This is a genomic window from Sorangium sp. So ce145 (assembly GCF_051525985.1).
GTDB classification, from domain to species: Bacteria; Myxococcota_A; Polyangia; order Polyangiales; family Polyangiaceae; genus Sorangium; species Sorangium cellulosum_B.
On record NZ_CP150315.1, the window covers coordinates 5,166,270 to 5,222,971 of the forward strand.

Here is a 56,702-nt window from a genome sequence, read left to right on the forward strand (position 1 = left end):
ACGCTCTTCCCGACCCCCGACTGCCCGATGATGAAGAACACCTCGCCGTCCTCGACGTCGAACGAGACATCCTTGAGGACATCTTTGGGGCCAAAGGATTTTCGGACATTTCGGAACGAAATCATCGGGACCTGGCAATTCCGGGAAGACACGAGAGAAGAAGCGAGAGAAGAAGCGAGAAGCGCGGTTGCGTCAAAGCAATGGCTGCGCGAAGCGTCACGCCGCCCGCTGGAATATCGCGCTGCGGCAGGTAGATCCTGGCCTATTTCCCTCCCCCGGCCGCCGCCAGATCGGAGAAGATAACGAACTCATGGCAAGCCCGCGATCGATCGAGGTCAAGGTCGGGATCCTCATCCTGACGGCGCTCGGGCTCCTCGCCACGTTCATCCTCGTGATGGGCGGGGTCAACTTCCAGCCGAAGTACTCGATCTACGTCGACTTCGACAACCCGGGCGGCCTCCAGACCGGGGCGCCGGTGAAGATCGCCGGCGTGGAGATCGGCAAGCTGAGCGAGATCCACTTCAGCGGCGGCAAGCTCGGCAAGGACGGCAAGCGCGAGCCGCTCGTGCGGATCCAGCTGCGCCTCGAGGAACGCTACCAGCAGAGCATCCACGACAACGCCACGTTCTACGTCACCACGCAGGGCGTGCTCGGCGAGCAGTTCCTCGCGATCGAGCCCGGCTCGACCGATCGGCCGGTGATCCCGCCGAACGCCGTCGTCCGGGGGCTCGATCCGCCGCGCCTCGACATGCTGCTCGCCGAGGGCTACGAGCTCCTGCACGCGACGGTCTCGGCGATGCGCGAGCACCGCGAAGAGGTCGGGGAGGCGTTCGACGGGCTCCGGAAGACGCTGAAGGGCACCGGCGAGTTCATGCACCGAAACCAGGATCGGCTCGATCGCATCGCCGAGAACGTCGAGCAGATGAGCGTCGACGGCACCGATCTCGTGAAGGACGCCCGGCAGCGGTACGTGAACAACCCGCAGATCGACCGCATCCTCGCGAACACCGATCAGCTGACAGGGACGGCCGCGCGCGATCTACCGCCGCTCATGGCGGACGCGCGCGAGACGCTGGCGAACGCGCGCCGCCTCTCGACGACCGTGGGCGGCGAGACCGAGCAGGTCAAGATCAGGAAGACGCTCGACGACATCGCCGAGATCGCGGGCAGGGCGAGGGCTGCAACCGCCGACGCCCAGGAGGTCCTCGCCCACGTGAAGCGCGGCAAGGGGACGGTCGGCGCGCTCGTGATGGATGAGCAGCTGTTCGACGACCTGCAGGAGCTCGCGCGAGACCTCAAGCACAACCCCTGGAAGTTCTTCTGGCGCGAGTGAGCGGCGCCGCGCGCGTCCCGCGAGGGCGCGCGACCGCGCCCCGCGCGCCGGGCCGATGACCCGGGCGTGAGCGCGATGTACGTCCGTGGGCCGTCGGGTCCCCGCCGGCCCTGACGGCCGCTCAGGCCAGCTTGACCAGCGGGGCGCCTTCCGTGACGGCGGCCCCCTCGGTGACGAGGATCTCCTCGACCGTCCCCGCTTCCTCGGCCTCGACGGGCATCTCCATCTTCATGGACTCGAGGATGACGACGACGGTCCCCTCTTCGACCTCGTCGCCCGGCTTGACCTCGATCTTCCAGACCGTACCGGTGATGTGCGCCTTGATGACGTTCGCCATGGGCGCGCGACGCTACCGGAGAGCCACCGAGAATCCAACGGGGCCGTGGTGAGCGACGGGTGCCAGCCCTCGGGCGGCCCCTTCTCCGTCATGCCCTGGGCGCCCGCCGCGACGGACCAGCTCGTCCGGCGACGGCGCAGGCGCGCGCTGACAACCGGGGAGAACGGAGGTGAATCAAGGAGGGCCAAGGAGGACCAAGGCGGACCAAGGCGGACCAAGGCGGACCAAGGCGGACCAAGGAGAACCGAGGGCACGCGAGCCGACCGAGGTGACCGAGAGGGCGAGAGGGCCGAGGTGACCGAGGTGACCGAGGTGAACACGTGGAGGCGAGGTGGAAGGGACGGAGCGCAACGATTTCCGCTGGTACCTGCGGTGCACCACGGCGATACTCTGGCTGGCGGCTCCGCGGCGCCTCGACATCACGAGGGCCGTGGCGTTCGCGAATAATTGCGTCAAAGCCGCTCTGCGGGTCAGAATCGTCCTGCTCGGTGGCCCTCCGAGGGCGACCTGCAGGTCCCCGCACCGCCCCTTGGTAGCCCAACCGCACGCGCTCGATCGAAGGAGCCACGAGGTCATGTCGGAACAGAAGGAAAGCTCGGTCCTGTTCTCGCTCAAGGAGCTGATGAACCTCGAGGAGGATCGCATCAAGAGCGAAGAGGCCCAGAAGGCCGCCGCCGCCGCCGCCGCCGAGAAGGCGCGCGTCGAGGCCGAGCGCGCCGCGCGCGATGCCGAGGAGCAGCGCATCCGCACCGAGGAGGAGCGCCGTCGCAACGAGGAGCGCCGGTCCCGCGAGGAGGCGGCGCGGCTCGAGGCGATCCGGCAGGCTGAGATCGAGAAGGCGCGCGTCGAGGCCGAGCAGAAGGCGCGGCTCGAGGCGATGGCCGCGCAGCAGCACCACGAGCGTTCGCTCGCGGCGCTGCAGCAGGACGAGTCGAAGAAGAAGCTGCGCAAGCTCCTCATCGGCGGCGCCATCGCCAGCGTGCTGGTGATCGGCATCGTCACCGTCGTCGCCGTCGACTCGGCGCAGAAGAACGAGGCGCGCATCCAGGCCGAGGCCGCGAGAGCCCGCGAGCTCGAAGAGGCGAACAAGCGCCTCGAGGCGCAGTTCAAGGAGTCCGAGGGCAAGATGGCCGGGCTGCGCGATCAGCTCGCGACCGCCAAGGACGAGGCGACGCGCCTCGCCCTGCAGAAGCAGCTCGAGGCCGAGCAGCAGAAGCAGGAGCAGCTGCGCCGCGGCGGCGGCGGACGCCCGGCCGCGGGCGGCGCGCCGGCGAGCGGCGGCGGCGCCAAGGCGCCCTGCAACTGCGCCCCTGGCGATCCGCTCTGCAGCTGCCTCTGACGCGGAACGGGGTCCCTGCATGGCGAACCACAGCTCCGTGAGGCAGAGAACGAGCCTCGGCGGCGGCTCGCTCGACGAGGCGCGCCGCAGGCTCGTCTTCCCGCTCGACTACGCGAACCTCGACGAGGCCAGGGCGGCGGCGACCCGCATCGCCCCCTCGATCGGCGTCCTCAAGGTCGGCCTGGAGCTGTTCGTCCGCGAGGGGCCGCGGGCGGTCGAGATCGGCAAGTCGCTCGGGCTCGATGTCTTCCTCGATCTGAAGCTGCACGACATCCCCGAGACGGTGGCGCGGGCCGTGGCGGGCGCCGCCGCGCTCGGGGTCCGGTACCTGACGGTGCATGCGGCCGGCGGCACCGAGATGCTGAGGCGCGCGGCCAACGAGGCGGCGCGCTCCCAGGACATGATCCTGCTCGCCGTCACCGTGCTCACGTCGCTCGACGACGGCGATCTCGCCGCGCAGGGCGTGCAGGGGAGCGCGTCCGAGCACGTGGTTCGGCTGGCGCAGCTCGCGCGCAGCGCCGGCGTCCACGGGTTCGTCGCCTCGCCGCACGAGGTCCCCGCGCTGCGGGAAGCGCTCGGGCGGGGCGAGCTCATCGTGACGCCGGGTATCCGCCTCGGTCCAGGCGCAGGCGGCGCACAAGGCGAGGATCAGAAGCGCATCGCCACGCCCTCGGCCGCGATCTCGGCCGGCGCAGATCTCCTCGTGGTCGGCCGGCCGATCCGCGACGCGGCCGATCCGCTCGCCACGGCGCGCTCGATCGTCCAGGAGATCGCGCACACGCTCCACCCTCCGCGCCCGTGAGCCGCCTCGTCTACGGTCTCCAGCCGGTTCGAGAGGCGATCCGCGCGCACGGCGCGCGCGTCGGATGGGTCCTCGTCCAGCGCGACGGCGGCCCGAAGCTCGACGCGCTCGCGCGCCTCGCGGAGGGCCAGGGCATCCCGACCGAGCGCGCGCCCCGCAACGAGCTCGATCGCCGCAGCGCCGGCGGGCGCCACCAGGGGGCCGTGGCCTCGGCGCCCGAGCTCCGGATCGTCGGGGTCGACGAGATCCCGGTCGTCGAGGAGGGCCAGCCCGGCGCCGGCACGATCACGGTTGCGCTCGACGGTGTGATGGACCCGCAGAACTTCGGCGCGGTGATCCGCAGCGCCGTCGCCCTGGGCGCCCGGGCCATCCTGTGGCCCGAGCACAGCTCGGCGCCGCTCACCCCGGCGACCTTCCGGGCGTCCGCGGGCGCGATCGAGCACGCGAGGCTGTGCCGCGTCCCCTCCTTGCCCGACGCCCTCGAGGCGCTCGCCGCCCGAGGCGTCGCCGCGATAGCGCTCGACGCCCAGGGTCCGGTGGAGCTCGGCGAGCTGCCCCTGACCGGCCCTGTCGCGATCGTCATCGGCGCCGAGGACAAGGGCACGCGCCGCTCGGTCCGCCGCGTCTGCCAGCACGTCGCCCGGCTCCCCATGACCGGCCCCATCTCCTCGCTGAACGCCTCGGTCGCAGGGGCGATCGCGCTCTACGAAGTCGTCCGGCAGCGGCGCGCATCGCGCGCGTAGCCGGACAGCGCGCTCGGCCGCTCGCGGCGCGCCTCCATGTCCCGGTAACGAGCACGCTCGCGCGCCGCGACGTGGCCTGGCAGCACCGCCGCACGTCGAGCGCGAGCTCATCCGAGAGCTGGCCTGGACGGCCCTCGATCGATGCGTCCGGAGCCGGCGTGATCGCGCGCCGCGAGGTCGCCGGGCAGCGCCGCAGGTCGACTCCCTACATCAAGAAAATTGACAATAAATTCGAATGGATACAAGCAAAACCTGAAGCGAAGTCGAGCACCTCGTCGAACGCTGAACAGGCTCACAGCGAGACGACCGAATCGATCCATTCAATGGATCGACCGAAAGAATCCACAGCCCCCTCAAAAAGCTCAATCGCTACGAAGAGATACCCCTGTGGACTCATCCTTCTCTGCGCGCTTATCCGGAATGGCTCGAGGGATGGTTCAAGAATCGACGGGTTCCCGGTAAGCGACGGGATCGGCTCAGCTTCCGGCTCGAAGCGATCGCAGGCGGGAGAGCACGCGGGCCACGCGGCGCGCGGCCTCGACGAGGTCGGCCTCGGCCGTGTCCTCGCCGATCGAGAAGCGCACGGCCGACGCCGCGCGCTCTGGCCCGAGCATCGCCGTGAGGACCGGGGAAGGCTCGGCGGTCCCGGCGCTGCAGGCCGATCCGCTCGACACGGCGACCCCCTCCAGGTCGAGCGCGGCGCAGAGCTCGTCGCCGCGCCAGCCGGGCCAGGAGAGGTTCGTGATGTGGGGGGCGCGATCGCCGTCCCCGTTGCGGATCGGCGCGGCGCCGGCCGCGCGCCCGATCTCGACGAGCTCGGCCTCGAGGCGATCGCGGAGCGGGGCGAGCGCTGCGTAGCGGGCAGGACCGCCGATCGCGCGCCGGGCGGCCACGGCGAAGCCGGCCGCGGCGAGCGGGTCCTGCGTCCCGGGCCGCAGCCCGCGCTCCTGGGCGCCTCCGAGCAGGACGGGCCGGAGCCGGATGCCAGGCCGGACCGCGAGGGCGCCGATCCCCTTCGGCCCGCGGATCTTGTGGGCCGCGATCGACGCGAGATCCGCCCCGGCCCACGCCTCCGGCGGGAGGCGTCCCACCGCCTGGACGGCGTCCACATGGAGGCGCGCCCCGCGGGCGTGGACGATCGCAGCCGCCTCGGCGATCGGCTGGACGACCCCCGTCTCGTGGTTCACCGCCTGGAGGCTCACGAGCCGCACGGGCGCGACGGCCGCCGCTCGATCCACGGCGGCCGCGATCGCCTCCGGCGCGACGCGGCCGGACGGCTCGGGCTCGATCCACGCGACGTGCACGCCGCGGCCGGCGAGCGCCTCGGCGGCGCGGGTCACCGACGGGTGCTCGATCCGCGAGACGACGAGCGCCCCGGATCGCTCGTCGAACGCGTGGCAGAGCGCGAGGTTGTTGGCCTCGGTGCCGCCCGAGGTGAGGATCACGTCGCGCGCGTCGAAGCCCGTCAGCCGGGCGACCGCCTCCCGCGCCTGCTCGATGAACGCGCGCGCCCGACGCCCGGGTCCGTGGACGCTCGCGGGGTTGGCCCAGGCCACCTCGGCCGCTGACTGCATCGCCGCCAGGACCTCGGGGTGCGGCGGCGTCGTGGCGTTCCAGTCGAGGTAGATGGCGCGAGCGGCCGGGTGCATCAGATGGACGACGAGGGATCGGTGGGAGGCGACGAGGGCGGGCCGAGCCGCCCGGGGGAGCTGCCATCGTCCTGGAAGGGCGCACGCCGGGCGACCGTCAGGTAGAACGCGGCCCCGGTCAGCGTCTCCCCCTCGATGATCTCGTTGCTGGGAGACGCGACGCGCACGTCGCCGCCGAGCCCCCGGGCGGTGCGCCGCGCGATCGCGAGCCCGACGCCGACGCCGCCGTAGGCGCGCGTGGCCGAGCCGTCGACCTGGTAGAACGGCTCGAAGATGCGCGACTGGCGGTCCGCCTTGACCCCGGGCCCGCTGTCGGCGACGCAGAGCTCGTAGTGCCCGGACTGGAGCACGGTGACCCGCACGCCCGCGGTGCCGCCGGCCGGCGTGAACTTCGCCGCGTTCTCGAACAGCTGGATCATCGCCCGCTGCAGGCGGCCTGCGTCGCCCCACGCGGGGAGCGGGCCGCGCGGCAGATCCTCGACGAGCTGGACCTTCCCCTCGGCGAAGCGGTCGGCGACCTGGGCGAGGGCGCGCCGCGTGGTGTCGAGGAAATCGTACTCGGAGTGCATGAAGCGCATCCGGCCCGTCTCGATGCCGGTGACGTCGAGGAGGTTGTCGATGAGCGAGCGGAGCCTGCGGACGCAGTCCTCCATCGCGAGCAGCGCCTTCTTCTGCGCCTTGTTGAGCGGGCCGAGCTCCTCGTCGGCGAGCAGCTTCACGTACCCGACGATCGGGGTCATCGGGGTCGCCAGCTCGTGGGAGATGTTGCGGTAGAACTCGGTGCGCGCGGCGTCGAGCTCGCGGAGCCGGGCGTTGGCGCGCGAGAGCTCGGCCACCTTCTGCTCCAGGTGGGCGACGATGCGCTGGCTCTGCTCGCGCAGCCGGAGCGGCCCCTGGGACGCGGGGAGCTCCTCGCGCGCGCCGCTGAGGTAGCGGGCGATGATCGACGGGAAGGAGCGCGCGTCGATCGGCTTCTGGAGGAAGCCGTCGCAGCCGACGGCGAGGCTCGTATCCCGGTCGCCCTCCGCGGTGATCGCCACGATGGGGACGCCGGCGAGCGACGCCTCGCCGCGCAGGCGCAGGGTGACCTCGAACCCATCGAGGCCCGGGATGTTCAGGTCGACGAGGACGAGGTCGGGGTGCTGCGTACAGGCGAGACGTACCCCTTCGAGCCCGTCGGCGGCCTCTAGGACCTCGTAGCCCGCGTTCTGGAGCAGCTTGCGGACGAGCAGGCGGTTCGCGGGATCGTCCTCGATGTGAAGGATCTTCGACATGGGCTCTGCGTGCGCATAGTAGTCGCGATCGTGGGGGATCAGGCACGTTCTGCGCGAACTTCCACTGCCTGGCCAGGCTGCGCGGGCGTGCCCAGCGCCGGGGTCGTCCGCTCGGAGCGCTCGTTTGCGGTGCGGGTTGCCTGGCTCGCGCCGAGCGGGTTGCCTGGCTCGCGCCGAGCGGGTTGCCTGGCTCGCGCCGAGCGGGTTGCCTGGCTCGCGCCGAGCGGGTTGCCTGGCTCGCGCCGAGCGGGTTGCCTGGCTCGCGCCGAGCGGGTTGCCTGGCTCGCGCCGAGCGGGTTGCCTGGCTCGCGCCGAGCGGGTTGCCTGGCTCGCGCCGAGCGGGTTGACGGAGCGACAGCGTCCCTTCAATACGGGGGCCGCCATGCTCGGCCCTTCCAGGTTCCACCGCGCCGCCGTCACGACGGCGCGCTGCCTTCCCTTCCTCGGGCGCTCCCGATGACGACCGCGCACCAGCAAGAGAGCGAGGCTGCCGTCGCAGGCGCCGGGGGTGGAGAGACCGCCAGCCTCCCGCTGCCGGACGCGCCGCGCAGCGCGGGCGACCCCACGGCGAGCGCGGGAAGAGCAGCGGGCGCGCTGCCCGCGCGCCTCGCCTGTGCGCTCGCGGCCCTCAGCGGGCTCTTCTACTTTCTCGGGTTTCCTGGGATGGATCTCTGGCCGATCTCGTTCTTCGGCCTCGTCCCGCTGATCGTCGCGCTGCGCGGACAGACGCCCAGGCGCGCGGCGCTGCTCGGCTGGATCGCCGGCTTCGTCATGACGATGACCGGCTTCTACTGGCTGCTCGAGATGCTGCGCGTGTTCAGCGGATTCCCCACGATCCTCTGCGCGCTCTTCATGGCCATCCTCTGCGGCTACCAGGCCGGGAGGATCGCCCTGTGCGGGTGGCTCCACGGGCGGGCCGAGGCGCGCGGATGGCCAGGCTCGGTGGCCTTCGCGCTCGCGTTCGTGACGAGCGAGCTCGTCTTTCCGCTCCTCTTCCCCTGGTACTACGGCGCATCGGTCCACAACGCGCCGGTGATGGGCCAGGTCGCGGATCTCGGCGGCCCCTACCTCGTCGGCCTGGTGCTGGTCACCGCGAACCTCGCGATCGCCGAGCTCGTGACGCACCGGCTGGATCGCGCGAGCCCCGCGCCGGGCGAAGCCGGCCGCGACGCCGGCCCGCCGCGACGCGGTCGCCCGCTGAACCGCGCGGTCGTCGCGGTGGGGATCGCCGCCCCCGCCCTCGCCGCCGTGTATGGCGTCCTCCGGATCCGCGCCGTGGACGCGGCCGCCGCCGCGGCCGAGCCGATCAAGATCGGGATCGTCCAGCCGAACCTCGCGCTCTTCGACCGGCGGAACGCCCACAAGATCCACGTGAGCCGGACCCGGGAGCTCGCGCAGCAGGGCGCGGAGCTCGTCGTGTGGAGCGAGGCGGGCGTGCCGCAAGCGTTCCGCGAATCGGCCTACCAGCGCGAGGTCCAGCGGTCGCTCACGGGCCGCCTCGGCGTCCCCACGGTGGTCGGCACGGTCATCCACCGGCTGCCGGCCGACCGGAACGAGCGCGGCGTGAGCTTCAACACCGCGCTCATGGCCGGCAAGGACGGCGAGATCCTCGGTCGATACGACAAGCAGTACCTGCTCGCGTTCGGCGAGTACCTCCCGTTCGGCGAGATGGTCCCGTACCTCTACAAGCTGTCGCCGAACTCGGGCCGCTTCAGCCCCGGCACGTCGCTCGCTCCGCTCGAGTGGGACGGCCACAGGCTCGCGACGATGATCTGCTACGAGGACATCCTGCCGCACTTCGTGAACAAGCTGGTCGCCCAGGGCGACCCCGACCTCCTCGTCAACCTCACGAACGACGCCTGGTTCGGCGACTCGACGGAGCCGTGGATCCACCTCGCGCTCGCGAAGATGCGCTCGATCGAGCACCGCCGCTACCTCGTGCGCGCGACGAACAGCGGCGTCTCCGCGATCGTCGACCCGGTCGGGCGGGTCGTCACGCAGAGCGACACGTTCAAGGAGCAATCGCTCCTCGGCGAGGCCCGGTTCATGCGCGCGCAGACCGTCTACGGGACCGTGAAGGACATCCCGTGGTACGTCGCCGCGGCCGCGAGCGCCGCCATGGCGCTGGTCACGCGACCGAAGCGCTGGCGGCTCGGGCGGGGCAAGGGCTGATCGGCGCGGCGCCGGGACGTCCTGCATCGCGGCCCTCGCACGAGCTCACGCGCCACGACCTCGCCAGTTCCCGGGGCGGCGACGGAGGTGCATGACTGCGAGCACGATGAGGCGATCGGGCTCGACGGCGTACAGCAGCCCGTAAGGAAATCGGTGGAGCAACATGCGCCGGATGCCGGGCTCGATCTCGAGGCCTTGCTCAGGTGCTTCGGCGATGCGGCTGAAGACCGTGAGCACCTGCGCCTCGAAGCGATCGGCGACCCTCGGGTCGCGCGCCGCGTACCAGAGGAACGCCTCACGGGCCTCGCGCTCTGCTTCGGTCGCGAGCACGACCGGACGGCGGGGCACCTCAACCTCGCGTGAAGATGCGACCGTGGGCCTCTTCCCAGGGCACGGGCTTGGAGCGCCCCGCCCGGATGTCGTCGAGGCGCTCCCGGGCCTCCTCGGCCCATGCGCGCTCGACCTCTTCCGGTGCCTCGTCGCCCACGCTCTCCAGCAGCCGCAGCGCCAGGACGCGCCGCTCGCTCTCGGGGAGCTTCATCGCCTCGTCGAGGATCTCTTCGGCCGGCAGACTCATGCTCCGCAGCGTAGCAGACCCGCCGGACGCGCGGCTCGGGCCAGCACCCGAGCGGGCGGGCGCCCCTGAGCAGGATCGTCAGGGAATTTGCCGGCACGGCGACCGGAGCAGTGCAAGGGCCGCTCAAGAAACAAGACCGGCGGTGCATGCGGTACGCCCACACGCGAGTGCACACCCTCCAGCCATCCAACGGCTCGGGGGCATGGCAGAGATGCTGGTTCGCGCGTGGACCTGCTGACGAGCGTCCCTTGCTCGCGGACGCGCAACCCTACAGCTTCATCGCCTTTTTGAAGCGCTTCGCGTCGGCGAACATGTCGACGTTCGTGAACACGTACGTCGCGTCGTCGTGCTTCGCGCCGCGCGCGATCTCCGCGAGCCGCTCGATCGCCGGATCCTCGTAGCGCGACTTGTGCCCCGCGGGACCGTGCAGGCGGTAGTAAGCCACCTTCAGCCGCGAGAGCCCCGCGTTCAGCGGATCGCGCGCGGCGAGCGCGCCGACCTCCTGGGTGAGCTCGTCGCACTCGTCCGGATCCCACCCCGGCGGAGGCTCGAAGACGACGCGCTCGAAGCGCTTCTTCACGTTGACGAGGAAGTCGCGCAGGATGGCCTTGTTCGCGCGCGTCGGCGTGAACTCCGGGGGGCCGACGAAGACGGCGAGCTTCGCCTCGAGCTCATCCGCGACCGCCTCGATGCTCTTGAGCGCCGTCTCGATGACCTTGCCGTCCCGAAACCCCTCCTGCCCGATCTCGCGCGGACCGAGCAGGGCGAAGCGAAAGCCGCCTGGAGCTTCGCGCCGCCAGCGCCGGATCGTTCCAGGTCCCGGGAGGGACACATGGGTCTCCTGCACCTCCACGAACATGAACTCGCGGAAATAGCGCGTCGCTGGGACGGGAAAACCGGCGCAGCCGACGGTGATCATCGCCCCCACCCTAGCCCACGCACGCGCTGGCGAGAAGCCAGACCGATGGATTTCTCGATCGGCTCGCCTGGGCGCCCGAACGATGACGCGGGGGCGCGAGGACGTGGTGGACGCAGTGCATGCCCGCTCACTCCTCCCTCCCCCTCGCGTCCCCCTCGCGCCGCGGCGCCGCTGGCTCGGATGGCTCGGCGCACGGGCGCGCAGGAGCGCCGTCGACCGCGCCCGCGCCAGCGGCTTGCCCGAACGGCAGCGCGAGCGCCGCGGCGCTGCGATCGACCTTGCGCTGCAGGCGGGCCCGGCGGCGGGCCTGCGCGGGCTCGGGCTCCGCGGTGCCCTGGTCGGCCAGCTCGAGGGCGCGGGCGAAGGAGCGCACGTGGTGCTCGTAGAGCTTCGCGAGCTCGAGGCGCACCGAGGGATCGTCGATCTCGGCCGCGAGGGCCTCGTAGTCCGCGAGCGCCCGCGCCTTGTCCCCGCGCGCCTTCGCGATGTCGCCGCGCGCCCGCCGCGCGACCGCGCCGCCGCCGCGCTCGACGGCCGCGTCCGCGAGCTCGGCCGCGCGCTCGAGCGCGCCCGCCCGCCGCAGCGTCGCGGCCGCCCCGGCGAGATCGCCGGCGGCGAGGCTGCCGAGCGGCTCGCCGTAGAGGCCGACCAGCGCGACCATCGCCAGGACGTCGGCGGCGTTGTGCTCGACGACGCCGAGCAGCGCCTCCTCGTCGCCCGTGCGCAGGAAGTGGGCGTAGCACGCGACGATCTCGCCGCCGGGCACGTCCCCGACGCGCACCCGGCCGAGCACGTCGTGCTCGAGGGCGATGAGGGTGCGGCTCTTCAGGCGGGCCTTGTGGATGCGGCGCGCGACGTGGACGAGATCGAGGTGCGGCAGCTCGGGCGGCGGCGGCAGGCGGTTCATCACGTAGCGCGCGCGCAGGAGCGGCATGTCGAACGCCTTGCCGTTGTACGTGACGATCATCGAGGCGGCGGCGAGGCGCTCGGCGAGGCGGCGCAGGATGGGCTCCTCCTCGCCGAGGCGGCGCAGGAGGAGCTGCTCCATGACGAAGCCGTCGGACGAAGGCTCGCCGAGCGGCCCCGCGCTGTCCGCCCCGGGGTCGAACCAGGCGAGGCCGATCAGGAACGGCACGGTGCCCGTGCCGCCCGCGAGGCCCGTGGTCTCCGTATCGAGGAACAGCGCCCGCCGCACGTCGCAGCCGGCGAGCGCCGGATCGAGCGAGAGGAGCGCGAGCATGGCCGGGTCGGCGTCGCGCGCGGCGACGAGCGGCGCGCGGCCGACGCGGGCCGCCGCGAGCGAGCGGGTGCGGCTCGCATAGAGCGGCCCCCCGGGCGTCTGCTCGACATGGAAGGGGAGCTCGCCGCGCGCGGGATCGGCCCTGGGGGTCGGCGGCGCGCCCCGGGCGACGATGCGGGAGATGCGCTCGCGCAGATCGTCGAGCGACGGTCGAGCGACGCCCGTCGAGGGCGACGCGGACGCCGCGGCCGGCGCCACCGCGGCCGGCGCCGCGGCGGTCGGAGCCGGCGCCGCGGCCGCCGGTGCGGGAGGAGCTTCGGAGGGGCCGGCGCCGTCCACGGCGGGACCGCGATCGAGCGACGACTGCGCGAGCGCGAGCGGCGCTGGGCCGCGCCGCTCCGCCGGGAGCGGTCCGAGCCGCGCGAGCTTCGACTTGAACGACGTCATCGGCCGGTCGCGAGGTTTCCACGCCGGGCACTGCGCATCAAGTCAGTGGTCCAGCGGAGGCCGCGTCAGGGATCCTGGCCCGCTCCCTTCCGCGCGGCGCTGGGACCGACGCCGAGCTTCGCCCGGATCGCGGCGAGCACCTCGTCGGCTTGCCGCTCGGTCGCGGCGCGATCGCCGGAGTTCTCGATGACGTAGTCGGCCACCGCGACCTTGCTGGCGAGCGGGAGCTGCGCGGCGAGCCGGGCGCGCACGTGGTGTTCGGTCGCCCCGTCCCGCGCCATCGCGCGGGCGATCTGGACCGCCTCGGGCACAGCGACCACGACGAGCGGGCGGAACGCATCGGCGACCCCGTTCTCGACGAGGAGCGCCGCCTCGTAGCAGGCCAGCGGCTCGCCCTGCGCCTCCAGCTCGGCGGCGCGCTCCAGCGTGAGCGCCGTGATGCGCGGGTGCACGATCGCGTTCAGCTGGCGGCGCTTGTCCGGATCCGCGAACACCACCGCGGCGACGCGCGCGCGATCGAGCGAGCCGTCCGGCGAGACCACCTCCGGGCCCAGGGCGCGCACCACCTCGTCGAGCCCCTCGGTTCCCTTCGCCACCACCTCGCGGGCGAGCGCGTCGGCGTCGATGACCGGAAGCCCCCGCGCGCGAAAATGAGCCGCCACCGTGCTCTTGCCGGATCCCAGGCCGCCGGTGAGCCCGAACAGGACGATCCCCATGGCCGCCTCAGCCCCCTCCCTGGAGCGACCGACACGCCTCTCCGCTGCCTGATCTCGACCCAGCACCACAACGCATCGCGTCAAATCTACCCCTGTCGTCCCTGCGGTCGAGCGGGGCCGGCGCCGGAAGAAGGTGCGACCTGCGCCGGCGCCCACGTCTGCCCGGAGCGCCTGCTCGCCTCGTGACCATCACGACCCGAGCCTACCTCGAAGGGGGGTCTGCGACCGTCGAGTTTCCTCGCCGTCGGCGCTTAAGAAGTCCGCTTCTCCGGGAATGCAACTACCATAACGGGGTGGTGGCAAAGATCGATGACCGGCCGGAGTCGAGCCTGCACGCCGCGTTCGATCGCTCGGACGCGCACCGCGGCTTGCCGGACAAGCAGCTCGCGTCGTGGCTGTCCGAGCTCGACGTCGGCGTGATCGAAGTCGACGCCGAGCAGCGCGTGGTGCGCGTCAACGGGGCAGCGGAGCGGCTGACCGGCTGGTCGATCGTCGAGGCGCGCGGCGCGCTGCTCGATCGCGTGCTCCGGCTGATCCCGGCGGCGGGGACGACGAGCGGAGATCCGGACATCGACGTCGGAGAGATGACCGAGCTGTTCGACGAGGGCGCGCCGGCGAAGGCCGCCGCGCCGCCCGCGCTCACGCCGCGGCGCGAGCCGGTGGCGCCGCTCGCGCCGGTGATCATCGACGAGGGCGCGCTGCGCACGCCGGGCGCGCCGCTCGCGCCCGAGGCAGCCGCGGTGAGCAGACCGACGTCCGCGCGGTACACCGCGCTGCTCGAGCGCCGCGACGGCTCGGTCATCCCCGTCGTCCACACGATCGGCACGCTCACGGGGCGGCCCACGCGCGAGAGCCAGCGCGACTCGAGGCCGCCGCCCGCCCCCGGGCAGCTCATCCTCTTCCGCGAGCTCGGCGCGCCGGGGCCCTTGCCGATCCACCCGGCCAAGCCCCGCTACGACGCGCTGACGCGGCTCCTCGATCGGTACGCGATCATCGATCGCATCGAGGAGGCGCTGAACGACTGCAGGGCGAACAACACGCCGTACGCGCTCTGCTACATCGACCTGGATCGCTTCCGGCTCGTGAACGCCACGTGCGGGCACGAGGCGGGCGACGATCTGCTCCAGTGGGTCGCGACGCGCGTGCACGAGATCGTCGGCCCGAAGGACGCGGCCGGGCGGATCGGCGGCGACGAGTTCGTCCTCTTGCTCGCGGACAAGAACGAGCGAGAAGCGGAGCGGATCGCGCGCGACCTGCAGATCTGCCTGCTCGAGTTCCGGTTCGGGTGGGCGGAGAAGACGTTCTCGATCGGCGCGAGCATCGGGCTCGTCGTGCTGACCCCGCACTTCGAGCGGGCCGTCGACGTGCTCGGCGCCGCCGATCACGCGTGCCGCATCGCGAAGGAGAACGGGCGCGGGAGGCTGCAGGTCTACCTCGACGACCAGCAGATGACGACGAGCCGGCGCTCGATGCAGTGGGTCGCGAGCCTGCAGCGCCACCTCGCCGAGGGGCGGCTCCGGCTCTACTCGCAGGGCATCCACCCGCTCATCAAGCCGGGCGCGGCGCACACGCCCCGCGGCGCGCACTTCGAGGTCCTCGTGCGGCAGCTCGGCGAGGACGGCCGGTTCTACTCGCCGGTCGGCATCATCCAGGCGGCGGAGCAGAGCGGGCTGATCCACGTGATCGATCGCTACGTCGCGCGCCAGGCGTTCCGGCTCATCGGCGCGCTGCCGCAGCACGCGCTGAGGCGCCTCGACACGTGCTCGATCAACCTGTCGGGCGTCTCGCTGCTGCGCGAGGGCCTGCTCGACTTCCTCGTCGAGCAGCTGCACCGGGCGCAGGTGCCGCCGAGCAAGATCTGCTTCGAGATCACGGAGACGGCGGCGCTCGCCAACCTCGGCGAGGTGCTGTGGTTCATGCAGGAGCTCGGCGCCATGGGGTGCCGGTTCGCGATCGACGACTTCGGCAGCGGGCACGCGTCGTACGGCTACCTGGAGAGCCTGCCGGTCGACTACGTCAAGATCGACGGCATGTTCGTGCGCGATCTGAAGGACAACTCGCTCCACCGCGCGATCGTGGAGTCGGTGCACCGCATCGGCGACACGCTCGGCATCAAGACCGTCGCCGAGCAGGTGGAGAACCAGGAGATCGCCGATCTGCTCACGTCGATGGGCATCCACTACGCGCAGGGGTGGCACTTCGACAAGCCGCAGCCGCTCGTGGACCTCTGCGGGTCGCTGCGCGCCCAGGGCGAGCCGAGCATCCCGGACACGACCGGCTCGCCGGAAGGCCGCTGACGCGATCGCGGCGGGAGCCCGCCCGGGCTCGCCGCGCGATCCGCTGGATGCTCCCTAGAAAAGAAGCGCTGACGACGTCGTGAGCGTGACGCCGGCGGCCTGCATCTCGGCGAGCGCGGCGGCGACCCCGGCCTCGGTGATGCCGGCGACGGCGTCGGTCAGGAGCGCCGTGCTGTAGCCGCGCTGGGCGAGGCCGAGGGCGGCGGCGCGGACGCAGTAGTCGGTCGCCACGCCGTAGACCACGAGCTCCGGCGCGCCGCCGAGCGCCGCGGCGAGCTCGCGCAGGAACGCCTCGGCGAGCGGGTTCGCGAAGAGGCTGTAGACCTCCTTCTCGAAGTAGACGGCGTGGCTCTTGCCCGTCGCGAGCTCGCGCACCGCCGCGTCGATGGGCGCGCGCTCCACGTTGGGGAGGAAGCGGAAGCGCGGCGGCAGCGTCCCCTCGACCTTCAGCCAGCCCGGCGTCCCCTTCACGCAGTGGTCGGGGAAGCCCGGCTTGCCGCCCTCGGGGGCCGGCGTGTCGTTCGACGCGAACTCCCACGCGTCCCACGCGTGCGAGTCGACCGAGCCGACGATGGGGATCCCGTGCGTGACGGCGTGCTCGGTGAGCCGCCGAAACAGCGCGTTCGGCGAGCCCTTCACGTACAGCGCGCCGGTCTCCTCACAGAAGTCCCGCTGGACGTCGACGTCGACGAACACCCTCGGGGGCGATGGTTGTCGGGGCCATTTGCTGCTCGCCATGTCGTCGTCTCCTGTCGTGGGGGGCGCGCGGCCTCTCGCGGCCGCGCACGCCAGGGGTCTCGCTCGCTACCGCTGTCCTGCGCCGGAGACGACGCGGGCGCGCACCGTCTCCACGAGCGCGCCGAGCCGCGGCGACACGTCGGCCGCGAAGGGCGCGCCCTGCTCGGGCTCGTCGTCGATGGAGAGGAGCGCGTCCGGGAGCCCGGCGAGCTGCGCGCGCGCGCGCAGCCGGACGGCGTCGAGCCCCTCGGGCGGCGCGACCCGGGCGCCGCGCGCCATCACGGGCGCGAGCAGCGGCTCGGCGTCGGGGCTCATCGGCTCGCCCTCGAGCGCGATCACGTCGCGGGCGAGCTTCCCCGATCGATCGCGGAAGCGGTGCACCTGGTGCGCGCCGGGCAGGGTCGCCTTCCCTTCCGAGAACTTCGCGATGGGCGTGCGCTCCCCGCCCGCGCCCCGCTCGACGTCGCCGATCTCCACGAGCTTGTAGACGCCGCCCAGCGCCGGGGCGTCGATCGACGTCACGAGGTCCGTCCCGACGCCGTAGAGGTCGATGGGCGCCCCGGCGCGCCGGAGCTCGGCGATGCGGTGCTCGTTCAGATCGCCCGAGGCGACGATCTTCGCCGACGCGCAGCCTGCGTCGTCGAGGATCCTGCGCACGGCCACGCTGAGCGCGGCGAGGTCGCCGGAGTCGAGCCGGACCCCCTTCAGCTTGTCGCGCGCGATCGCCGCGGCGCGCGCCGCGCCGACGAGCGTGTCGTAGGTGTCGACGAGCAGGATCGCCGCGCTCGGGAAGACGGCGACGTAGGCCTCGAACGCGGCCTGCTCCGTCGGGTGGGCCATGGTCCACATGTGCGCGGCCGTCCCGAGCACCGGGATGCCGAAGCGCATCCCGGCCTCGAGGTTGGAGGTACCGACGCAGCCGACCGCGTACGCGGCCCGCGCAGCGTCGATCGCCGCCTCCGGGTGCGCCCTGCGGGTGCCGAACTCGATGACCCCCGCGTCGCCGGCGGCCAGGACGACGCGCGCGGCCTTCGACGCGATCGCGGTGGCGTGGTTGATGGCGGACAGGGCGAACGTCTCGATGAGCTGCGCCTCGATGAGCGGCGCGGTGACGCGCAGGACCGGCTCGTTCGCGAAGAACGCGGTCCCCTCGGGGATGGCCCAGACGTCGCCGTGGAAGCGGAAGTCCCGCAGGTAGCCGCAGAACGCCGGCGTCATCGCGTCCGCGAGGGCGGGCAGCGCGCTCAGGTAGGCGATCTGCTCCTCGGTGAAGCGGAGCTCCTCAAGGTAGCGCACGACCCGCTCGAGGCCCATCGCGACGAGGAAGCGCCGGCGCCGGGGCAGCCGCCGCACGAAGAGCTCGCACGTCGCGACGCGCGAGGCCATGCCGCGGTGGAAATAGCCCGCCGCCATGGTCAGCTGGTAGAGATCGGTGTGCAGCGCGTCCACAGATCATGGCTAGAGACGCTGGACGTACGGGTCAACCGGAAGATCGCGTGGCGTGAGGCGGTGTGCCGGCCATCCTCCGATCGCTCCGCGGGCCGCTTGCGGGCAGCCCCCCGCGACGGCCGCGGCTGGACTAAGCTCCGCGGCCATGGCGGCGAAGATCCTGGACGGCAAGGCGATCGCGCAGAAGGTCCGCGACGAGGTGCGGGAGGGGGTGGCGCGCTTCGTGGCCGCCCACGGTCGGCCCCCCGGCCTCGAGGTGGTGCTCGTCGGTGAGGACCCGGCCAGCGTGACGCACACGCGGAGCAAGGAGCGGATGTCGAACGAGGTCGGCATTCGAGGACGGCTCCGCGCGCTCCCGGCCGCGACGACCGAGGCCGAGCTGCTCGCGTGCGTCGCGGAGCTCGACGCGGACGACACCGTCGACGGGATCCTCGTCCAGCTGCCGCTGCCGGCGCGCATCCGCGCGCACGCCGTGCTCGACGCCATCGATCCCGCGAAGGACGTCGACGGCCTCCACCCGGTGAACGCAGGGCTGCTCGCGATGGGCCGCCCGGGCGGCATCGCGCCGTGCACGCCGGTCGGCTGCATGCGCCTGCTCGCCGAGGCGGGCGTCGAGCTCGCCGGCGCCCGCGCGGTGGTGGTGGGGCGGAGCAACCTCGTCGGCAGGCCGATGGCGCAGCTGCTGCTCGCGCGGCACGCGACGGTCGCGATCGCCCACACGCGCACGCGCGATCTGAAGGCGCTCTGCCGCGAGGCCGACGTCCTCGTGGTGGCAGCGGGCAAGGCGAAGCTCATCGGCGGCGACTGGATCAAGGAAGGGGCCACGGTGATCGACGTCGGCATGAACCGCGACGACGCGGGCAAGCTGGTGGGCGACGTCGATTTCGACGCCGTCAGGGAGCGGGCCGCCTGGATCACGCCGGTGCCCGGCGGCGTCGGCCCCATGACGATCGCCTCGCTGCTCGAGACGACGCTGCGCGCCGCGGAAGCGCGCGTCGCGAAGCGGTAGCGATGGCCGTGACGAGGGGGCTCGCGCCCGCGCCGCAGCCCGACGCCGGCGGGGAGGCCGCCTCCGCCGCCGAGCGCGCCGCGGCGTTCGTCGCGCACGAGACGGCCGTCGCCTGCCCGCCGTTCGTCCCCGAGGTCAAGCTCCACCTGGCGACCGAGGTCACGCCGCTCTGGCACGCGACCGAGGCGGCGCTCGCGCGCGCGGGCGTGCCGCCGCCGTACTGGGCGTTCGCGTGGGCAGGCGGGCAGGCGCTCGCGCGGTACCTCCTCGATCGTCCCGCGGCGGTCTCGGGCAAGCGCGTCCTCGACCTCGCCTCCGGCGGCGGCGTCGTCGCGATCGCCGCGGCGCTCGCCGGCGCGGCGCGCGTGAGCGCCGCCGACATCGATCCGTTCGCCGCGGCGGCGCTCCGGCTGAACGCGGCGCTGAACGGCGTCACCGTCGACGTGATCACCGAGGATCTCACGGCGAGCGCCGCGACGCCCGCGTGGGACGTCATCGTGGCGGGCGACGTCTGCTACGAGCGCGCGATGGTCGACCGCGTGCTCCCGTGGCTGCGCCGAGAGGCCGCGCGCGCCACCGCGGTGATCGTCGGCGATCCCGGGCGCGCCTATTGCCCCTCGGAGGCGGTCGAGGAGCTCGCGCGGTACCTCGTCCCCACGTCGCTCGACCTCGAAGGCCGCGAGCAGCGCGAGACGCGGGTGCTGCGGCTGCTGCCGCACCCTGCGGGCCGCGAGGAGGGGCAGCCCGGCCGGTAGGCGGCGTCCGGAGGCGCGGCGCCTCACGGGCCGAGGCGCCGCCTACTCCGCGCCGAGCCGCCCTCCGTTCAGCCGGCGCACGTGCCCCCCGATCGCCGCCGCGAAGGCCGCGTCGTTCGTCGTGAGGAGCGTCGCCTTCCCCTCCGCGCGGCGCTGCTCGATGAGCTCCAGCACCGTGCGCGCCCCCTCGGCGTCCAGCCCGTTCGTCGGCTCGTCGATCACGAGCAGCCAAGGATCGCCCACCAGCGCCGCGAGAAGGAGCGCGCGCTTGCGCTGACCGAACGACAGCCCGGAGAGCCGCTGTCGGTAGAAGGCGGCCGCGCCGAGCCGCTCGATCCACGCGCGCCACGCGCCGTCGAGCGGCGGCGCCTGCTTGAGCGCGCGCACGAGGGCGCAGAGCTCCGCGACTTGGAGATCGGGCAGCGGCTCGGTCGCGTCGGGCGCGTAGCCGAGCCGGCGCCGCGCCGAGGCCGCGGCGCCGTGGACGGCCTCCCCCGAGAGCGTCACGGCGCCGCGATCGGGCTCCAGCAACCCGACGACGACCCGCAGCAAGGTCGATTTGCCGGCGCCGTTTTCGCCCATCACGACCGCCACCTCCGAAGGTCCGCAGCGGAGGTCGACGCCCGAGAGCACGTCCCTGCCCGAGAGCCGCTTGTGGATCCCCGTCGCCTCCAGCGTCACGGCGCCCTCCCCTCGCCTGCCGCCGCGCCGCGCCCGCGACCCGGCGAGAGCCAGCGCGCCCCGGCGGGCCCCGCGAGCAGCGCGGCCACCGGAGCGAAGGCCGCGAGCGCGAGATCGCCCAGCGTCCACGCGGCCGCGATCGACGCCGCGATCGCCGCGAGCACCGAGAGCAGCACCCGGCTGCTGTCGCGGCCGTCCTGCCGCACCGACCACCGGACGCAGCCGAGCGCGATCGCGGCGAGGAGCAGCCCCGCGAGCCCGGCGCCACCGACAAGGCGCAACGTCACCGAGGTGGCCGCGCCGGTGAGCGCGCCGACCACCGCGCCGTGCCCGAGCGCGAGCGCGACGGGCGGCGCGGCCACCGCCGCGATGACGGCGCCCGCGCGGAGCCCGGCCGCCGCGCCGCACGCGTCGAGGAGCCACGCGAGCCGCCGCTCCTCGCGCAGGACGGGACCGGAGAGGCCAGCGCCCGCGCAGAGCGCGACCGGCGCGAGCGCGACGAGCGACGCCGCGGTGAGCGGCCCGCCGCCGAACCGCCCGCTGTTCCGGGCCCAGGCCGCCGCGGCGAGCGCGCCGATCGCCGCGAGCGCGAGGCCTCGCACGAGCACCGCGCGGTGGCCACGGACGAGCGCCGCCAGGTAGGCGAGCGCGAGCGCGACGAGCGCGGGCGCCGCCGACGGGATCATCGAGCGCTCGCGGCCGGCGGGGATCTCTGGCGCGCGGGCGACGGCCGCGCGCAGCCCGACGGCCAGCGCGGGCGCGGCGCACGCGAGCAGCACCGACGCCGGGGCCCCGAGCGCGATGGCGCCCGCGAGCAGCGCGAGGGCCGAGAGCTCGCGCGCGCCGCGCGGACGGGCGAGGAGCATGCAGCGCGCCGCGAGCGCCGCGGCGCCGGCGGCGCAGCCGGCGAGCGCGCCGGCGCCGACCGCCCAGAGCGCCACCCACGGGAGCTCCGCGACGGCGAGGAGCAGCGCGTGAGCCGAGAGCAGCTCGCGGCGCGGGACCGGAAGCGCGCGGAGAAAGAACGTCGCCGGAGCGCGGAGCAGCGCGCGCGCCGCCGGCGTCCCGACGAGCAACCACGCCCCCCACAGCGCGACCCGGAACAGGGGCGACTCACCCGCGATGCCCGTGAGCTGCGAGGGGTGCATCCCGTTGCCGCCGAACACGACCGCCGCGACGAGGCCCATGCCCATGTACAGCGGCATGGCGCGCGCGAAGGCGTCCTTCCCGGCCGTCGAGACCAGGACGCGCACGACGAGGGCGAAGCGGCGCAGCACGTCACGTGCTTGTACCCCACGGCGGGCCGGATGCTCCCCTCGGAAGCGCATGGCCTGCGGGGCGGTCGTCCTCGCCCGCGTGGCCGGTGTCGCCGAGCGCGCCGGAAGCAGTAGACTCGACCGGGTGAGCCGCTCCCCCGGGCGCCGTGGCCCCAACCCATCGCAGCTCTCGCTGTTCGGTCCAGCGCCGGAGCCCGCCGCTGCCGAGGCAGCGCGCGAGCGCGACGCGATGGCGGCGGTCTACGACGACGCCGCTCGCCTGGCGGCGCGGCTGCCGCCGGGGCTCCACCTCGGCACGAGCTCGTGGAGCTTCCCCGGCTGGCAGGGCCTCGTCTACGCCGCGCGGCAGAGCACGGAGGAGCTCGCGCGCGATGGCCTCGCCGAGTACGCCCGGCACCCGCTGCTCACGACGGTCGGAATCGACCGCAGCTTCTACGCCCCCGTCCCCGACAGCGACTTCCGCCGTTACGGAGCGCAGCTGCCGGACGGCTTCCGCTGCGTATCGAAGGCGCTGCACGCCGTCGTGTCCCAGACGCTGGAGCGATCGCAGACCCCGCCGAACGAGGACGAGGGGCGCAGCGCTGGCCCCGCTCGCCTCGAGCCGAACCCGGATTTCCTCTCGGTGCCGCTCTTCCTCTCGCGCGTCGCCGCGCCGCTGCTCACGGTGTTCCGGGCGCACGCGGGGCCGGTGCTGCTCGAGCTGCCCCCAATCGGCCCGCCCCACCGGCTCCCGCCGCGCGCGTTCTTCGAGCGGCTCGACGCGTTTCTCGGCGCGCTGCCGCGCGAGCTCTCCTGCGCGGTCGAGCTCAGGGAGCGCGCCTATTTCACCGGCGAGTACCGGGAGATCCTCGGCGCGCGCGGCGTCGCGCACGCCTACAGCTACTGGCGCAACATGCCGTCTCCCGGGGCCCAGGCCGAGGTGGTGCCCGTCTCGAACGCTCCGTTCGCGGTCGTCCGGCTCTCGCTCAAGCCCGGCCGCCGCTACGAGGCGGAGAAGCGCCGGTTCCACCCGTTCAACCGGGTGGTCGAGCCGGATCCCGAGATGCGCGCGGAGGTCGCGCGGATCCTCTGCGAGGCCGCGGCGCTGCGCATCGAGAGCTTCACGCTCGTGAACAACAAGGCCGAGGGCTCGGCGCCCCTGACCGTGCGCGCCATCGCCGAGGAGGTCGCTGCGGCGTGGCGCGCGCCCGCGTCGCCCACGACGACCGCCGGCGGGTGAGCCCGACCAGGGCAGGACCGAGCGGGCCGGCGCGACGCGCGCGCCAGCGCCGCGGAGAGGACAGGCTGGAAAGGGTCGCCGTGCGGGCGGCCTCGGGGCCGGCGCGGCGCGCCCCTCCCGGCCACCGCGCGCGAAAAGGGCTCTCCTCGCCGTACCATCCGTGCAACACCTCGTGCGCCATGGCCCGAGCGCCGGCGCGCCGGCCGCGGCAGAGGACGCGCACAGCGCTTGGAGGTGCCCAGTGAAACGCAGTGAAGCTCCGGCCCGCGCCGATGTGGTCATCGTCGGCGCCGGCCACAACGGTCTCGTCGCCGCCGTCCTCCTCGCCCGCCGCGGGCTCGACGTGGTGGTGCTCGAGGAGAAGGACGCGGTCGGCGGCGCGGTGAAGACCGAGCACCCCTTCCGGCAGGCGCCGGGCCTCGGCGTCTCGAGCGGCGCCTACCTGCTCGGGCTCGCCCCGCCCGAGCTGCTCCGCGAGGTCGGCGTCGCCCTCCCCCTCCGGCGGCGCGATCCGCACTATTTCCTCCCGACCACCGACCGGCGCTACCTGCTCTTCGGCTCGGACCAGGCCGCGATGAAGCGGCAGTTCCTTGAGTTCTTCTCCCAGGACGACTGGGACGCGAACAGCGCGCTCCAGGCCGAGCTCGCCGCGCTCCGGGACGACATCGCCCCGACGTGGCTCGCGGAGCCGCTCTCCATCGAAGAGACGGCGGAGCGTTACGTGCGGCCCGCCCTCCGGCAGACGTTCGTGGCGCTCTGCCGGGGCACGATCTCCGACTACCTCGCGCGGTTCGGCTGGAAGAGCGACCTCCTCAAGGCGATGTACGCCGTGACCGACGCCTTCTCGGGGCTCGCGGGCGGCTTCGAGTCGCCCGGCACCGGCATGAACTTCCTCATCCACAACATGTGCCGCCTCCCCGGCGCCGACGGGACCTGGATGATCGTCGAGGGCGGGATGGGCACGATCTCCCGCCTCTTCGCCGAGAAGGCGAGGGCCGAGGGCGCGACGATCGTCACCGGCGCCCGCGTCGCGCGGATCGAGGCGTCCGGGGGCGCCGTCTCCGGCGTGCTCCTCGACGACGGCACGCGCATCGCCGCGAAGGTGGTCGTCTCGAACGCCGATCCGTACCGCACCCGCGCGCTCGCCGGCGAGGCGGCGATCGGGGCCTCGCTCTCGGCGCGGCTCGACGCGCTCGCGAAGGACGGCTCGACGCTCAAGGTCAACATGGCGCTGACCGGCCTGCCCACGTTCACGTGCCTCCCGGAGGACCGCGGGCAGTTCGGGCCGACCATCCACCTCCTGCCGGACGAGGACGTCGTGATGGACACGCTGCGGCAGGCCCACCGCGACGCGATGAGCGGGCGCCTCCCGGAGTTCCCCGCGATCGAGTGGTACTTCCACACGCCGATCGACCCGAGCCTGCGCGACGCCAGCGGCCACCACAACGCGGCGCTCTTCGTGCAGTGGGTGCCCTACGCGCTCGCGGGCGGCGAGACGTGGGACCAGGCCGCGCCGCGCTACGTGAAGCACCTCCTCTCGATCTGCGATCGCTTCGCGCCTGGGATGAGCGACCTCGTGCTGGAGACGTTCACGCTGGCGCCGCCGGACATCGAGCGGCACTTCGGGATCACGAAGGGGCACATCCACCACATCGACAACAGCTTCGGCTTCGCCGATCGCGTGCCCTACCGGTTCGGGCTCGCCGGGCTGTACTCGTGCAGCGCGGGCACGCACCCGGCCGGGTCGGTCATCGGCGCGGCGGGGCACAACGCAGCGAAGGCCGCGCTCGCCGACCTCGGCAAGTGAGACGTGCGCCGGCGGTCAGGCCGCCGCGCCAGCGCCGTCACGCCGCCGCGCGCGCAACCGTCCCCTTCGCCGTCACCACCGCGCGCTCGAGCGGGGCGCTCGCGTCGAGGACCACCTGCGCGCCCGGCCAGACCACACACCCGCGCGCCGCGCCGGCCCCCTCGACCCGCGCCCCCGTCCCGACGACGCTGCCCGCCACGTCCACGCCTCCGGCGACGGACGCCCCCGGGCCGACGTAGCTCCGCAAGCCGCGCTGCGAGAGCCAGTGCGCGCTCGCCGCCAGGTACGCGGCCACCGTTCCGATGTCGTGCCACACGGCGGGCGCCGCGAACGTCGCGAGCGAGCGCCCCTCGCGCAGCCACGGCAGGTACACGTCCCCCACCATGCACCCGCGCGGCGGCAGCCTTCGCCGGAGCGCCCCGCCGACCACGTGCACGCCCACGAAATCGCCGCCCGCGACCTCGTCACCGAAGCGCTCGCCGCGGAGCCGCACCACCTCGCCCCGCGCGCCGACGCCGACCGTCCCCTCCCCGGCCGGCCGCGGCGCGACCGCGAGCGTCGCGCCCGCGCCGTGACGGCCGTGCGCCGCCGAGAGCGCCGCCACGTCGAGATCGATCAGGATGTCGCCGTTCCAGAGGACCACGTCGCCCTCGCCGAGCGCGCCCGCCGCGTTCGCGAGGCCCCCGGCGGTGCCGAGGGGCTCCGGCTCGTGCAGGACCTCGACGGGCACTGGGAACGCCGCGAGCAGATCGCGCGAGAATCGCTCCGCGAGGTGGGACTTGTTCACCGCGACGCGAACGACGCCGCCCGCGGCGAGCCGCTCGGCGATGTGCGCGATGAGCGGCCGATCGCCGAGCCACAGCAGCGGCTTCGGCATCTCGTCCGTGAGCGGGCGGAGCCGGGTCCCGAGCCCCGCCGCGAGGATCATGGCAGAGGCCATGGCCGCGAGGATCACCCCTTCACGGGAAACGTTCAAGAAATCGAGGTCTTCGCTGGCGCCGTCGCGCCGTCGCGCGACGGCGCGAGCGGAGATCGCGGCCGTCGGCCCGATCCCTCGTTCAGCTCACTCCCCCCGCTCGGGCAGCCCGCGCGCCGCGCGCTCGAGCAGCTCGTGCCCCGTCGCGTCCCCCTCCTCGATGTGCGCGACGCCGATGCGGAGGATCATCCGGAAGGGCGTCGTGGCCGCTCGCCGGAAGCGGTGCTGGCGCACCTTCTCGCCGAGCACCTTCGCGAACGCGGACGCCCGCGTCCGGCCGATCCCGGGGCAGACGATCGCGAGGGTGTCGCGGCGGTAGCGCCCGAGCAGCCCGCCTTCCGGCACGTAGATCCTGACGATGCGCGCGAGGTCGCCGAGGATGCGATCGACCCCGGCCCGGCCCTGCGTCTCCTCGACGCCCTGGAGCCCCTCCACGCTGAGCAGCAGCAGCGAGAGCCTCCTCGTCCGCTGCTCCTTGGCGCGCTGCACCTCCTTCTTCAGGAAGGCCCGGAGCCGCTCCTCGTGGACGACCGCGGCGAGGTCCTCGTCGCGGTGGCGCGATTCCCCGGGCTTGGGCCCCGGCTCCGGAGGCTTGGGCCCCGGGTCCGACGGCGAGCTGGCGCGCCGGTCGTCGGGCGAGCTGGCGCGCCGCTCGTCCGCCTCGACCCCGCGGCGGGACGACGGCGGCGGGTTCGTGGGCCGCTCGGGCGGGGGCGGCGTCGACGGGGCGGGAGCGCCGAGCGCCTCCGCCATCAGCGTGACGGCCGCCGTCGCGCGCTCGAAGCGGTCCTTCGGGTCGATCGCGGTCGCCTGCTGGAACCACGCGTCGAAGGCGGGCGGCAGCCGGATGCTGCTGCGGCGCCGCGCGGCGCGGGCGCTCGGAGGCTCGGGCAACCCCGCCACCATCCGCTGGAGGAGCGCGTAGACCGACGGCAGGACGTTGGCCTCGGTCAGCCAGTACGGGCTGCCCACGAGCAGCGCGAAGGCGACATGCGCGAGCGCATGGATGTCGGTCTTCGGCCCGACGGCGACGTCGCCGCGGATCTGCTCGGGCGCCATGTAGAGGGGCGTCCCGACCATCGCCGTGCGGTCCGCCATGCTGCGGTGCGCCACGACCTTCGCCAGCCCAAAATCAAGGACCTTCACGCAAGGGGAGCCGTCGTCCCGCCTCGTCAGGAAGAGGTTCGCCGGCTTGAGGTCCCGGTGGACGATGGCGGCCGCGTGCATCTTGTCGAGCGCGCGCGCGACCTGGCCCAGGTAGAGCACCACCTCGGCCGGCGGCAGCGGGCCGCGGCGCGCCGACAGGCTCGCGAGCTCCTCGCCCTGGAGCAGGTCCATGACGAGGAACGGCATCCCCGAGTCGGCGTCGATGCCGGCATCGGAGACGTGAACGATGTGGTCGCTCTCGATACCGCCCGTGATCTTGGCTTCCTGGGCGAACCGGGCGCGCTGGGCCGGGTCCTGGATGGATCCGGGGAGCATCACCTTGAGCGCTCGGCGGCGGTCCGTGACCTCGTCCACGACCTCGTACACCGCCCCCATCCCGCCGGTCTTGATGGGGCGCACGACGCGGTACCGCCCATGGAAAGGCGTGTCGGGTCGGAGCTGCGCGAGGCTCGGCGGATCCATAGGGTGATCGCGGCCCTGGGAGCATAGATCGGACCGGGCCTTGTCCGGTCGCCGTTCGCGCCCCCCGAGGTGGGTTGGGCAGCTGGGTGTGCCGGAAAACTCGACGCCTCCGGCGGCCGCGTGGTAGCTCCGCCGGGTGGGTTCGTCTGCGCTCACCGTCCTCTCCGCCGCGAGGCGGAGCTCCGCGCCCTGGGCCGCGGCCGCGTTGCTCGGCCTCGGCGCCGTGACCCTCATCACAGCGCCGAGCTGCGGCAACGACGCTGTGGGCGTCGACGCCTGCCGGCGGATCGAGCAGGCCCGGTGCGAGGCGGCCGCCGTGTGCCCGGAGTGGATCGGCTCCGGGGACGTCGAAGAGCGGGTGAACACCTGCGTCGAGTTCTACTGGGACCAGTGCCTGCACGGCTTCGAGAACGGCGCCGGCGGCGGCCAGACCGTGGAAGAGCCGACGACGTTCCAGGTCGATGCCTGCGTTGCTGCCGTCGGCGAGGCGCGCGCCTGCGCCAGCGCCAAGGTCGCGTCCATGGTGGAGTGCTCTGCGGCGCCGCTCGCCGCGGGCGTGGACCGCGCGATCACCCCCTGCAAGGTGATCACCGCGCAGGCGGAGGCGCTCGAGGCCTGCGCGTTCGTCGCCGCCCCGAACAGCGGCGGCTCCGGCGGCGGCAGCTCTGCCAACGCGGGCAGCGGCGGCAACGCGGGCAGCAGCGGCTCCGGCGGCGGCAGCACGGGCAGCGGCGGCTCCGGCGGCGGCAGCGCGAGCAGCGGCGGCAATGCGGGCAGCGGCGGATCCGGCGGCGGCAGCGCGGGCAGCGGCGGCTCCGGCGGCGGCAGCGCGGGCAGCGGCGGCTCCGGCGGCGAGAGCGCGGGCAGCGGCGGCTCCGGCGGGCCCTGATAGAGCTGCGGGAAGCTCCCTCGGACTGACGGATCGCCCACCTCGCACCAACCTGCTAGGTTCAGGGAGGACTTCGACGATGGCTACGCCGGCAACAGTCCACGTTGATGTGGAGCTCCCTTCCGATCTCGCACAGCTCCGCCTCCCGGCGGGGGTCGATCGCAGGCTGCAAGCGCTCCTGGACAAGCAGGATCGCGGGGAGAAGCTATCGGCGGATGAGGCCATCGAAGCCGAGGGGCTCGTCGATCTCGCCGAGCTGCTCAGCTTGCTGCGCCTCCGCGCATCGCGGAAGGAGCCTGCGCTGACGCGATGAGCGGCGACGGCGTGCCCGCGGCGCTTCAGCGTCGCGTCCGCAAGCGTGCCGCCGATCGATGCGAGTATTGCCGGCTCTCCCAGGTCAGCCAGGAGGCCACGTTCCATGTCGATCACATCCAGCCACGGCACGCAGGTGGCCTGACCGCCCTGGAGAACCTGGCGCTCGCCTGTGTGTCGTGCTCCCTGCGCAAGAGAGCGCGGACCCATGGAGAGGACCCGACCACGGGCGACCAGGCGAGCCTCTTCCACCCTCGCTGGGGTCGCTGGGAAGACCACTTCGACGTCACGGGCGAGCTGTCGATCGCCGGGAAAACACCGACAGGCCGCGCCACGGTCGCGCTGCTCCGGATGAATCGGCCTCTCGTCATCGAGATTCGACGTGAAGAGGCGTTGCGGGGTCGGTTCCCGTAGACGGCGGGCGCCCGCAGCTTCCGCGAGCTCATCACCGCCTCGCGAGCGCGAGCGGCGCATCCGGCAGCTCGCCCGCGAGCGCCGCCGCCGGCGGCGTCCGCTCTGGCGGGCCTCGCTCGGCCGCGCGCCGTGCCCGCGCAGCTGGTCCGCGTTTCATGTGGCGTCGTTCCCCGGCTTGGACTAGTGCCCCCTGCCGATGGGCCGAGCTCGAGCTGGTTTCGGAACCTTGTTCGCTGCGGATCGCGCGCGCGGGCGCTCCCCGCGACCCCGGGCCGGCCGGTGCGCCCTGGCGCTCGCCGTCCTCGCGCTCACGGCCTGCGCCGACGGGTCCAACAGCAACGACGACCTGCAGCTCGGGACGTCGGTGACCATCGATCCGCTCGCCTTCCTGGGCGGCGACGTCCAGTGCTCGGGCTCGGACGAGCTGGGGGCCATCCGCAGCTACGTCGCCACGCTCACCGACCACAGCGCGGAGGGCGGGCCGTCCCCCCTCGCCTCGTCGCCGCCAATCTCCTGTGCGTGGAGCGTGTCGTTCACCTCCGTCGTCGAGGGGCACGAGTACACGGTCAGGATCGACGGCTACGGGGGCGAGCTCGCCGATCAGCTCACGCCCAAGGGTGGCGAGACCTCCGGGAACCCCGAAATGCTGCTCCCCAACGGTGACAAGGCCGACCCGACCTGGACGTGGGAGTGCCCCGACGCCCCGGACGGCGCCGGCTCGATCGTGGCCGAAAAAGACGTAGAAATCGTCGTCCGGACGTGCGCCCTGCCCACCCGCGTCGAGCCCTGACCCTTCCGGCGTCCCCGTTGTACCGCCTCACGCTCCCGCCGCGCCGTCCAGCGCCCCCGCCCAGGACGCTCCCGCGCTCCCGCCGCGCTGTCCGGCACCCCTGATGCGCCCTCGGCGGCGCCTCGCGGCGTCCGCCGAGGAGCCGGCGACAGACCGCGATCCGTGCCCCCCGCGCGCGGGATGGGAACACCCTCCGAGGCCGGCAAACCCTTTGCGCCAGCCTGCCCCTTGGAGTACCTGAACGCATCCGTCGCATCCCCTGAACAGCGTGGGTCATAGGGCGGGCGGCGAAGGCCGGACTCCACCTCGTCGCTCGTCGATCGAGGCCAGGGCCGCTTCTGCTGCTCCGCTCGACGCTCGAGCCGCGCTGGGATGGGCCTCTACGACGGGGGCCGAGCGCGCGCCGCGCCCGCCCCCCGCGCCTCGGGTGCAGGTCCCCCATGGAAGAGACGTCGAACATCCAGCAGAAGGTTCCGGTCAGCATCCAGGACGAGCTCCGGACGAGCTACCTCGACTACGCGATGAGCGTGATCATCGGCCGCGCGATCCCGGACGTGCGCGACGGCCTGAAGCCGGTGCACCGCCGGATCCTCTACTCGATGAACGAGCAGAAGATCGGCCCCACCGGCGCGCACAAGAAGTGCGCGCGCGTCGTCGGAGACGTCCTCGGCAAGTACCACCCGCACGGCGATCTCGCGGTCTACGACGCGCTCGTCCGGATGGGGCAGACCTTCAGCCTGCGCTACCCGCTCATCGACGGGCAGGGCAACTACGGCTCGGTCGACGGCGACTCGCCCGCGGCCATGCGGTACACGGAGTCGCGCCTGTCGCGGATGGCCGTCGAGCTGCTCGCCGATCTCGACAAGGACACGGTCGACTTCGTCCCGAACTACGACGACTCGGAGCTCGAGCCGAGCGTCCTGCCGGCGAAGTTCCCGCAGCTCCTGGTGAACGGATCCGGCGGCATCGCCGTCGGCATGGCGACGAACATCCCGCCGCACAACCTCGGCGAGATCATCGACGCGACGATCGCGATCATCCGCAACCCCGACGTCACCCTGGAGGAGCTGCTCCACCTCGTCCCGGGCCCCGATTTCCCGACCGGCGGCCTCATCTACGGCAAGAGCGGGATCGTGCAGGCGTACACGACCGGCCGCGGCTCGATCACGATGCGCGGGCGCAGCCAGGTCGAGAAGACGATGAAGGGCGACCGCGAGCAGCTCGTCTTCACCGAGATCCCCTACCAGGTGAACAAGGCCCGGCTGGTCGCGAAGATCGCCGAGTGCATGAAGGAAAAGCGCATCGAGGGGATCAGCGAGGTGCGCGACGAGAGCGACCGCGAGGGGATGCGGATCGTCGTCGAGCTGAAGAAGGACATCTTCCCGCAGGTGGTCCTGAACCAGCTCTACCGGCTGACGGATCTCCAGGCGACGTTCGGCGTCATCAACCTGTCGATCGCGAACGGCCGCCCCGCGGTGCTGAGCCTGAAGGACACGCTCTCGCACTTCATCGAGCACCGGCGCGAGGTCGTGACGCGGCGCTGTCGGTTCGAGCTCCGGCAGGCCGAGTCGCAGCGCGAGCTCGTCGAGGGGCTCGGGATGGCGACGAGCGACATCGATCGCATCGTCGCGACGATCCGGGCCTCGAGCGATCCGGACGACGCGCGGGAGAACCTGCAGAAGCTGCCGCTCCGGGGGCTCGGCGAGTTCCTCCGGCGCGCCGGCCGGCCGGAGCCCGAGTGCGCCGAGGCCGACACGCGCGGCGACTACTTCCTGTCGGAGCGGCAGGCCAAGGCGATCCTCGAGATGCGGCTGTCGCGCCTGACCGGCCTCGAGCGGGAGAAGCTCGCGAAGGAGTACGGCGAGCTGTCGCAGACCATCGAGCGGCTCCGGGCGATCCTGGCCGACATGGGGCTGCTCATGAACGTGATCGTGATGGAGCTCGAGGAGATCAAGGCGCGCTTCGGCGACAAGCGGCGGACCGAGATCGTGCCGGCCGAGGCCGAGATCCAGATGGAGGACCTGATCCAGGAAGAGGACATGGTCGTGACCATCTCGCACGCCGGCTACCTGAAGCGGACGCCGACCTCGACGTACCGGGCGCAGCGCCGCGGCGGCAAGGGGATGGTGGGGATGGAGGCGCGCGAGGAGGACTGGGTGAGCCAGCTCTTCGTGGCGTCGACGCACTCGTACGTCTTCTTCTTCAGCGACAAGGGCAAGGTCTTCGTCAAGAAGGTCTACGAGATCCCGCAGGCGCCTCGGAACGCGAAGGGCCGGGCGATCGTGAACTTCGTCGGGATGGAGCCGGGGGAGAAGGTCGCGGCGATCACGCCAGTGCCGAGCTTCGACGGCGAGACGTTCGTGGTGACGCTGACCCGCCGCGGGCAGATCAAGAAGACGGCGCTCAACGAGTACGAGAACTACCGGGACAAGGGGATCATCGGCGTGCGCATCGAGGAGGGCGATCAGCTCTTCACGGCGGCGCTCACCGACGGCAAGCGCGAGCTCGTGATCGCGACGCGGAGCGGGATGAGCATCCGTTTCCCCGAGGACCAGGTGCGCCCGACGGGCCGCGCGACGATGGGCGTGAAGGGCATCGAGCTCGACGAGGGCGACGTGGTGGTGGGCCTCGGCGTGAGCGGCGACGGGCGCGACCGGGTGCTCGCGGTGTGCGAGCGCGGGTACGGCAAGCAGACGCCGCTCGAGGAGTTCCGGCTCCAGAGCCGCGGCGGCAAGGGCGTCATCCTCATCGACGCGAGCGAGCGGAACGGGCCGGTCGTGGGCGTCGCCATGGTGAGCCCGAGCGACGAGGTGCTGATCGTGACCGATCGCGGGCAGATGATCCGCACCAAGACGAGCGAGATCCGCGAGACGGGGCGCAACGCGCAGGGCGTGCGGATCATGCACGTCGGCCAGGACGAGCGGGTCGTCGCCGTCGAGGCCTTCGCGGCGGACGCGGCCGAGGCCGAGGACGGCGGGTCGACGCCGCCGAGCGCGGGCGTGGACGGGACCAACGGGGTCGCGGATCACGCGGGCGGGAACGGGAGCAGCGAGGTCAACTAGAGGTCGACCGGGCGCGGAGCTAGGGGCCTACGGTGGTTGTCGGGTCGACCGGACGGGGAGCTCGATGGCCGACGAGGGCCGCTAGCTCGGTCACGTGCTCGTCGTGGGCGCCCATCGCCATGAGCGCGTCGGCGAGCTGAAGAACATACTCGACGTTCGAGCCGCTCGGGCCGTGCGACGCGAGCACCTGAGCGGCAATCTCGGGGAGCGGCGCAGCGCCCAGATAATCGGGGTTATCGGGAGTGGCCAGGTACACGATGGCCGATCGGGCCGTGATCTCCGCGCGCGCCGCCTCCCCGTCCGCCAGGTGGAGCGGCACGTCGTGGCGCGCATAGCCGCCCTTCTCGCGGTGGTCCAGCGCGCGAAGCACCTCGTCGAGCTCGGCCCCGGCAACGCGATAGGCCATCCCCCAGCAGCGCGCGCCAGGTGACGGAATCAGCGTGACCACCCGCCCGGGCGCCCCGGGGACGCCCCGATGATCGGTGGACCCCTGCCAGAAGCGGCGGGCCCACCCCGTGATGTACCCGGGCACCATCTGCTCGAAGCGGAAGGCAGGCCGCCAGATCAACGAGCCGTAACCGAAGATCCACGTCTCGCGATGCACGGGGCGATTGTACCAAACCGCGCCGGCCGTCAGCCGCCGCAGCTCACCCCTCGAGCAGCTCGAACCTGATCCCCGCCGCCTGAAGCCGCTCGATGAGCCGCTCCCCCATCGCGACGACCGGCGTGATGACCCCGGCGCGCGCCGGCAGCCGCTCGCGGTCGAACGCCATGCAGAGCGCCGACTCTGCCACCATCTTGGCCGTCTCCGAGTAACCGGGATCGCCGCCGCTCACCCGCGTCACCACCTTGCGCGACGCGCTCTTCCCCTGGAAGGTCACCTGGAACCAGCTGCGCGCCCGCTCCTCCGCGCTCGGCCCCTCCCCCGGACTCCGCACCTTGCGGAGCAGCTCCCGCGTCGGTCCCACCTTGGCCAGCGCCGTGACCGCGCCGAAGCCGGCGATCCCCATCACGAGCTGCAGCCCGGATTTGACCTGCACGTTGTGGCTGTACTGGAAGTCGGGGCCGTAGGCGTCGAGCTCCCGCGCGCTCCGCAGCACGACGAGCGGATCGATGCTGGGCATCGGGCAGAGCCAGGCGCGCAGCCCCTTCTCGTAGCGGATGCGCGTCTTGAGCCCCCGCACCCTGCGCGCCCCGTGCGCGTCCTCGCCGCGCGCGGCGCCCTTCCTGAGGCCCGTGTGCGCCATGATCTCGAGCAGCGACTGCCAGGTGCCGCCGGAGAAGCTGGCGTGCGCGCGCACGATGCCCTCCACCACGATCGGCTCGCCGGCGGGGAGCTTCGTCACCGTGAAGAGCACCCCGAGGTCGTGCGGGATGCTGTCGAAGCCGCAGCAGTTCACGATCCGCACGCCCCGCGCGCGGGCAGCCTCGTGGTGGCGCTCGATGAGGCGGTCGACGAACCCGGGCTCGCCGGTGAGATCCGCGTAGTCGGTGCCCGCGCGGATGCACGCCTCGACGAGCGGCTCGCCGAGCGCCGTGTAAGGACCGACCGTCGTGATGACGACGCGCGCCTGTCGGGCCATGCGCTCGAGCGAAGCCGCGTCGTCCGACGCCGCCTCGATGACACCCAGCGAGGAGCACGCCGGATCGATCGCCTCCATCGCCGCCTTCACCTCGGCGAGGCGCCCCGCGTTCCGGCCAGCGATCGCCCAGCGGATGGGCCGCTCTTCTGCGCCACGGGCAGAGGCGTCCTTGCCCTTGGTGGCGAGATACTCGGCGACGAGGCGACCGGTGAAGCCGGTCGCTCCGAAGACGATCACGTCGTACGCGCGGTCGCTGGTCATGGGGGCAGCCTTGATACCACGACCGCGGGCGGGAACGTCAGCGCCGGCACCACGAGAGCGACGGCGGCACCCAGCCGCCGAACGAGCGCTCCAGGTGCTCCGCCACGGCGATCGTCACATGATCGTTGCCGTGGATCGCCGCCACCTGGACGCCGAGCGGCAGCCCCTCGCCGTTGAGGCCCAGCGGCACCTGCGTCGCCGGCATCTCCATGACGTTGAGCACCGCGGTGTACGTCCACTGGAAGGGCGGCAGGAGCGGCGCGTAGTGCCGCGGCGCGGGGCTCGGATAGGACGGGTAGAGCATCACGCCCTGCTCGCCGATGCGCGACACGAGCTCGGCGCGCAGCGCCTTGCCGAGCTCCAGGGCGCGCTCGACGCGCGCCGGCAGCAGCCCGCCGACGTCCTCCAGCAACGTGAGCCCCAGCGCCGGCAGCGTGTGCGGCGAGCGGCGGACCGACCAGCGGGCGAGCTCGCGCGGCAGGCTGACCGGGCGGCCATCGCCGAGCAACGCCCGGAACGTGACGCCCCCGGATGTGCCCAACATCGCGGTCCAGATGTCGAGCGCCCGCGCGAGGAGGTCGACCTTCGCTTCGATCACCATCGCCCCGCAGGCGGCGAGCGCCTCCGCCGCCCTCCGCTGCGCGGCCACGAGATCGGCGCTCACCCGGCGCACCCCGTCGTGCTCGACGGAGAGCACCGTCAGCGTGCCGAGATCGACCGAGGCCGGATCGCCGAGCGGCAGCGGCGCACAGCCGGGATCGCGCGCGTCAGGGCCGGCGAGGATGCGGAGCACCGGCATGAGATCCTCGGCGCGCCGAGCGATCGGCCCGGTCGTCATGAAGCGGAGCCCTCGCTCGCCCGGCAGCGGGAACTGGCCCGAGGTCGGCACGAGCCCGCCGGTCGGCTTGTGGCCGAAGACGCCGTTGAAGAACGCGGGCATGCGGATGGATCCGCCGATGTCCGAGCCGAGCCCGATCGGCGCGCCGCCCGCGCCGACCACCGCGGCCTCCCCGCCCGAGCTGCCGCCCGCGGTGCGCGCCGGGTCGTAGGGGTTGTTCGTCCGGCCGTAGAGCCGGTTGTTCGTCTCCATCCACATGCAGAGCTCCGACACGTTGGTGACGCCGAGCGGGATGAAGCCGGCCGCGCGCAGGCGCGTGACCGTCACGGCGTCCTCCTCCGCGCGCACGCCGGCGCGTGCGACGAGCCCCGCGGAGTTCGGCATGCCGGCGACGGCGAAGCTCTCCTTGATGGAGCACGGGACGCCGAGGAACGGCGGCGCGCCTGCGGCCCCGCCCTGTTCGAGGAGGGCGTCGGCCGCGCGCGCCTCGGCGCGGGCGGCCTCGAACCGGTCCGCCACCATCGCGTTGAGCGTCGGGTTCACGCGCTCGATGTGCCGGATATGGGCCTCCACGACCTCGGCCGACGTCACGGCGCGTTCGCGGATCAGCGCGGCGAGCCGGGTCGCGGAGAGCAGGAGCAGCGGATCTCGTGACAGCATGCGTGCGACCGAGGATCAGGCTCGGGACGACGACCCAGGTCAAGGGTCCGCCACCTCGGATCCGTCGATCGCCCCCCGCCCCATCCCGGGCGCGACACGCGCGCGCCCCTCACCGGGCGTCCTTTTGGACGCCGGAGGCGCGAGCCGCCTACTCCTCCGCGGCCTGCCCCGCGCCCGTGGCCTGCCCCGCGCCCGCGGCCTGCCCCGCGCCCGCGGCCTGCCCCGCGCCCGCGGCCTGCTCCGTACCCGCGCGCTGCACCGGCGCGGCGGCGACCGCGCGCGCCCGCGCTCGCTGCGGGAAGGCCCACCGCACCGCCCCGGTGACCAGCCAGTCGACCGCCCCCCGGTCATCGACCTGGATGCCGGGATCGACGTACACCTGCACCCGATCGCTGAGCTCTGCGCCGACCTCCAGCACGCTCGTCGACACGACGCGGTGCACGCCGCGGTGGTCGATCGAGAACGCCTGGTCCGGGCTCACCCAGAACCCATGCGGCAGCTCGATGATCGCGAACTCCCTGATCGTCGACTTCTGGATGGCGTTCCGCCCCGGGTCGCCGCCGAACGACACGGCGTGCTGCAGCTGGGCCCCGAGCCGCGCGGGCCGCGCCACGCGGAAGTACGCCTGGACGAGGGGCGCCACCTGGTTCTTTCCCGCGCCGAGCGCGCGCTTCGTCGCCGAGTCGAGGAGGAGATCCGTGCCCAGGACCAGCGCGAACCGCGGCGTGCCGACCACGCGGACGAGCGGCCGGATCAGGATGTCGCCGAGCCCCACGTCGCGCTGGCCCTCGACGTCGCCCGCGTACGCGAGCGGCAGGTCTGCGCGCAGCGAGAACGTCCTGGTGAAGGCGTAGTCTCCCCGGAGCACCGCTGCGTTGAAGAAGCCGTTCTTGCCGCTCGAGTAATCGTTCCGGAGCTCGAGGAACGTGCTGAAGTTGGCGGCCGCCCTCGGTTGCGTCCGGGGCGCCGCGGCGGCGGGCCGCTCCGGCGCAGCAGGTGGCTGCGCAGGCGGCGCGGGTGGAAGCGACGGCCGCGCGGGCTGTGCACCGGCCAGCGCCGTGGGATCCCCCGGCTGCGCAGGATCGGCGCGGGCCGCGGCGGCGCCGCTCAGCGCGAGGAGCCCGACCGTGCCGAGAGAGGCCACGCGGCGGCGCTGCAGACCCCAGGGCGAGACCGTCCGATCGGCAGGGCGCGCCTGCGCGACGCGATGCGCTTGCATGCCGGGTTCATGGGTGTGTCGCGCGATCTGGCGGCAGTCAGTTCAAGACAGCAGTCTGCACTTCGGGGGCGCATGAGCCGACGTCCGGTGTTTGCGCACCTCTCCCCCGGCTCCCCAGCATCCTGGCCGCACCCTCGCTTGCGCGCGCTCCACGCGACGCGCTCGGCGCGCCTCGCGCGACTCGCCGGGCGTCGCGCTCGAGCGACGCATCCGTGCACATCGAGCGCAGTGCATCGCCGTTCGAGACGCTGCAGACCGAGCTCCCGGACAGCGCCGGTCCGTGCTGAACATCACGCGGTTCACGTGCGCGCGCGCGAACAAAAAACTGCACGAAATGCCGCAGAAACAAGCGATCTGTAAAGAAACAACTTGACGCGACGCAGCAGCTCTGTAGGGTAGAAGCATCTACGCCATGCAGAAGTCGATGTGCACCGCCAGCGCCCACGCCTCCGGCGATGGGACCCTCGCTGAGAAGGTTGTGCACCACGCTTCGTTGGCGTCCTCGACGGCGCGTTCGTTCGTCGTCGTCGAAGGCGGCGTGTCCGTCGGGCTCCTAGCGGGCCTAGCCATTCCTGCGCTCATCAGCCTAGTCGACGTCGTCGGGCTGATTCGCGTCGGGAACGGTTGCGGGCCGCCGCTCTGAGCTGACACAGCATGGAGATAGGCCCCCGCACCGAGATGGTCCGGGGGCTTTCGTTTTTTTCGGCCTGAGGGTTCACGGAGAGCAGCCGTCGTCGAAGGAGGATCAGGTGAGCAAGGAACATTCGAGGAAGAACCGGGAGGACGCCTCGATCGAGGCCGTCGGCCAGCGCATCGCGGAGCTCGCCGAGCTCGTCGCCGCGGGATGTGGGGTGCCCGTCGCGTCGAGCGCCGTGCGAGAGGAGTTCGAGGCGCTCGTCGACGAGATCCGCGCCCGAGCCAGCGGGGGCGCCATCCGCGCGCCCCAGCGCTCCTCGACGCGCCTCGTGGGCGCGCGCCCGCACGGCGACGCCGCGGAGGCCTCGTTCGAGTTCCATGCCGACCCGCCCTCCGCGCGCTCCAACGTCGACCAGCGCGCTGATCTGCGCGCCAAGCCGGCGAGCGTGCCGGGCAGCTCGCGCGTCGTGTCGCTCGACGACGCGCGCAGGGTGCTCGACGCGATCCGCCGCGAGGAGAGCAGCGGCGACGGCCCTCGGGAGGATCTGCAGCGCGCGATCGCCTAAGTTGCTGAGCCTCTGAGAAACGGCGGAACCCCGCGGCCAAGGCGCCCCCATGGGCCCCCACCTTCACCCGCGTGACTCGATGGAGTCGGGAATTATGAAACGAACCGGTGCACAGATTATCTGGGAAGTCCTCGTCCGCGAAGGCGTGGACGTGGTCTTTGGCTATCCGGGCGGCGCGATCATGCCCGCCTACGACACGATCCTCGGTTACCCGATCCGCCATGTGCTCGTCCGGCACGAGCAGGGCGCGGCGCACATGGCGGACGGGTACGCGCGCGCCTCGGGCAAGGTCGGCGTGTGCGTCGCCACCTCGGGGCCGGGCGCGACGAACCTCGTCACCGGGATCGCGACGGCGATGCTCGACTCCTCGCCGATCGTCTGTATCACCGGGCAGGTGTCCTCCAAGCTGCTCGGGACCGACGCGTTCCAGGAGACGGACATCACGGGCGTCACCCTGCCCATCACCAAGCACAACTACCTCGTGACCGACGTGGAGGACATCGCCCCTACCCTCCGCGAGGCGTTCTACATCGCGCGCTCGGGCCGCCCGGGCCCCGTGCTCGTGGACATCACCAAGGACGCCCAGCAGGCGTCGATCGATTTCGAGCCGCCGAAGGGCGAGGTCCGCTTGCCCGGCTACCGCCCCTCGCAGCACGCCGTCCAGACGGACATCGAGAAGGCGATCGACCTCATCGACGAGGCCGAGCGGCCGCTCATCCTGGCCGGTCAGGGCATCGTCAGGGCCGAGGCGACGCGCGAGCTCCTCGCCTTCGTGGAGAAGACGGGGATCCCCGTCGCCTCCACGCTGCTCGGCCTCGGCGGCTTCCCGGCGAAGCACCCCCTCAGCCTCGGCATGATGGGGATGCACGGCGAGGCGTGGGTGAACAACGCCATCCAGGAGGCCGACCTCCTCATCGCGCTCGGGATGCGCTTCGACGACCGCGTGACCGGCAACCTCAAGACCTACGCCGTCAAGGCGAAGAAGATCCACGTCGAGATCGACCGGTCCGAGATCAACAAGAATGTCAAGGTCGATGTCGGCCTCATCGGCGACGTCCGGGACACGCTGCTGTCGCTCATCCCCGGGTGCAAGCAGCGCGACCGCGGCCCGTGGGTCGACCGCATCAACCTGCTGAAGGGCGACTCGGCGGTCCGTGACATTCAACAATTGCCGTACAACGATAAATTGTACGCCGCGCACGTGTTGCACGACCTCTGGCGGCTCACCGACGGCAAGGCGCTTGTGGTAACCGACGTCGGCCAGCACCAGATGTGGGAAGCGCAGTACTACAAGCACGATTACCCGCGGAAGCTCATCACCTCGGGCGGGCTCGGCACGATGGGCTTCTCTCTGCCGGCGGCGATCGGCGCGCGCTTCGCGAAGCCGGAGGACGAGATCTGGGTGGTCGTGGGCGACGGCGGCTTCCAGATGACCGCGTGCGAGCTCTCGACCTGCGCGCAGGAGGGGCTCAAGGTCCACGTGGCCGTCATCAACAACGGCTACCTCGGCATGGTGCGGCAGTGGCAGGAGTTCTTCTACAACCGGCGCTACTCGGCGACCCCGATGCGCAGCCCGGATTTCGTGAAGCTCGCCGAGGCCCACGGGCTGACCGGCATCCGCGTCACGAAGCGCGAGGAGATCGCGGGGGCCGTGGAGCGCGCCCGCGCCACGCCGGGCACCGTGGTCGTCGACTTCCGCGTGGAGCAGGAGGATAGCGTCTATCCGATGGTCCCCGCCGGCGCCGACCTGAACGACATGATCCGGCGCCCGAGCCCCATCGTGGAGACCGGGGAGGACCCGTGAACGCGCCAGCAGACCCACGCGCCCAGGGCGCGCGCTCCAGCGTGAGCGTGCGCCCGTCGGACGGGCGGGGCGCGCCCGAGCGCGCCGCGGCCGGAGCCGGGCGCACCACAGACAAGAGGGACTTTCAAGAGGCATCCATGGATCGACCCATCCTGCGCACGTTCATCGCCTACGTCGAAGACCGCCCCGGCGTGCTCAACCGCGTCGCGTCCCTCTTCCGGCGGCGCGCCTACAACATCGAGTCGCTGAGCGTCGGGCGCACCCACATCGCCGGGATCTCGCGCCTGACCCTGGTCCTCGAGGCGGATGAGGACGGGGCGCGGCGCCTGGAGGCGAACCTCTACAAGCTCGTCAACACCCTCTGGGTCCGGGACGTCACCCACACCGCCTCCGTCGCGCGCGACCTCGCGCTCATCAAGGTGAAGGCGGACGCGACGAGCCGGGCGCAGGTGCTCCAGCTCTGCGAGGTGTTCCGCGCGCGCACCGTCGATGTCGCCCCCGAGGCGCTGACCATCGAGATCACCGGGACCGGCGACAAGATCGAGGGCCTGCTCGAGGTGCTCCGCCCGTTCGGGATCATCGAGATGGTGCGGACCGGGATGATCGTGATGACCCGCGGCGCCGAGGAGGCCGAGGCCAGGTTCGACTCGATCCCCGTGCGCACGGCCGAGAACGGCGCCTCCTGACGGCGCGAGACGGTGTAAATAGCGCGCGCGAGACGTGAACGACGTGAAGGACGGGAGCCGCGAGGTGCGGGTCCCGGTTGTAAGGAGAGAGAGATGGCTAAGATTTTTTACGATAACGACGCGGATCTTTCGCTCATCCAGAGCAAGAAGGTCGCGATCGTGGGCTATGGCTCCCAGGGGCACGCGCACGCGCTGAACCTGCGCGACAGCGGCGTCACGGTGATCGTCGCCCTGCCCGAGGGCAGCAAGAGCCGGCCCAAGGCGCAGGCCGCGGGGCTGCAGGTGGCCACGGTGTCCGAGGCCGCGAAGGCCGCCGACGTCATCATGATCCTCGCCCCCGACACGTCGCAGGCGCGCATCTACAACGAGCAGATCGCGCCGCACCTCGGCCCGGGCAAGACGCTCATGTTCGCGCACGGGTTCAACATCCGCTTCAACACGATCACGCCCCCCCCGTCGGTCGACGTGTCGATGATCGCCCCGAAGGGCCCCGGCCACCGGGTGCGCGAGACGTTCGAGGCCGGCGGCGGCGTCCCGGCCCTCCTCGCCGTCCACCAGGACGCGAGCGGCAAGGCGGAGGCCCAGGCGCTCGCCTACGCGAAGGGCATCGGCGCGACGCGCGCCGGGGTGCTCCTCACGACGTTCGCGGAGGAGACCGAGACCGACCTCTTCGGCGAGCAGGCGGTGCTCTGCGGCGGCGCGAGCGAGCTCGTGAAGGCCGGCTTCGAGACGCTCGTCAACGCCGGCTACCAGCCGGAGATCGCGTACTTCGAGTGTCTGCACGAGCTCAAGCTCATCGTCGACCTCATGTACCGCGGCGGCCTCAACTACATGCGGTACTCGATCAGCGACACCGCCGAGCACGGCGACTACGTGTCCGGCCCGCGGGTCATCACCGACAAGACGCGCGAGGAGATGAAGCGCATCCTCGCCGAGATCCAGAGCGGCGAGTTCGCGCGCAAGTGGATCGCGGAGAACGAGGCGGGCCGGCCGAAGTTCGAGGCGACGCGGGCGAAGGAGCGGGAGCAGCGGCTCGAGATCGTGGGCGCCAACCTGCGCAAGATGATGCCGTTCATCGATCCCGTCACCATCAAGCCCGGCGACTGAGCCTCTCCACTCGTGGGAGGCGGCGGAGAACACCATGCCTGAGATGATTGCGAATCAAGCGATGCCCCCGTCCGATTACGTCCGCATCTTCGACACGACGCTGCGCGACGGCGAGCAGTCGCCGGGCGCGACGATGACATCGTCGGAGAAGCTCGAGATCGCGCTCGCGCTGGCGAAGCTCGGCGTCGACGTCATCGAGACGGGCTTCCCCGCCGCTTCCCCCGACGATCTGCTCGCCGTCCAGACGATCGCCGAGCGCGTGGGCGCGGCCGCGGTCCCCGGCCGCCCCGCCCCGACCCCGCCGATCATCTGCGCCCTCGCCCGCGCCACCAAGGTCGACATCGACAAGGCGTGGGAGGGCGTCGCCCGGGCCGCGCACCCCCGGATCCACACCTTCCTCGCCACGAGCGACATCCACCTCAAGCACAAGCTCCGGATGACCCGGGCCGAGGTGCTCGACCGCGTGCGGGCCATGGTCGCGTACGCGCGCGACCTGTGCGCCGACGTGGAGTTCAGCCCCGAGGACGCCGGCCGGAGCGAGCCGGAGTTCCTCTACCAGGTGCTCGAGGCCGCGATCGCCGCCGGGGCCACCACGCTCAACATCCCGGACACCGTCGGGTACACCATCCCGAGCGAGTTCGGCGCGCTCATCGCCGGGATCCGCAAGAACGTCGCGGGGATCGACCGCGCCATCGTCTCGGTCCACTGCCACAACGACCTCGGGCTCGCGACGGCCAACGCGCTGGAGGGCATCCGCGCGGGCGCGCGCCAGGCCGAGGTGACCATCAACGGCATCGGCGAGCGCGCCGGCAACACCGCGCTCGAGGAGATCGTCATGGCGCTCGCCACGCGCCGGGCCGTCTTCGGGCTGCGCACCGGGATCGACACGACCCAGATCGCCACCGTGAGCCGCCTCGTCAGCGCGGCCACGGGCTTCAACGTCCAGCCGAACAAGGCGATCGTCGGCGCCAACGCCTTCGCGCACGAGTCCGGAATCCACCAGGACGGGATGCTGAAGCACCAGGAGACGTACGAGATCATGCGGCCGGAGATGGTCGGGGTGACGCAGACCCGGCTCGTCCTCGGCAAGCACTCGGGCAGGCACGCGCTCCGCAACCGGCTGGAGGAGCTCGGCTACCACCTCGACGAGGCCCAGCTCGCGGCGGCGTTCGCCAGCTTCAAGGCGCTCGCGGACAAGAAGAAGCACGTCACCGATCCCGACATCGAGGCGATCGTCTCGACCACGCGGGCGCAGGCCGACGATCTCTACACGCTCGACGCGCTCCAGGTCGCCTGCGGGACCACGGGCATGCCCACCGCCACCGTCCGCCTCCGCGGGCCGGACGGGGCGCTGCACGTCCGCGCCGCGATCGGCACCGGGCCGGTGGACGCCGCCTATCGGGCGATCGACGAGATCGTCCGCGTGCCGAGCAGCCTCCTCGAGTTCTCGGTGCACGCGGTGACCGAGGGCATCGACGCGCTCGGCGAGGTGAGCGTCCGCGTCCGGGCGGACGCGACGTCGAGCAAGCGGCACCCGCAGCACGACGCCGCGGCGCGGGTCTTCCACGGCCACGGCGCTGACACCGACATCCTGGTGGCCAGCGCGAAGGCGTACCTCACCGCCCTGAACCGGCTCCTCGCGACCTACGGAGTCGAGCCCAAGGACGACGCGGCGGCGTCAGAGAGCAACCAGAGCGGCCACGGCGCCGCCGTCGAGACCGCGAGGTAGGGCCGTGCGCCGAGCGCAGGAGGCCCCCCAGGGGGGCGACGAGCTCGGCGACCCGATCTCGCTGCACAAGGAAGTCGAACCTTATGAATCCGCCTCATAACGGCGCGGAGCAGGGCGCCCGCCCCTCGGACCGCGTCGACGTCTACGACACAACGCTACGGGACGGCACCCAGCGCGAGGGCATCTCGCTCGCGTGCGAGGACAAGCTGAGCATCGCGCGCCACCTCGACGCGTTCGGCCTGACCTTCATCGAGGGCGGGTGGCCCGGCTCGAACCCGAAGGACGCGCAGTTCTTCGAGCGGGCGAAGGACATCGAGTGGAAGCACGCGAAGATCGCCGCGTTCGGCTCGACGCGCCGGGCCTCGCTGGCCCCCGAGGACGACCCCGGGCTGCGCGCGCTCCTCGCCGCCGGGACGAGCGTCTGCACGATCTTCGGCAAGAGCTCGGTCCAGCACGTGACGGCGGTGCTGCGCACGACGCTCGACGAGAACCTCCGGATGATCGAGGAGACCATCGCCTTCCTGCGGGCGCACGGCCGCCGCGTGATCTACGACGCCGAGCACTTCTTCGACGGGTTCGCGCTCGACAGGTCGTACGCGACCGAGACGCTCCGCGCCGCCGTGCGCGGCGGGGCGGAGGTGGTCACGCTCTGCGACACGAACGGCGGCTCGATGCCCTGGCAGATCGAGGCGGTGGTGGCCGAGATGAAGGCGGCGCTGGGCCACCCGCTCGGGATCCACGCCCACAACGACGGCGAGTGCGCGGTCGCCAACTCGATCGCCGCCGTGCGCGCGGGCGCCCGCCACGTCCAGGGCACCATCAACGGCTACGGCGAGCGCTGCGGGAACGCGAACCTCTGCGCGATCATCCCGAACCTGGAGCTGAAGCTCGACCTCCGGGCGCTCCCGGAGGGGGCGCTCCGCGGGCTCACCGAGCTCTCGCACTACGTCGCCGAGGTGGCGAACCTCTCCCCCGACGATCACATGGCCTACGTCGGGCGGAGCGCCTTCGCGCACAAGGGCGGCGTGCACGTCGCGGCGATGCGGCGCGAGCCTGCGTCCTACCAGCACATCGATCCCGCGCTCGTCGGCAACGCGATGCGGACCGTGGTCAGCGAGCTGTCGGGCCGCGGCAACCTCCTCAGCAAGGCCGAGGAGTTCGGGCTCGATGTGCCGACGGGCGCCGAGGTCGAGGTGCTGGAGCAGATCAAGGAGCGCGAGGCGCGCGGCTCGTCGTTCGAGGCGGCCGAGGCGTCCGTCGCGCTGCTGCTCCGCCGGAGCTCGCCGGGCTACAAGCCGCCGTTCCGGCTGCTCGACTTCAAGGTCATCGCGGGCCAGCGCGAGGGCGTCGGCACCTTCGCCGAGGCGATGATCAAGATCGCGGTCGACGACGAGGTGGTGATCACGGCGGCCGAGGGGTCCGGCCCCGTCAACGCGCTCGACGGAGCGCTCCGCAAGGCGCTCGCGCCCGTGTACCCGGCCGTGCGTGACATCCAGCTCGTCGACTACAAGGTGCGTATCCTCGACGGGCGCGACGGCACCTCGGCGACGACGCGCGTGCTCATCAACAGCCGCGACGCGCATCGCCAGTGGAGCACCGTCGGCGCGTCGACGAACATCATCGATGCGTCCTGGCATGCGCTCGCGGACGGGATCGAGTATGGGCTCACGCTCGCAGCGAGAGAGCCACAGCAGTACACATCCACGTTGCCTGCCAGCGAGGTCGCATGAAGGCCAATATCGTTCTTTTGCCCGGCGACGGCATCGGCGTCGAAGTGGTCGCCGAAACCCGCGCCACCCTCGACGCTGTCGCCGCCCAGTTCGGCCACAGCTTCAGCTACTCGGAGCACCTCATCGGCGGGTGCGCCATCGACGCGACCGGCACGGCGCTGACGCAGGAGACGCTCGACGCGTGCCGCGCGGCGGATGCCGTCCTGCTCGGCGCCGTCGGCGGCCCCAAGTGGGACAACCCGAGCGCGAGCGTCCGCCCCGAGCAGGGGCTGCTCGCCCTGCGCCAGGGGCTCGGCCTGTACGCCAACCTGCGGCCGATCCGCCTGTTCCCGGAGCTCATCCAGGCCTCTCCCCTCAAGGCAGAGCGGCTCGCGGACGTCGACATCCTGGTCGTCCGTGAGCTGACGGGCGGGCTCTACTTCGGCAAGCCGCGCCTCCGCGAGGAGGTGAACGGGCGCCGGCGCGCGGTCGACACGCTCGAGTACACGGACGAGGAGATCCAGCGCGTCGTCGAGCTCGCGTTCCGCCTCGCGGCGTCGCGCAGGCGCCTCGTCACGTCCGTCGACAAGGCGAACGTCCTCGAGTCGTCGCGGCTCTGGCGCACGGTGGCGACCGAGGTCGCCGCCCGCCACCCGGAGATCCGCATCGAGCACCAGCTCGTCGACTCGTGCGCGATGCGGCTCATCACCTCGGCCGCGGCGTTCGACGTCATCGTCACCGAGAACATGTTCGGCGACATCCTGACCGACGAGGCCGCCGTGCTCGCCGGCTCGCTGGGGCTCTGCCCGAGCGCGTCGCTGGGCGATGGGACGCGCGGGGTCTACGAGCCGATCCACGGCTCGGCGCCCGACATCGCCGGCAAGGGGCTCGCCAACCCGATCGGGACGATCCTGAGCGCCGCGATGCTGCTCCGGCACTCGCTGCGGCTCGACAAGGAGGCGGCCGTGCTCGAGCGCGCTGTGGCGCAGGCCATCGCCGGCGGCGCACGGACGGCGGACCTCGGCGGCAAGCTGTCGACCCAGGGGATGGGCGAGGCGGTCCGCGCGAAGCTCGCGGGCTGAGCGCTCCCGCCAGGCGGCCTCGGGCGAGCCCCTCACCCGGGCTCGCCGCGCGCGATCGACGGCGCAATCGCGCTCATCTCGCCCCCTTCCCTGCATGGCCATCGACGTGTGGGCACAAGGCCCCTTTCGCGGGCCGCTCCTGCGCGTCGCTCCTCCAGTCCACCGCTTTCCTCGCTCGAATCCATCGCTCGTCGCCCCCGAACATCGACCAGGACGGGACGGCGTGTGTCGTGGACGGGTCCGATGGTGGCCCTGACGATCTCCTGTGCGAACCGCGGGAGCATGTGCTCCGGAGACGCAGTCGCGCGGATCTCCCTCGTCACCCTTCATGCTGGAGATCCTGGCGGACGACGCGATCGCGCGAGCCTTATGGAGCATCCTTCGCCGCGCGACGGTCCCCCGCGGCCGACGCCCGGGTGCTCCGCGCCATCCGATTCATCTCCGTTGATCGAGCTGTTCGCATTCTTAGGACACCGATCACGTTGATCGGGCGAGAAATGAGCCGCCAAGGCGCCAAGGACGCCAAGAACAACACACAATCATGGCGTCCTTGGCGCGCTTGACGGCTCAGATTCCTGCTCTTTTCTGGGGTTTCAACCCGTTTGTCGCTCTAAGCACCACCGCCGAAGCCTCATAAGGACAGGCCTCCCCGCGCCCGGTCCTCGCCAGCGTCGCAGTCCGGCGCCCTGGATCTGCCAAGCGCGCGCGCAGCCGCCGGAGCAGGTGGGAGGCCGGCGAGCGCCGCGCAGCCGCGGCTTGCGCTCTCCCGGGCAACCGCGGCTCGCTCCCTCCCGGAAGGGGCGCGTGACGCGTCCCTCGCGTCCCTCGCGGCGCGCGGACTCGCAGAAAGCGTCCATGGTGTCTCAGGTGTCCTTTCTGCGGTAATCGACATCACCTCCCGAACACCACACATGATCGTGCGGCGGGGGATCTCAGGTCCCCGCGTGTCAAAGCTCGTCGCCATGACGGGCGATGACTCCATTCGACATGGATTGATGTGCACAGGAGAACGGGAACATGAGCCAATTGACGAAGTTCGCATCGCTCATCGCCCTCTCGACGGCCCTCTCCGCGGCTGGTTGCATGGCCGAGGCGACGACGTCGGACGCGCCCACCGACGACGTGATGAGCGAGACCGACGAGGCGAAGCAGGCGTTCCAGGCCGAAGAGGCGGATTCCGCTGATCAGGAGTCGAGCGCGAATCCGGCGATGGACGAGAGAGCCACGGACCCCGGCGCAGCAAGCGCCAGCGCGCCGGCCCCCGGCGCGCCCGATGTCGGCGCCGTGGACCCCGGCTCGGCGACCCCGACTGGCGAGGAGGGCGTCGGCGAGAAGCCCGATGCGGCGCGCTGGTGGGGCGGCGGCTGGGGCTTCCGGCCCTGGGGCTGGGGCGGCGGCTGGGGCTTCCGGCCCTGGGGCTGGGGCGGCGGCTGGGGCTTCCGGCCCTGGGGCTGGGGCGGCGGCTGGGGCTTCCGGCCCTGGGGCTGGGGCGGCTGGGGCGGCGGCTGCGGCTGGGGCGGCTGGGGCGGCGGCTGCGGCTGGTAGGGCGCCGCGCTAGCACGGTTCGCGTGAGAAGGCCCTGCTGACGCCCGCTCCGCGCCCCCTGGTGCGGCGCCGCCGCGGCTCGGTCCTCGCCACGGCGGGACGCCGGCAAGGGGTCATGAGCGAACGATGAAGCGACGGGCCCCTGACAGGTCGAGGCCCCCTCACGCGGCCGCGGAGGGGCCTCGACCGCCACCGTGGTACCCCCGGATCGCCCGCACGGGTCTGCGAGCGGTCCCGGGGTGCCCGGGATCAGGCGTCGGCCTCGACGAGGCTCGGGACGCGGCTTACGAGGAAGCGGGTCTTCACGTAGCACCACCACGCGACCCCCATGCAGGTGAGATAGGAGGCCGCGCGCGCGGCGCGGCGGTGCGCTGGCGCTATCGAGCGGAGGCGGTCCGCGTCGAGCCCCCGCGCGCCGCGGTGGGGCGCTCGAGCGGCGCTTCCGGGCGGCCGAGCTTCTCCGCGCGCTCGGTCACCCAGAAGCGCTCCGCGTCGGCCGCGGTCCAGGCAGACTCGTCGAGCAGCGGGAGGAGCGCATCGAAGAGCGCCCGCGCGCTCTGGAAACGGTGGCGCGGGTCCTTGGCGAGGCACCGCAGGACGAGGCGGTCGACCGCGCGAGGGACGGTCGGACCGCGCCGCACCGACGGCGCGAAAGGCGCCTTCGTCATGTGGGCGACGAAGAGCTGCCCCGACGACGAGCCCTCGAACGGCAGCTCCCCGGTGAGCAGGAAGTAGAGCGTGCCCCCGAGCGAGTAGATGTCGCTGCGCGCATCCGCCCGATCGCCACGACACACCTCCGGTGCCATGTAGGCCGGCGTCCCGCAGAGCATGCCGCTGTTCGTGAGCTCGGTGTCGCGGCCGCCCTCGACCATCCGCGCGACCCCGAAGTCGAGCAGCTTGAGGAAATCGTGATCGTCGCCAACGCGGGTGACGAAGAGGTTCTGCGGCTTGATGTCCCGGTGGATGATCCCGGCCTCGTGCGCCTCGATGAGAGAGCGGCAGGCCTGCAGGGCGAAGCGCAGGGCGCGCGCCACGGGCATGGGGCCGTAGCTGCGCACGATCGCGGCGAGGTCGGCCCCGCGCAGGTGCTCCATGGCGATGTAGTAGATGCCGTCGTCGCTCGCTCCGAAGTCGAAGATCCGGATGGTGTGCGGATCGCTGAGCTTGCTCGCCGCGTGCGCCTCCTGCTCGAAGCGCTTCGGCACCGCCGGGTCCGGCGCGTCCCGCGTCCGGAGGAGCTTGAGGGCGACGTCGCGGTGGAGCGTCTCGTCCCACGCGAGCCAGACCTCGCTCATCCCCCCTTTGCCGATCGGCGCCTCGAGCCGGTACCTGCCCAGCTTGCGCGCCTGATAGACCTGCTGCTGCGCGGCCCACACGACGTGGCTCGACAGCGCCCCGATCACCCCCGAGGCAGGGACGAAGATGTAATGGCTCGCGGCCGTGAGCAGCGTCGTCGGATCGAGCCACGCCGCCTGGATCGACGGGGAGAAGATCGCGGCGATGCCCATCGTCGCCGGGAAGGCGAGGAACATCGGCGCGGAGGCGAGGAGCGCCTTGCTGAACGGCGCGGGCACGAGCGCCGTGCGGAGCAGCACGACGATGGAGAGCCCGTGCATGTACGCGCTCGTCAGGCCGCCGAAATCGAGCGCCATCAGCGAGATGAAGATCGCGGCGGTGAGGAACGCGGCCTCGTACCCGAGGAGCACGACGCGCCCCGAGAGCGTCGGGCGCCCCGAGAGCCGGTACACGGCGAGGGAGAGCGCCTGCTCGACGACGCGCAGGACGATGCAGCGCCACACCGGCGCCGCGGGGTACAGCACCGTCGCCATGAACACGTCGACGAGCGTGAACGCCGGCCATATCCAGAGCGCGACCCGGAAAGCGCGGCGGACCGCGCGACGGACGCTCTCCGTGTCGTGGGCGCCAGGAGCGCTGCGCCGCGTGCCGAGCTGGCGAGTCTCGCGCTCTCTGAGCGTGCGCGCCGCGGCCGAGCGCTCATCGCGGAGAGCCTCTCGGAGCAGCGCGCGCTTCATGGCAATCTCGAGGGTCGCCAGAGCCACGCCGAACGTCAAGCGAGCGTTGTTGGCTCCTCGTGCGGCAGGTTTCCTCGGCCACGATGCCGGGCTGCGCTGCCCGCCGTCTCCCACCCCGGATGTCGTACCAACATGACCGTTCGCCGCCCCACATACCGTGTTCGTCCGCCGTGCACACACATGCCCGTGAGGTCATGAATCCAGTCAGCGCCTCGGGGGAGCGGTGTGGGGCAGGACGCCGAGGCGCGGCGAGGTGACCTGGGCGGCTGGGCGCTCGGGTCTCGCTCGTCGCCTTGGCCGCCGGCCCGCGGCGCCGGTCGGGGGCCAGGCGCCGCTCGCGCCTCGGCGCCGCGGGCTCGAGCTCAGCGGGCCCTTACGCCTCGGGCCGCGGCGGTCGCCCTGGTCAACCGGCCGGATCCATGCTTGAAAGCTCGCCACTGTGCCGCTCTCGCCCGAAAGCTTTCGCCGGCTGTTCGCCCGCCGCCCCGTCGTCCTCGCGCCCATGGAGGACGTGACGGACGCCGTGTTCCGCCGCATCGGCCGGGAGCTCGGCGCCGAGCTGTGCGTGACGGAGTTCGTCAACGTCGAGGGGCTGCTGCGCGGGTGCAAGACCGCGCGGCGCAAGCTCGCCCTGGCCGACGGCGATCAGCCGACGGCGATCCAGATCTACGGCGCCAACCCGGAGCGCCTCGCCGAGGCCGCGCGCGTCGCCGAGGAGGCCGGACCGGCGTTCCTGGACATCAACTGCGGCTGCTGGGTGCCCAAGATCGCCGGACGAGGCGCGGGCGCGGGCTGGCTCCGCGATCCGGAGGCGATGGTGGCGATGGCCCGGCTCGTGACGCGCTCGGTCGCGCTCCCGGTCACCGTGAAGACGCGCATCGGCTGGGGACCGGAGTCCCATATGCCGATCGTCGACCTCGCGCGCCGCCTCGAGGACGCCGGCGTCGCCGCGCTCACGATCCACTGCCGCACGGCCCAGATGGGGCACAGCGGCGCGGCCGACTGGGGTTGGGCCGCCCGGGCGCGCGAGGTCGTGTCCATCCCTGTCGTGGTGAACGGCGACATCAAGACCGCCGACGACGCGGCCCGCGCCCTCCGCGAGACGGGCTGCGCCGGCGTGATGGTCGGCCGCGCCGCCATCGACCACCCCTGGATCTTCCGCGAGGCCCGGGCCCTCCTCGACGATGGCGTGCACCTCCCGCCGCCGACGGCCGAGGAGCGGCTCGCCCTGTGCCGCGCGCACCTCATCGCGAACACCGAGGCGCGCGGCGAGCCGCACGGCGTGCGCGTGACCCGGCGCCACCTGACCGGCTATCTCCGCGGCCTCCCCGGCGCGTCGGCCCTCCGGCGCGAGCTGCTCTTCTGCGACAGCCTGTCGGGGTGCCTCGACATCCTCGACAGCGCCGCGCAGCGGCTCGCGGCCTGACGCGCGGCAGGCCGGCGGCGGCGGAGCCTACATACCCACGGGCGTCGCGTCGTCGACCGGGGCGGGCTCGCCGTTCTGCCGCTCGGCGCCCGGCGGCGCGCCCATGGGATCGTGCGGCAGGCTCCCGCGGTGCGAGCGGAGCAGCACGTGAGGCGTCGCCAGGAGGAAATTCGAGACGCGGGACGTGTAAATGTCCGCCGAGCGCTCGATCTGCCGGGCCAGGTGGCTCTTGTCGTTGCCCGTGCGGAGGAGCAGCCCCCACCTCGGGTTCAACGTCTCGGCCGACGCCTTCGCGAGCGGCGCGATCCGCGCGTCGAGCGCCGCGAGACTCGCCTTGAGCTCGTTCATCTTCGCCTGGATCTCGCCCTCCGTCGCCCCGGCGACAGGCCCGTAGCCGGCGCGCATCCGCTGGAGCTCCAGGCGCAGCCTGGCATAGACGCGCTCCGCGTCCTCCTTCTCCCGCATCCAGAGATCGAGGCGCGCCTCGGCCCCGCGCGCCTCCTCGATCGCGAGGATCTCGTCCTCGAGCTCCCGGATGATGAGCGCCGTCCGCCACCGCAAGGCGCTCTTCGACACATGCACATCCCCGTAGATGTGATCGCCGATGTAGAGGATCTCGTCGCCGGACAGCCCCAGGTGGTGCTCGACGAGCCCCGCGTTGCCGCCCAGGTAGTGCCCGCCCACGCGCAACCGGCCGGCCGGGCGCAGGAGGCCATCCTCCGTGACCACCTCGAAGAGCGGGCTGCGGCTCGCGAAGAACTCCGGCTTCCGCGCGGAGACGATGACCACGTCGAACAGGTCACGCCACGTCATGCCGCCCGGCAGGAAGCGGTCGAACGCGTAGCTCATCATCGCGCGCGTGTAGACCCACTCCGAGTTCGTGATCAGGACGAGCTTCTTGCCCGCCTCCCGCTGGTCGAGCAGCGTGAGCGGGATCTCCGGATCGAGCAGCACGAACCGGTCCGGATCCCCGATGATCTCGGCCTTCAGCTGCCCCTCCATGTGCGTCGCGTCGAGGCGATCCTTCACGCGGCGATAGAGGTCGCTGTAGCCGAGCACCTCGGGCAGCCGGCGCTGATCGAGCAAATCGACCAGCTTCGCGTACATGCACCCCTCTGACAGAGAGAAGAGCGTGTTCAGGAAGACGTAGCGCCCGTCCGCGAGGTCGACGATCGTCCGCGCGTAGGTCGCGCGCTGGGTCTCGAAGTCGATCGGCTTCGTGCCATGGAAGGCCCGCTTCACATAGCCGAACCGATTCACCTTGAGCAGATTGCCGAGCTCGGTGTCCAGGATGAGCCCTCGGATCACGAGGTCCGGCTCGAACGTCAGATCCCCGACCGGCCAGCCCTCGCTTTCCAGAAGATGCCGGAGGTGCTCATAGGCCCGACGTTCCCACGCCTCCACCCGGTAGTGGATCAGCGTGTAATCCATGTCGTATCCGATCGCCTTGATCGAACGGAGATTCAGCGTCCGGTTGCAGAAGATCCCCCGCTGCTTGGGCGGCGGGGCGGCGAGGCAATCCAGCTTGTCCATGGTGATCGCCCGGAGAGCGGTCGTGAGGCATACCAGGGACCCACGGCGTTGCCCACCCGGACAATCACCGTCACCCCGCCGTCAGGAGCGCGCGTTCGGTGTGTCGATGTCGTCGTAGACGTAGACGCACGCGCGGCCTCAGCGGCGCCTGAGCCGGCTCTTCGCGCTCTGCCGCCGATCGATGCTCGTCGCGGGCCGAGCGGACCGCCCGTTCGTCGGCGCTCGGCGGGGCTCGCCGCGGTCGTCCGCCTCCCACCCGTCGTCTTCCTCGTCTTCCTCGTCCTCGTCGTCGAACAGGTCGTCGTCGTCCTCGTCGTCGTCCTCGTCGCGCGCCTCGGCCCGGCGCACCTCGAGCCCGAGCATCGTGAGCGCCTGCTCGAGCGTCAGCGCCGTCTTCACGGCCTCGAGCTCGACCCCCATCGCCTGGAGCGTCATCGCTATCTCGGGGCTCAGCCCGGACAGGATGGTCGGTGTGCCCATGAGCCGCGCGGCGGAGGCCAGGTTCGAGAGCACCGCGCACAGGTGGCTATCCATGATCCAGACGGCCGTGAGATCGATGACCAGCCCCTTCGCGCCGCTCTCGTGGATGGCCCGCAGCACCTCGGTGTTCAGCTGCTCCGCGAGGTCATCGGTCACGTCCCCCTGGATGGGCACCAGGATCCGGTCCCACAGGTTGATGATGGGAAGGCGCTTGAGCTCCATGGTCATCCTAAGGTTCGATGTCGGCGATCAAGACCGTTGAGTCATCGTGCGAGCGCCGGTGTCGGCTCATGAGGGCGCGGCAGGCATCCGCGGCCTTCATTCCACGAAACAGCGATAGATCGAAGCGAGGGGAGACCCCGTCGGTGAACACGACGAGCCGGTCGCCCCGCGCGAGCTGCGCATCGAAGATCCGGACCTTGCTGAGCGATGCGCCGAGGATGCCCGGGCTCTGGAGCCACTGCACGCGCGTGCCGTGCGACATCAGCTCGACGTTGCCGATGCCGCAGCCCTGGAGCCGCCCCTCCCGGAAGCGACAGATCATGCCGGCGGCGCCGCGGGTGCCGCGGAGCCGCGCGTGGAGGCGATCGATGAGGGCGCGGACGTCCTCGCCGCTCGGCGCGTCGGCGAGCGCCTTGAGCGCGACGTTCGCCGCGGCCGCCGCGTGCTCGCCGTGGCCGAGGGCGTCGATGACCGCGAAGAGGACGCCGTCTTCCCCGGCCCGCACGAACGCGGCGTCGCCGCTCACGAGCTCTCCGTCCTTGGGGAGGATCGCGTACTCCACGGAGAGCTTCACAGGTGGACCTCGATCTCCACCCGCGTGCCCTTCGGCCCCGAGTCGATATGAAAGCGATCGGCCAGCCGCTTGACCCCGATGATGCCGCGCCCCATACCGGTCTTGCTCTTGTAGCGCCCGGCGAGGATCTCCTGCAGGTTCTGGATGCCTGCGCCCTCATCCACGGCGACGATGAGGAAGCGGACCGGGCTGTCGCGCTGCACCGCGAGCTCGATCGTCCCGCCAGGGGTATAATGGACGATGTTTCGCGCGAGCTCGCTGACGATGGTCGCGACCTTGTGCGACGTGAAGCTCTTTGCGCCGGCCGCGTCGCAAACGGCCTTCGCGCTCAGGCGCGCCTCGCTGATGTCGGCCTCCACGTTGATGACCATGACCTTCGAGCGCCGCGAAGGTCGTTCGCCGCCAATCGCCGAAATTTCCGACCTCAGCCGACCGAGCCGCGTCGGATCCACATAGAGGCGGGCTCGGCGCTCGATGCTCGGAAGGATGTCGGGGAGGTCGTCGAGCGAGAACGCCTCGGGCCGGATCTCCGCCTCCCGCATGGCCCGGAGCAGGACTCCCTCTGCGTTCATCGCCGAGAGATAGCCGAGCAGGACGTTGAGAATCTGTTCGTGCGCGGGAGTCATCCGGAAAGCGCCTGGACCGGCAGGGTACCGGGGCCCCGGGTCCGCGTCGAGTACGCGGCGACGGCATCGCCGGGTTCGCCAGCTGTGAGGCGGAAACCGCCGAGCTCCGGACGGACAGCGCCAGCAGGGCTCGCTCGGTCCATCGCCCGCATCGCGCAGGGCGTCGCCAGTCCCGTGCCCGCGCCGACCGGACAGACGACGGACGGCTCCAAGCAACGCTCGTGCCTGGCTGACCGGCCCACCAAGGTCGCTCAGGCCGGGTAGTACGACGCCTGGCCTTGACGCAGCTCCTCGGTGATCTTGTTCTCCGCAAGGAGCTTCTTGAGCGGCTCCTGGAGCTCCGCCGCAGGGGTCCCCATCGCCAACGCAAGGTCGTCGATCCCTTGCCCAGGCTCGATCTCCACATGGGCGAGCAGCGCCTCGGCGATCTCGTCCCCGGAGCTCCCGGACGGCAGGCTCGCCGGGCTCGCGGGGTTCACCGGGCTCGCCGGAGCGGCCTGGTCGGCGGCCTTCACGGGGGCCGCGACGGCGGGCGCCGGGGTGCGCGCGGCGCGCGACTTCGGCGCAGCAACGGCCGGACGCGCGCCACCTCCGCTCGTCCGTGGCGCGGCCGCCTTCTTGCGCGGCGCAGCGCGCGTCGGCTTCTTGGGCGACGGGGCGCTGCGGGGAGGCGCAGCCGGGCGGCTCGGCGCCGGAGCGCGCTCGCCCTTGCGGACCGGCTTGGCGGGAGTCGCGGCCGGCCCGGTCGATATCCCAGCGGCGCTGATGTCGACTTGCAGGTACCGCGCGGCGGTCCGGAGAACGTCCTTACGGACCAGCGCTCTCATGCCCTCCAGGAACTCGGCCACGGAAGCACGAATCTCATTCTCGATCTCGACATCGGATATCACGCAGCCGCCGTCTCATGAATCCCTCGGAATGTCAACGTCTTCCACGCACAGTGGCCCGCACAGGCCGTAGAAACCAGGTGTTCCTGCGCTGGTCGGCGCTCGCGACCGGGCGCCGGATCCCTGGCTGGGGCCGCGCGCGTTCGGTGTGAATTTGCCGCTCTATCAAATGAAATGCTGGCAAGATCTGAAACGCATCGAGAGATCATGTCGGGCCCCTCCGTCCGCACGCATGGGCCTCGCGCTCGGGCAGAGGTCGACTCGCCGCTCACGGCCGCGCCAGGGTGGCGGCCCTGTGGGTGTGCTCAAGCAGCCTTGACGGCGCGGAGCGACGCGCGGCGCAACGGGCGGAGCTGCGACGCCGCAAAGGCCGCGCCGAGGGCGAGCCCGCGGAGCGTCAGCCGCATGCGGAGGACGTCGAGATACCCCTCGCGGTGCAGGGCGGTGATCGCCCGGCGAACGTCGGTCCGACGCACCTGAAGGGCCGAGGTCAACGTGTCGAGGGTCACCGTCTTGCCCTCGCTCTGGAGGGCAGCCAGCGTCCGGAGAAGATGCGGAGCGAGGTCCTTGTTGGTCATGGCGCGCACCGTAACCGCCTCCTGAACGGCCGTACAGTTTGTGGCGACGTTTTTCTCCGAGTCGCC

General features: G+C 72.2%; 51 protein-coding genes (1 of these 51 only partly in view). 25 read left to right on the forward strand and 26 right to left on the reverse strand.

Annotated features, from left to right (window positions below):
- Positions 1-125, reverse strand: the 5' portion of a protein-coding gene (locus tag WMF34_RS19100) for an ABC transporter ATP-binding protein (RefSeq protein ID WP_272099386.1). The gene continues 616 nt to the left of window position 1, outside the view; 125 of the gene's 741 nt are visible here — the first part of the coding sequence; it begins with the start codon at positions 123-125; its stop codon lies beyond the left edge, outside the window.
- A gap of 185 nt (positions 126-310) precedes the next feature.
- On the opposite strand from WMF34_RS19100, the gene WMF34_RS19105 reads away from it, so the two are divergent.
- Entirely contained in the window at positions 311-1,333 is a 1,023-nt protein-coding gene (locus WMF34_RS19105) for an MlaD family protein (protein ID WP_012236328.1), read from the forward strand.
- Between the two features lie 121 nt (positions 1,334-1,454).
- Here the strand turns inward: WMF34_RS19105 and WMF34_RS19110 are convergent, their stop codons facing one another.
- Positions 1,455-1,670, reverse strand: coding sequence for an acetyl-CoA carboxylase biotin carboxyl carrier protein subunit (locus WMF34_RS19110; RefSeq protein ID WP_012236329.1), 216 nt, complete (start codon positions 1,668-1,670; stop codon positions 1,455-1,457).
- 574 nt (positions 1,671-2,244) lie between these two features.
- Between WMF34_RS19110 and WMF34_RS19115 the strand changes: the two genes are divergently transcribed.
- From WMF34_RS19115 to WMF34_RS19125, 3 genes are read left to right on the forward strand one after another with little or no spacing between them, the layout of a single operon-like run.
- Positions 2,245-3,009, forward strand: a complete 765-nt coding sequence (locus WMF34_RS19115; protein WP_012236330.1) for a hypothetical protein — start codon at positions 2,245-2,247, stop codon at positions 3,007-3,009.
- A 19-nt stretch (positions 3,010-3,028) separates the two neighbouring features.
- Positions 3,029-3,811 (forward strand): orotidine-5'-phosphate decarboxylase, encoded by a 783-nt coding sequence (gene pyrF, locus WMF34_RS19120; protein WP_437994130.1) that lies wholly within the window; start codon positions 3,029-3,031, stop codon positions 3,809-3,811.
- Positions 3,808-4,554, forward strand: coding sequence for a TrmH family RNA methyltransferase (locus tag WMF34_RS19125; protein WP_437994131.1), 747 nt, complete (start codon positions 3,808-3,810; stop codon positions 4,552-4,554). The genes pyrF and WMF34_RS19125 overlap by 4 nt, the downstream gene beginning before the upstream one ends.
- 476 nt (positions 4,555-5,030) lie before the next feature.
- Here WMF34_RS19125 and WMF34_RS19130 read toward each other — a convergent pair whose 3' ends face one another.
- Positions 5,031-6,203 (reverse strand): cysteine desulfurase family protein, encoded by a 1,173-nt coding sequence (locus WMF34_RS19130; protein WP_437994132.1) that lies wholly within the window; start codon positions 6,201-6,203, stop codon positions 5,031-5,033.
- Positions 6,203-7,477, reverse strand: coding sequence for a hybrid sensor histidine kinase/response regulator (locus tag WMF34_RS19135; RefSeq protein ID WP_044965245.1), 1,275 nt, complete (start codon positions 7,475-7,477; stop codon positions 6,203-6,205). Before WMF34_RS19135 ends, WMF34_RS19130 begins: the two co-directional genes overlap by 1 nt.
- Positions 7,478-7,933: 456 nt before the next feature.
- Between WMF34_RS19135 and lnt the strand changes: the two genes are divergently transcribed.
- Positions 7,934-9,649 carry an apolipoprotein N-acyltransferase gene (lnt, locus tag WMF34_RS19140; protein ID WP_437994133.1) on the forward strand — a complete coding sequence of 572 codons (1,716 nt, stop codon included), beginning with the start codon at positions 7,934-7,936 and terminating at the stop codon, positions 9,647-9,649.
- A 45-nt stretch (positions 9,650-9,694) separates the two neighbouring features.
- Here lnt and WMF34_RS19145 read toward each other — a convergent pair whose 3' ends face one another.
- The 5 genes from WMF34_RS19145 to coaE form a co-directional block, all read right to left on the reverse strand.
- Positions 9,695-9,997, reverse strand: a complete 303-nt coding sequence (locus tag WMF34_RS19145; protein ID WP_437994134.1) for a type II toxin-antitoxin system RelE/ParE family toxin — start codon at positions 9,995-9,997, stop codon at positions 9,695-9,697.
- Position 9,998: 1 nt separating this feature from the next.
- Positions 9,999-10,226 carry an addiction module protein gene (locus WMF34_RS19150; RefSeq protein ID WP_012236336.1) on the reverse strand — a complete coding sequence of 76 codons (228 nt, stop codon included), beginning with the start codon at positions 10,224-10,226 and terminating at the stop codon, positions 9,999-10,001.
- Positions 10,227-10,494: 268 nt separating this feature from the next.
- Positions 10,495-11,145 carry a DUF72 domain-containing protein gene (locus WMF34_RS19155; RefSeq protein WP_012236337.1) on the reverse strand — a complete coding sequence of 217 codons (651 nt, stop codon included), beginning with the start codon at positions 11,143-11,145 and terminating at the stop codon, positions 10,495-10,497.
- Between the two features lie 127 nt (positions 11,146-11,272).
- Positions 11,273-12,832, reverse strand: coding sequence for a ribonuclease H-like domain-containing protein (locus WMF34_RS19160; protein ID WP_437994135.1), 1,560 nt, complete (start codon positions 12,830-12,832; stop codon positions 11,273-11,275).
- A 65-nt stretch (positions 12,833-12,897) separates the two neighbouring features.
- The gene (gene coaE / locus WMF34_RS19165) at positions 12,898-13,548 is read right to left on the reverse strand and encodes a dephospho-CoA kinase (protein ID WP_012236339.1); all 651 of its coding nucleotides are present in this window, start codon (positions 13,546-13,548) and stop codon (positions 12,898-12,900) included.
- A 296-nt stretch (positions 13,549-13,844) separates the two neighbouring features.
- Between coaE and WMF34_RS19170 the strand changes: the two genes are divergently transcribed.
- Positions 13,845-15,845: a putative bifunctional diguanylate cyclase/phosphodiesterase gene (locus tag WMF34_RS19170; RefSeq protein WP_437994136.1), complete on the forward strand. Its 2,001-nt coding sequence runs from the start codon at positions 13,845-13,847 to the stop codon at positions 15,843-15,845.
- Positions 15,846-15,899: 54 nt separating this feature from the next.
- On the opposite strand, the gene WMF34_RS19175 is transcribed toward WMF34_RS19170, so the two are convergent.
- Positions 15,900-16,583, reverse strand: a complete 684-nt coding sequence (locus WMF34_RS19175; protein WP_437994137.1) for a cysteine hydrolase family protein — start codon at positions 16,581-16,583, stop codon at positions 15,900-15,902.
- A 66-nt stretch (positions 16,584-16,649) separates the two neighbouring features.
- Positions 16,650-18,032 (reverse strand): nicotinate phosphoribosyltransferase, encoded by a 1,383-nt coding sequence (locus WMF34_RS19180; protein ID WP_437994138.1) that lies wholly within the window; start codon positions 18,030-18,032, stop codon positions 16,650-16,652.
- Between the two features lie 145 nt (positions 18,033-18,177).
- Here WMF34_RS19180 and folD point away from each other — a divergent pair, with 145 nt between their 5' ends.
- On the forward strand, positions 18,178-19,041 hold the full coding sequence (folD, locus tag WMF34_RS19185; RefSeq protein ID WP_012236343.1) for a bifunctional methylenetetrahydrofolate dehydrogenase/methenyltetrahydrofolate cyclohydrolase FolD: 864 nt from the start codon (positions 18,178-18,180) through the stop codon (positions 19,039-19,041).
- Positions 19,042-19,043: 2 nt separating this feature from the next.
- Complete coding sequence (locus WMF34_RS19190) at positions 19,044-19,796, forward strand: class I SAM-dependent methyltransferase (RefSeq protein WP_437994139.1); 753 nt, start codon at positions 19,044-19,046, stop codon at positions 19,794-19,796.
- A 42-nt stretch (positions 19,797-19,838) separates the two neighbouring features.
- Here WMF34_RS19190 and WMF34_RS19195 read toward each other — a convergent pair whose 3' ends face one another.
- Both WMF34_RS19195 and WMF34_RS19200 read right to left on the reverse strand, forming a co-directional pair.
- On the reverse strand, positions 19,839-20,477 hold the full coding sequence (locus tag WMF34_RS19195) for an ATP-binding cassette domain-containing protein (RefSeq protein WP_012236345.1): 639 nt from the start codon (positions 20,475-20,477) through the stop codon (positions 19,839-19,841).
- The gene (locus WMF34_RS19200; protein ID WP_437994140.1) at positions 20,474-21,754 is read right to left on the reverse strand and encodes a hypothetical protein; all 1,281 of its coding nucleotides are present in this window, start codon (positions 21,752-21,754) and stop codon (positions 20,474-20,476) included. The genes WMF34_RS19195 and WMF34_RS19200 overlap by 4 nt, the downstream gene beginning before the upstream one ends.
- A 124-nt stretch (positions 21,755-21,878) precedes the next feature.
- Here WMF34_RS19200 and WMF34_RS19205 point away from each other — a divergent pair, with 124 nt between their 5' ends.
- Complete coding sequence (locus WMF34_RS19205; protein ID WP_437994141.1) at positions 21,879-22,973, forward strand: DUF72 domain-containing protein; 1,095 nt, start codon at positions 21,879-21,881, stop codon at positions 22,971-22,973.
- A 241-nt stretch (positions 22,974-23,214) separates the two neighbouring features.
- Positions 23,215-24,780, forward strand: coding sequence for a phytoene desaturase family protein (locus tag WMF34_RS19210; RefSeq protein WP_437994142.1), 1,566 nt, complete (start codon positions 23,215-23,217; stop codon positions 24,778-24,780).
- A 37-nt stretch (positions 24,781-24,817) separates the two neighbouring features.
- Here WMF34_RS19210 and WMF34_RS19215 read toward each other — a convergent pair whose 3' ends face one another.
- Both WMF34_RS19215 and WMF34_RS19220 read right to left on the reverse strand, forming a co-directional pair.
- The gene (locus tag WMF34_RS19215; RefSeq protein WP_437994143.1) at positions 24,818-25,756 is read right to left on the reverse strand and encodes a nucleotidyltransferase family protein; all 939 of its coding nucleotides are present in this window, start codon (positions 25,754-25,756) and stop codon (positions 24,818-24,820) included.
- Positions 25,757-25,843: 87 nt separating this feature from the next.
- Positions 25,844-27,385, reverse strand: coding sequence for a protein kinase domain-containing protein (locus WMF34_RS19220; protein WP_437994144.1), 1,542 nt, complete (start codon positions 27,383-27,385; stop codon positions 25,844-25,846).
- Between the two features lie 136 nt (positions 27,386-27,521).
- Here WMF34_RS19220 and WMF34_RS19225 point away from each other — a divergent pair, with 136 nt between their 5' ends.
- The 5 genes from WMF34_RS19225 to gyrA all read left to right on the forward strand — a co-directional run bounded on the left by WMF34_RS19225 (position 27,522) and on the right by gyrA (position 32,852).
- Positions 27,522-28,274: a hypothetical protein gene (locus tag WMF34_RS19225; RefSeq protein ID WP_437994145.1), complete on the forward strand. Its 753-nt coding sequence runs from the start codon at positions 27,522-27,524 to the stop codon at positions 28,272-28,274.
- Between the two features lie 79 nt (positions 28,275-28,353).
- Entirely contained in the window at positions 28,354-28,587 is a 234-nt protein-coding gene (locus WMF34_RS19230; RefSeq protein WP_044965251.1) for a hypothetical protein, read from the forward strand.
- Entirely contained in the window at positions 28,584-29,000 is a 417-nt protein-coding gene (locus WMF34_RS19235) for an HNH endonuclease (protein WP_437994146.1), read from the forward strand. Before WMF34_RS19230 ends, WMF34_RS19235 begins: the two co-directional genes overlap by 4 nt.
- A gap of 226 nt (positions 29,001-29,226) precedes the next feature.
- Positions 29,227-29,790 carry a hypothetical protein gene (locus tag WMF34_RS19240; protein ID WP_044965253.1) on the forward strand — a complete coding sequence of 188 codons (564 nt, stop codon included), beginning with the start codon at positions 29,227-29,229 and terminating at the stop codon, positions 29,788-29,790.
- 440 nt (positions 29,791-30,230) lie between these two features.
- Positions 30,231-32,852, forward strand: coding sequence for a DNA gyrase subunit A (gene gyrA, locus WMF34_RS19245; RefSeq protein WP_012236354.1), 2,622 nt, complete (start codon positions 30,231-30,233; stop codon positions 32,850-32,852).
- Positions 32,853-32,871: 19 nt separating this feature from the next.
- Here the strand turns inward: gyrA and WMF34_RS19250 are convergent, their stop codons facing one another.
- The 4 genes from WMF34_RS19250 to WMF34_RS19265 form a co-directional block, all read right to left on the reverse strand.
- Entirely contained in the window at positions 32,872-33,456 is a 585-nt protein-coding gene (locus tag WMF34_RS19250) for a gamma-glutamylcyclotransferase (RefSeq protein WP_437994147.1), read from the reverse strand.
- A gap of 43 nt (positions 33,457-33,499) precedes the next feature.
- Positions 33,500-34,696: a saccharopine dehydrogenase family protein gene (locus WMF34_RS19255; protein WP_012236356.1), complete on the reverse strand. Its 1,197-nt coding sequence runs from the start codon at positions 34,694-34,696 to the stop codon at positions 33,500-33,502.
- Positions 34,697-34,733: 37 nt separating this feature from the next.
- Entirely contained in the window at positions 34,734-36,194 is a 1,461-nt protein-coding gene (locus tag WMF34_RS19260; protein ID WP_437994148.1) for an amidase, read from the reverse strand.
- A 148-nt stretch (positions 36,195-36,342) separates the two neighbouring features.
- Positions 36,343-37,413 carry a hypothetical protein gene (locus WMF34_RS19265; RefSeq protein WP_012236358.1) on the reverse strand — a complete coding sequence of 357 codons (1,071 nt, stop codon included), beginning with the start codon at positions 37,411-37,413 and terminating at the stop codon, positions 36,343-36,345.
- A 412-nt stretch (positions 37,414-37,825) separates the two neighbouring features.
- Here WMF34_RS19265 and WMF34_RS19270 point away from each other — a divergent pair, with 412 nt between their 5' ends.
- From WMF34_RS19270 to WMF34_RS19310, 9 genes are all read left to right on the forward strand, one after another.
- Positions 37,826-38,056 carry a hypothetical protein gene (locus WMF34_RS19270; protein ID WP_044965255.1) on the forward strand — a complete coding sequence of 77 codons (231 nt, stop codon included), beginning with the start codon at positions 37,826-37,828 and terminating at the stop codon, positions 38,054-38,056.
- 106 nt (positions 38,057-38,162) lie between these two features.
- The gene (locus WMF34_RS19275; protein ID WP_012236359.1) at positions 38,163-38,615 is read left to right on the forward strand and encodes a hypothetical protein; all 453 of its coding nucleotides are present in this window, start codon (positions 38,163-38,165) and stop codon (positions 38,613-38,615) included.
- Positions 38,616-38,709: 94 nt separating this feature from the next.
- Positions 38,710-40,419, forward strand: coding sequence for a biosynthetic-type acetolactate synthase large subunit (ilvB, locus tag WMF34_RS19280; protein ID WP_012236360.1), 1,710 nt, complete (start codon positions 38,710-38,712; stop codon positions 40,417-40,419).
- 137 nt (positions 40,420-40,556) lie between these two features.
- A complete protein-coding gene (gene ilvN / locus WMF34_RS19285; protein WP_012236361.1) occupies positions 40,557-41,105 on the forward strand; it encodes an acetolactate synthase small subunit in 549 nt (182 codons plus the stop codon).
- A gap of 93 nt (positions 41,106-41,198) precedes the next feature.
- A complete protein-coding gene (gene ilvC / locus WMF34_RS19290; RefSeq protein ID WP_012236362.1) occupies positions 41,199-42,212 on the forward strand; it encodes a ketol-acid reductoisomerase in 1,014 nt (337 codons plus the stop codon).
- A 34-nt stretch (positions 42,213-42,246) separates the two neighbouring features.
- On the forward strand, positions 42,247-43,941 hold the full coding sequence (locus tag WMF34_RS19295; RefSeq protein ID WP_012236363.1) for a 2-isopropylmalate synthase: 1,695 nt from the start codon (positions 42,247-42,249) through the stop codon (positions 43,939-43,941).
- Positions 43,942-44,024: 83 nt separating this feature from the next.
- A complete protein-coding gene (cimA, locus tag WMF34_RS19300) occupies positions 44,025-45,671 on the forward strand; it encodes a citramalate synthase (protein ID WP_437994149.1) in 1,647 nt (548 codons plus the stop codon).
- Positions 45,668-46,732 (forward strand): 3-isopropylmalate dehydrogenase, encoded by a 1,065-nt coding sequence (leuB, locus tag WMF34_RS19305; protein ID WP_012236365.1) that lies wholly within the window; start codon positions 45,668-45,670, stop codon positions 46,730-46,732. The genes cimA and leuB overlap by 4 nt, the downstream gene beginning before the upstream one ends.
- 1,017 nt (positions 46,733-47,749) lie before the next feature.
- The gene (locus WMF34_RS19310) at positions 47,750-48,277 is read left to right on the forward strand and encodes a hypothetical protein (RefSeq protein ID WP_012236366.1); all 528 of its coding nucleotides are present in this window, start codon (positions 47,750-47,752) and stop codon (positions 48,275-48,277) included.
- A 377-nt stretch (positions 48,278-48,654) separates the two neighbouring features.
- On the opposite strand, the gene WMF34_RS19315 is transcribed toward WMF34_RS19310, so the two are convergent.
- Positions 48,655-50,310, reverse strand: a complete 1,656-nt coding sequence (locus tag WMF34_RS19315) for a serine/threonine-protein kinase (RefSeq protein WP_437994150.1) — start codon at positions 50,308-50,310, stop codon at positions 48,655-48,657.
- A gap of 439 nt (positions 50,311-50,749) precedes the next feature.
- Here WMF34_RS19315 and dusB point away from each other — a divergent pair, with 439 nt between their 5' ends.
- Positions 50,750-51,736, forward strand: a complete 987-nt coding sequence (dusB, locus tag WMF34_RS19320) for a tRNA dihydrouridine synthase DusB (RefSeq protein ID WP_012236368.1) — start codon at positions 50,750-50,752, stop codon at positions 51,734-51,736.
- Positions 51,737-51,763: 27 nt separating this feature from the next.
- Here the strand turns inward: dusB and WMF34_RS19325 are convergent, their stop codons facing one another.
- From WMF34_RS19325 to WMF34_RS19350, 6 genes are all read right to left on the reverse strand, one after another.
- Positions 51,764-53,269 (reverse strand): HAD-IG family 5'-nucleotidase, encoded by a 1,506-nt coding sequence (locus WMF34_RS19325; protein ID WP_437994151.1) that lies wholly within the window; start codon positions 53,267-53,269, stop codon positions 51,764-51,766.
- A gap of 138 nt (positions 53,270-53,407) precedes the next feature.
- Positions 53,408-53,971 carry an STAS domain-containing protein gene (locus WMF34_RS19330; protein ID WP_012236370.1) on the reverse strand — a complete coding sequence of 188 codons (564 nt, stop codon included), beginning with the start codon at positions 53,969-53,971 and terminating at the stop codon, positions 53,408-53,410.
- 7 nt (positions 53,972-53,978) lie between these two features.
- Complete coding sequence (locus WMF34_RS19335; protein ID WP_012236371.1) at positions 53,979-54,545, reverse strand: SpoIIE family protein phosphatase; 567 nt, start codon at positions 54,543-54,545, stop codon at positions 53,979-53,981.
- Entirely contained in the window at positions 54,542-55,171 is a 630-nt protein-coding gene (locus tag WMF34_RS19340) for an ATP-binding protein (RefSeq protein WP_012236372.1), read from the reverse strand. Before WMF34_RS19340 ends, WMF34_RS19335 begins: the two co-directional genes overlap by 4 nt.
- Positions 55,172-55,422: 251 nt before the next feature.
- Positions 55,423-56,019 (reverse strand): hypothetical protein, encoded by a 597-nt coding sequence (locus tag WMF34_RS19345; RefSeq protein ID WP_049876294.1) that lies wholly within the window; start codon positions 56,017-56,019, stop codon positions 55,423-55,425.
- Positions 56,020-56,363: 344 nt separating this feature from the next.
- Positions 56,364-56,636: a hypothetical protein gene (locus tag WMF34_RS19350; RefSeq protein ID WP_044965258.1), complete on the reverse strand. Its 273-nt coding sequence runs from the start codon at positions 56,634-56,636 to the stop codon at positions 56,364-56,366.
- Positions 56,637-56,702 lie beyond the last annotated feature (66 nt).

Excerpts from the sequence above, each read along its gene's own strand:
- WMF34_RS19105 (WP_012236328.1), top strand. The coding sequence starts at position 311 with ATGGCAAGCCCGCGATCGATCGAGGTCAAGGTCGGGATCCTCATCCTG.
- WMF34_RS19110 (WP_012236329.1), bottom strand. The coding sequence starts at position 1,670 with ATGGCGAACGTCATCAAGGCGCACATCACCGGTACGGTCTGGAAGATC.
- WMF34_RS19115 (WP_012236330.1), top strand. The coding sequence starts at position 2,245 with ATGTCGGAACAGAAGGAAAGCTCGGTCCTGTTCTCGCTCAAGGAGCTG.
- pyrF (WP_437994130.1), top strand. The coding sequence starts at position 3,029 with ATGGCGAACCACAGCTCCGTGAGGCAGAGAACGAGCCTCGGCGGCGGC.
- WMF34_RS19130 (WP_437994132.1), bottom strand. The coding sequence starts at position 6,203 with ATGCACCCGGCCGCTCGCGCCATCTACCTCGACTGGAACGCCACGACG.
- WMF34_RS19135 (WP_044965245.1), bottom strand. The coding sequence starts at position 7,477 with ATGTCGAAGATCCTTCACATCGAGGACGATCCCGCGAACCGCCTGCTC.
- lnt (WP_437994133.1), top strand. The coding sequence starts at position 7,934 with ATGACGACCGCGCACCAGCAAGAGAGCGAGGCTGCCGTCGCAGGCGCC.
- WMF34_RS19150 (WP_012236336.1), bottom strand. The coding sequence starts at position 10,226 with ATGAGTCTGCCGGCCGAAGAGATCCTCGACGAGGCGATGAAGCTCCCC.
- WMF34_RS19155 (WP_012236337.1), bottom strand. The coding sequence starts at position 11,145 with ATGATCACCGTCGGCTGCGCCGGTTTTCCCGTCCCAGCGACGCGCTAT.
- WMF34_RS19160 (WP_437994135.1), bottom strand. The coding sequence starts at position 12,832 with ATGACGTCGTTCAAGTCGAAGCTCGCGCGGCTCGGACCGCTCCCGGCG.
- coaE (WP_012236339.1), bottom strand. The coding sequence starts at position 13,548 with ATGGGGATCGTCCTGTTCGGGCTCACCGGCGGCCTGGGATCCGGCAAG.
- WMF34_RS19175 (WP_437994137.1), bottom strand. The coding sequence starts at position 16,583 with ATGGCGAGCAGCAAATGGCCCCGACAACCATCGCCCCCGAGGGTGTTC.
- folD (WP_012236343.1), top strand. The coding sequence starts at position 18,178 with ATGGCGGCGAAGATCCTGGACGGCAAGGCGATCGCGCAGAAGGTCCGC.
- WMF34_RS19190 (WP_437994139.1), top strand. The coding sequence starts at position 19,044 with ATGGCCGTGACGAGGGGGCTCGCGCCCGCGCCGCAGCCCGACGCCGGC.
- WMF34_RS19220 (WP_437994144.1), bottom strand. The coding sequence starts at position 27,385 with ATGGATCCGCCGAGCCTCGCGCAGCTCCGACCCGACACGCCTTTCCAT.
- WMF34_RS19230 (WP_044965251.1), top strand. The coding sequence starts at position 28,354 with ATGGCTACGCCGGCAACAGTCCACGTTGATGTGGAGCTCCCTTCCGAT.
- WMF34_RS19235 (WP_437994146.1), top strand. The coding sequence starts at position 28,584 with ATGAGCGGCGACGGCGTGCCCGCGGCGCTTCAGCGTCGCGTCCGCAAG.
- gyrA (WP_012236354.1), top strand. The coding sequence starts at position 30,231 with ATGGAAGAGACGTCGAACATCCAGCAGAAGGTTCCGGTCAGCATCCAG.
- WMF34_RS19255 (WP_012236356.1), bottom strand. The coding sequence starts at position 34,696 with ATGACCAGCGACCGCGCGTACGACGTGATCGTCTTCGGAGCGACCGGC.
- WMF34_RS19260 (WP_437994148.1), bottom strand. The coding sequence starts at position 36,194 with ATGCTGTCACGAGATCCGCTGCTCCTGCTCTCCGCGACCCGGCTCGCC.
- WMF34_RS19265 (WP_012236358.1), bottom strand. The coding sequence starts at position 37,413 with ATGCAAGCGCATCGCGTCGCGCAGGCGCGCCCTGCCGATCGGACGGTC.
- WMF34_RS19270 (WP_044965255.1), top strand. The coding sequence starts at position 37,826 with ATGCAGAAGTCGATGTGCACCGCCAGCGCCCACGCCTCCGGCGATGGG.
- ilvB (WP_012236360.1), top strand. The coding sequence starts at position 38,710 with ATGAAACGAACCGGTGCACAGATTATCTGGGAAGTCCTCGTCCGCGAA.
- ilvN (WP_012236361.1), top strand. The coding sequence starts at position 40,557 with ATGGATCGACCCATCCTGCGCACGTTCATCGCCTACGTCGAAGACCGC.
- ilvC (WP_012236362.1), top strand. The coding sequence starts at position 41,199 with ATGGCTAAGATTTTTTACGATAACGACGCGGATCTTTCGCTCATCCAG.
- WMF34_RS19295 (WP_012236363.1), top strand. The coding sequence starts at position 42,247 with ATGCCTGAGATGATTGCGAATCAAGCGATGCCCCCGTCCGATTACGTC.
- cimA (WP_437994149.1), top strand. The coding sequence starts at position 44,025 with ATGAATCCGCCTCATAACGGCGCGGAGCAGGGCGCCCGCCCCTCGGAC.
- leuB (WP_012236365.1), top strand. The coding sequence starts at position 45,668 with ATGAAGGCCAATATCGTTCTTTTGCCCGGCGACGGCATCGGCGTCGAA.
- WMF34_RS19310 (WP_012236366.1), top strand. The coding sequence starts at position 47,750 with ATGAGCCAATTGACGAAGTTCGCATCGCTCATCGCCCTCTCGACGGCC.
- WMF34_RS19315 (WP_437994150.1), bottom strand. The coding sequence starts at position 50,310 with ATGAAGCGCGCGCTGCTCCGAGAGGCTCTCCGCGATGAGCGCTCGGCC.
- WMF34_RS19325 (WP_437994151.1), bottom strand. The coding sequence starts at position 53,269 with ATGGACAAGCTGGATTGCCTCGCCGCCCCGCCGCCCAAGCAGCGGGGG.
- WMF34_RS19330 (WP_012236370.1), bottom strand. The coding sequence starts at position 53,971 with ATGGAGCTCAAGCGCCTTCCCATCATCAACCTGTGGGACCGGATCCTG.
- WMF34_RS19340 (WP_012236372.1), bottom strand. The coding sequence starts at position 55,171 with ATGACTCCCGCGCACGAACAGATTCTCAACGTCCTGCTCGGCTATCTC.
- WMF34_RS19350 (WP_044965258.1), bottom strand. The coding sequence starts at position 56,636 with ATGACCAACAAGGACCTCGCTCCGCATCTTCTCCGGACGCTGGCTGCC.